The sequence below is a fragment of the Pseudomonas sp. 3A(2025) genome, assembly GCF_054589175.1.
The window spans coordinates 895,064-951,312 of record NZ_BAAILM010000113.1; the positions used below are offsets into that span (position 1 = coordinate 895,064).

Below are 56,249 nucleotides of genomic sequence, written 5' to 3' on the forward strand. Positions count from 1 at the left end.
TCTTACGTTCAACTTCACGGGCGTCGCGAGTTACGAAGCCAGCTTTGCGCAGTGCAGGGCGCAGGGTTTCGTCGTACTGCATCAGAGCGCGAGTGATACCGTGGCGGATTGCGCCAGCCTGGCCACTTACGCCGCCACCGATAACGGTGACGTAGATGTCGAACTTCTCGACGGTGGCGGTCAGCTCCAGCGGCTGACGAACTACCATGCGGGCAGTTTCACGACCGAAGAACACGTCCAGCGAACGGTTGTTGATCGAGATGTTACCAGTACCCGGACGCAGGAAAACGCGAGCGGTTGCGGTCTTGCGACGGCCAGTGCCGTAATTTTGAGTCGCCGACATAATCAACTATTCCGTTAAAACTTCAGTTCTTGGGGCTGTTGAGCAGTATGAGGGTGCACAGCGCCCGCATAGACTTTCAGCTTACGATACATGTCGCGACCCAGCGGGTTCTTCGGCAGCATGCCTTTGACCGCGGTCTCGAGCACGCGCTCAGGAGCCTTGTCGATCAGCTTTTCGAAAGTGATCGATTTGATCCCGCCCGGGAAGCCGGAGTGAGAATAGTAGATCTTGTCGGAAGCTTTGGCACCAGTAACACGCACTTGCTCGGCGTTGATCACGACGATGTAGTCGCCGGTGTCAACGTGAGGGGTGTACTCAGGCTTGTGCTTGCCACGAAGACGGCTCGCGATTTCGGTAGCCAGACGACCCAGGGTCTGGCCAGCGGCGTCGACGACGAACCAGTCGCGCTGAACTGTTTCCGGTTTAGCAGTAAAAGTTTTCATTCTTTATAGCCTCAGGGGCCGCCTGAAAATATGAGACGGCGGAGCTTACTGAACAGTGCATTCCTTGACAAGCCAACAGGGCAGGTCAAAGTCGGCCGGAAACAGACGCTATCGGGGGCTCGGGTCAGCGCGTCCGTATACGGCAGGATCTTCGATGGACGGGGCATCACGCCGGCCATTGAGAGGTGCGCAATTATACAGACTGCACCGATAAGCTCAACCTCAATTTACGGCACTGCACAGCCCTGCTGCAGAGCATTGGCAGCGCTGGCCGTCATCCGGGATCGAGACTGGACAGGGGCGGCAAAACATAAGACGATTCAGCCGCTGTTTGACCACTTTACCTACTATAAGAACAAAAGATCATGCCGATTCAACCAACCGCCGTCCTGCGGCGCGTGAGCATCCTGGCTGTCGACCGGGTGTTCGCCTCGACCCTTATGCAAGCCAAGGATTTCTTTCATCTGGCCAGCCTGCGCTACAGCAAGCAACTGGGCCACGGCATCAAGCCGGCGTTCGAAATTCGTCTGGTGAGCCCCGACGGCCAGCCCGTCAACAGCTTCAGCGATGTCATGATGCCGGTAGACGGCGCCCTGGAGAACAGCGATATCATCGTGCTGCCAGCCTTCTGGGACGATTTCGACGCCCTCAGTCAACGCTACCCGCAGATTCTGCCGTGGCTGCGCGAACAGCATGCCAGGGGCGCGGTGCTCTGCGCCGAAGCCAGCGGGGTGTTCTGGATGGCGGCCACCGGCCTGCTCGATGGCAAAGAGGCAACCACCTACTGGCGCTTCTTCAATGAATTCGCCGAGCGCTTTCCCAGGGTCCAGCTCAATCAGGACAAGCACATCACCGACGCCGACAACCTGTACTGCGCAGGCGGCAGCACCTCGGCGTGCGACTTGTACATCTACCTGATCGAACGCTTCTGCGGGGCCAATGTGGCGCAGGCGGTGGCGCGCGACATTCTGTATGAAGTGCGGCGCAACTATTCACCCGGCCGGATAGGATTTGGCGGGCAAAAGCTGCATCAGGACATGACCATCCTGCAGATCCAGCACTGGCTCGAAGAGCACTTTGCCGACAAATTCCGCTTCGAGGACGTTGCCCGCGAACACGGCATGAGCATCCGTAACTTCATGCGCCGCTTCCAGAGTGCCACCGGCGACAAGCCGCTGCACTACCTGCAACGCCTGCGCATCGAAACCGCCAAGGGCCTGCTGTCGGCTACACGCAAAAGCATCAAGACCATCAGCTACGAAGTCGGCTACGACGACGCCAGCTTCTTCGCCCGCCTGTTCCGCCAACATACCGAACTGTCACCGAATCAATACCGCCAGCAATTCCAGCAGGCAGCTTGAAGACAGCCGTAGGACCGGCTTTAGCCGGGAATGGCGCGCCACCGTTCCCGACTAAAGCGGTTCGCCGCCCGGTCGGTCCTACAAGCTAAGGCTTGTGGGCGCGCGACAGGAATTCGTGGGATTGCATTTCCAGCAAGCGGCTGAGCGTGCGCTGGAACTCAAAGTTCAGGCGGCCACCGGAATACAGGTCCTTGAGCTCGACCTCGGCCGAGATGATCAGCTTGACGTTGCGGTCGTAGAATTCGTCGACCATGTTGATGAACCGGCGGGCGATGTCGTCGGTGGTCACGCTCATCTGCTCGACATTGCTGAGCAACACGGCATGGAAGATCTTGCCCAGTTCGATGTAGTCGTTCTGGCTGCGCGGCCCGTCGCACAGGTCGCGGAAATTGAACCAGGCCACGTCGTCGCAGGTGCGCAGCGCACGAATTTCGCGGTTCTCGATCATCAATACGTCGTTTTCGACGGTTTCTGCGCAATCGGGAGTCAGCGCCTTGAAGCTGGCACGCAGGCTCTCGTGCGCCGCATCGTTGAGCGGAAAGTGGAACAGCTCGGCCTGCTCCAGGTGACGCAGGCGGTAATCGACGCCGCTGTCGACGTTGACCACTTCGGTGTGCAGCTTGATCAGGGCAATGGCCGGCAGGAATCGCGCACGTTGCAAACCGTCCTTGTACAGACCGTCGGGAACGATGTTCGAGGTGGCGACCAGCGAAACGCCATTCTTGAACAGCTCTTCCATCAGCGTGCCGAGAATCATGGCGTCGGTGATGTCGGAGACGAAAAATTCATCGAAGCAGATAACCCGTGCTTCTTCGGAAAAACGCCTGGCGATGACCGTCAGCGGGTTTTTCTCACCCTTGAGGGTCTTCATTTCTTCGTGCACACGCTTCATGAAGCGGTGAAAGTGCGTACGCATTTTCTGCTTGAACGGCAGCGCATCGAAGAATGTGTCGACCAGATAGGTCTTGCCACGCCCTACTCCACCCCAGAAATACAGGCCCTTGACGACCTGCGGTTCTTTCTTGCCAAACAGTTTGCCGAACAGGCCCGGCTTGCTGTCCTGAGCCGCGATCAGGTCTTCGTACAAACGCTGCAAATGACGCACGGCGTTTTCCTGAGCGGCATCATGAAAGAAGTCCGGGCGTTTGAGGTCGGCTTGATATCGTTCTAGGGGCGTGGTCATAGTCATCGGCGGGGGCTGAAAAACGGGCCGTCACTGTAGCGACGGCCTTGGGGAATGGCAATCAGTCCTGTACAGGAGCGAGTGCCAGCTTGAGGGTCTCGATGGCGCTGTCACGCGCGGCAGCGTCGCTGAAAACCGGACTGTCGGCCACGCTCTCACCGTCGAGCCACAGGCTGAAGCGGTCATCGTCGGCACGCAGGTCCAGCTCGCCACCCTGCTGCAATTGCTTGCTTGCTGCACCGGCAGCCTTGCCATCGGCAAAGGCGCGCGACAGCAGCAACTGCTCGCCATCGGCGGCCAGCAGACGGAAGCGGAAGCTGCCGTCTTCGTCACGGAAGCTGACGAAGCGGGCGGTCTTGGCGGCCTTTTTCTTGCCTGCATCGCTGTTCCCGGCGCCCTGCACCGCGCTGCGGAACGAGCGCAGGCCCACCGCTTCACGCAGGGTTTCAAGGAACGGCGTGGCGAGGCTGCGAGCCTTTTGCGCACCGATGAGCAGGATATCTTCCAGATCGGCAGGGCGCGCAATCAACCGTTGATAGGTTTCGCGGGCCTCACCCAGCTCAGTGTCGAGCAGGTTGACCAGACGCGCCTTGGCCTCGCCCCAACCCAGACCATCGAGCAGTTCGGCGCGCAGTGCAGCACTTTGCTCGGGCGTGGAAAACGCCTGATAAAGCGTAAACAGATGCGAGTTGTCAGGATCCTTTGCTTCGCCCGGTGCACGCGAATCGGTAACGATACGCGAGACAGCGTCCTTGAGCTCCTTGCTGCTGCTGAACAGAGGGATGGTGTTGTCGTAGCTTTTCGACATTTTGCGGCCATCCAGGCCCGGCAGCGTGGCAACGCCCTCTTCGATCAACGCTTCGGGCATGGCGAAGAATTCCTTGCCATTGCCGAACAGGTGATTGAAGCGCTGGCCGATGTCACGGGCCATTTCGACGTGCTGGATCTGGTCGCGGCCGACCGGCACCTTGTTGGCGTTGAACATCAGGATGTCGGCCGCCATCAGCACCGGGTAGCTGTACAGGCCCATGCTGATGCCGGCATCCGGGTCTTCACCGGTCTCGACGTTGCGGTCGACCGACGCCTTGTAAGCATGGGCGCGATTGAGCAGCCCCTTGGCCGCAACGCAGGTCAGCAACCAGCACAGCTCCGGAATTTCCGGAATATCGGACTGCCGATAAAACGTCACGCGCTCCACGTCCAGGCCTGCTGCCAGCCAGGTGGCTGCGATTTCCTGACGCGAGCGCTGGATGCGCAGCGGGTCATCGCATTTGATCAGGGCGTGGTAGTCGGCCAGAAAGTAGAACGAGTCGACGCCGGGCTGGCGGCTGGCGACAACCGCCGGGCGGATGGCACCGGCGTAGTTACCCAAATGGGGAGTACCGGTCGTGGTAATGCCGGTCAGGATACGAGTGGTCATGGCAGATCGCTTGAGCAGTGGGCGGTTATCGGTTTGCAAGCCGGGGCATGACCAGATCCTTCAGATCGGTCAGCTTGCCGTGAAAGAAGTGTCCGCATTCTGCCACTTTCAACAGCTCATGGGGACGTTGCAGCGCGCCGAACCATTCATAGACCTGCGCAGGCTCGATGACCTCGTCGGCATCGGGCTGAATGACGGTCAGCGGCGCCTGTTGCGCAAGGTCAGTGTGCGCCTTGAAGCGCCCGGCAGCCGGTGCAATCAGAAACACACGCTCAAGCGCCTCGCCACGCGCTTCCAGCCAGCCACTGAGGCTGCCGGCCACGTAACCACCGAATGAGAAGCCAAACACCGTCAGCGGCAGATCAGGCTGTTGCTCGCGCAGCCACACGGCGACGGCCTGGGCGTCTTCGATCTCTTCAGGGCCTGCCACCGAGGTGCCGGCGCTGGCTCCGACGCCACGATAATTGAAGCGCAAGGTGATCAAACCGGCATCGCGGGCAGCGCGTTGCAGCGTAGAAACCACTTTGTTGAGCATCGTTCCACCCTGAATCGGGTTAGGATGGCAAATCAGCGCCACGCCCCTTGCATCGGGCAGGTCTTGATAAAGGGCTTCGAGCGGACCTTGCGGGCCGTCGATGAAGACTGGGGTTTCGCGCATGGGTAAATAGAACTCCGTGACCCCGAAATGGGTCGACTCGTCTAGCTGAATGTCTGTGGCTGGCATATCGGCGACGCGTCGCGGCTATACAGCGCAGGTTCGAGCCGTTAACGTAAAGCAAAGCCGTTTATAGAGGAAGGACTCGTGGAACACTCGCTCTTAGTTTGGTTGTTGCCGACTCTTGCCCTGGTGGCCGGTGTCGTCATTGGTTTCCTGGTCGCGCGTCTGCTGCCCAACACTGTTCCCAGCAGCACCCAGCGCCAGCTGGATGATGTGCAGGAACGTTTCGACACTTATCAGAATGAGGTGGTCACCCACTTCAACAGCACCGCTACCCTGATTCAGAAGCTCAATCATCAGTATCAGGAAGTTCAGGAACATCTTGCCGAGAGCGCCAATCGCCTTGCCCTTGACGAGTTGACCCGCCAACGTCTGCTGGCCTCGCTGCACCCGGAGGCTCACCAGGCACCACGCGATCGCCTGACCCCGCCACGCTACACCGAGGCGCCGAAAGACTACGCGCCCAAGACGCCGAATGCCCCAGGCATGCTGGACGAGCAATACGGCCTGAAAAAATGATCGCCTGATCGGCCCTACGAAAAAGCCCCCGTGCCGCAAGGCCGGGGGCTTTTTTGTGTCACGCGATTTTGCGAATAGCTTAGATCGCGCCGCGGCTACGCAGCAGGTCCAGGACCTGTTTGACGCCCTCTTCCACGCTCAGGCGCTGGGTGTCGAGCACCAGATCAGCATTGAGCGGCACGTCATACGCGAAGGACTCACCCGGAATGTTGTCGCCACCGGCGGCATACAGGCCTTGCGGGTCACGCTCGCGGCAGACCAGCGGAGAAGCCTGCACGTACACGGTGATCAGACGTTCCTTGCCGATCAGGGCCTTGGCCTGCTCGCGACCTTCGGAATCAGGCGCGACGAAGGCGGCCAGGGTCAGCAGGCCGGCTTCGTTGAACTGACGCGCGACATGCGCGGCGCGGCGCCAGTTCTCGGTACGCCCGGCGCGATCCTGCGGCAGGCCCTTGTTCAGGTCATGACGCAGGTTCTGGCCATCGAGCACGTAGACCGAACGGCCCATGTCGAACAGCTTGCGCTCTACGGCGTAGGCCAGCGTGCTCTTGCCAGCACCGGACAGGCCGCTGAACAACACGGTAGCCGGTTGCTGACCCAGACGCAGGGCGCGCTCTTCGGTCGACACGTGTGCCAGTTTGCCGTGCTGGCCGTGGCTGCCGTGCGGCAGTACCGGCGGCGCGATGATCATGCCGGCACCGACGGTGCCGTTGGTCAGGCGATCAATGACGATGAATGCACCGGTGGTGCGGTTGCTGTCATAGCCGTCCAGCGCAATGGCGGCATCGAGGCTGACCTTGACCCGGCCGATCTCGTTGAGCTGCAAGGCACTGGCAGCGCCGTGCTCCAGGGTGTTCACATCGACCTTGTGGGTGATGCTGGCAATCGAGCCCGGCACATAGCTGGTGGCGCGCTTGATGTCGTACTTCTTGCCCGGCAGCATCGGCTCTTCAGCCATCCACACCAGCATCGCGTCGAACTGGTCGGAGACCGTCGGCACGTTGTCGGCATGCACCAGCAGGTCGCCACGCGAGATGTCGATCTCGTCTTCCATGGTCAGGGTCACGGCCTGGCCGGGGCCGGCCTGCTCCAGCTCGCCTTCATAGGTGACGATGGACTTGACGCGGCTGCTCTTGCCCGACGGCAGGACCACGACTTCGTCGCCCTTGTGCACGATGCCGCTGGCCAGGGTGCCGGCAAAACCACGAAAGTTAAGGTTCGGGCGATTGACGTACTGCACCGGGAAACGCAGGTCGGTGAAGTTACGGTCGGCAGCCACTTCGACGGTTTCGAGGATTTCCATCAACGCGGGACCTGTGTACCACGGCGAACGCTCGCTGCGGTTGACCACGTTATCGCCCTTGAGCGCCGACATCGGCACGAAGTGCAGGCTGCTCGGGTTCAGGTCGATGGCATCGGCGAACTTGAGGTAATCGGCCTTGATCGACTCGAACACCTGCTCATCGAAGCCCTTGAGGTCCATCTTGTTGATGGCCACAACGATGTGCTTGATGCCCAGCAACGAGGCGATGTAGCTGTGCCGACGGGTCTGGGTCTGCACACCGTAGCGGGCGTCGACAAGGATGATCGCCAGGTCGCACGTCGATGCGCCGGTGGCCATGTTGCGGGTGTACTGCTCGTGGCCCGGGGTGTCGGCAATGATGAACTTGCGCTTGGCCGTCGAGAAATAGCGGTACGCCACATCGATGGTAATGCCCTGCTCGCGCTCGGCCTGCAGGCCGTCTACCAGCAGCGCCAGATCGATGTCTTCGCCGGTGGTGCCGACTTTTTTCGAGTCGCGGGTGATGGCCTCGAGGTGATCCTCGTAGATCATCTTCGAGTCGTGCAGCAGACGCCCGATCAGGGTGCTCTTGCCGTCGTCGACGTTGCCACAGGTCAGGAAACGCAACAGCTCCTTGCGCTCGTGCTGGGACAGGTAAGCGAGGATATCCTCGCTGATCAGATCAGATTGGTGCGACATGGGATAACCCTGAAATTTAGAAGTAGCCTTGGCGTTTTTTATCTTCCATGGAGCCTGCACCATCGTGGTCGATGACGCGGCCCTGGCGCTCGGACGTTCGGGTCAGGAGCATTTCCTGGATGATGTCCGTCAGGCTTTCAGCCTCCGACTCGACAGCACCCGTCAACGGGTAGCAGCCTAGGGTACGGAAACGCACCTTCTTCTTGACGATGCGGGCTTTCTCTTCCTCGGAGAGGTGTTCGAGGATGCGCTCGTCGTCGATCATGATCAGGGTGCCGTTCTTCTCGATGACTTCGCGCTCGGCGGCGAAGTACAGCGGCACGATCGGGATGCCTTCGAGGTAGATGTATTGCCAGATGTCCAGCTCGGTCCAGTTCGACAACGGGAACACGCGGATCGACTCGCCTTTGTTGACCTTGCCGTTGTAGACGTTCCACAGCTCGGGACGCTGGTTCTTCGGGTCCCAGCGGTGTTTGCTGTCGCGGAACGAGTAGACGCGCTCTTTGGCCCGGGACTTTTCTTCGTCGCGGCGGGCGCCACCGAAGGCGGCATCGAAGCCATGCTTGTCCAGCGCCTGCTTGAGGCCCTGGGTTTTCATGATGTCAGTGTGCTTGGCACTGCCGTGGGTGAAGGGGTTGATGCCCTGCGCCACACCCTCGGGGTTGACGTGGGTGATCAGTTCCAGGCCCATTTCCTCGACCATCTTGTCGCGGAAGCTGTACATCTCCTGGAATTTCCACCGGGTATCGACATGCATCACCGGAAACGGCAGCTTGCCCGGAAAGAAGGCCTTGCGTGCCAGATGCAGCATCACGGCCGAGTCTTTGCCGATCGAGTACAGCATCACCGGGTTATCGAACTCGGCGGCGACCTCGCGGATGATGTGGATGCTTTCCGCCTCCAGCTGTTTCAGATGCGTCAGTTTGTCAACCATGGCTACTCACGGATTGCATTCGTTGTGGATCGGAATCAGGTAAAACCCAAGTCCCGCGGCGGCCTGCGGGCCGTATTCGAGCCGCGCACTTTATCATGCACGGCAGGCTGTCTTCAGCGAGGCATATAGATCGAAACGATCTAACGATATAGCTTCTCGTTTGGACGCCTACCCCGAAGCGACTTCGCACAGAGCCTAGATCGGGTTGGGGCAGTCGATAAAGGTGTGCTCGACGGCAAAACGTCGGGCCAGGTAATCGCCCAGCGCCTGCACGCCATAGCGCTCGGTGGCGTGATGGCCGGCGGCAATGAAGCTGATGTCGTTTTCGCGGGCACTGTGAAAGGTTTGCTCGGAAGCCTCGCCACTCAGAAACAGGTCGACGCCTTCGGCAATGGCCTGATCGATATAGCCCTGGCCGCCACCGGTGCACCAGCCGACCCGGCGGATCATCGAACTGCCTTCGATCAGCAATGGCTCGCGACCCAGGGCCTCTTGCACACGACGGGCAAAATCACGCGCGCTCAGCGGTTCAGCCAATGAGCCGACCAGCCCCACCACACGCGCGTTCTCGGGATCCAGCGGGCCTTCGACGGTGATATCCAGTTGCCGCGCCAGTTGCACGTTGTTACCGACTTCAGGGTGTACATCCAGCGGCAAGTGGTAAGCCAGCAGGCTGATATCGTGCTTGAGCAGGGTTTTCAGGCGGCGCTGTTTCATGCCCACCACACAAGGGTTCTCGCCCTTCCAGAAATAACCATGGTGAACCAGAACCAGGTCGGCCTGGGCCTCGACGGCGGCATCCAGCAAAGCCTGGCTGGCGGTCACGCCGCTGACAATGCGCATGACCTGGGGACGCCCTTCGACCTGCAGGCCATTGGGGCAGTAATCCTGAATGCGAGCGCTGTTGAGATAGCGATCGGCTTCTTCGACCAGGGTGCTGAGGGCTACGGCCATGTAAAGATTCCTCGATAGGCGGTTCGGCGGCAAGACGACATCATTTATTGCATATGAAGTGCGAGACAGCGCACGCGGTGCTCGTATAATGCCCGCCATTATGGCGCACCCCGCTTGAAAATTTCTGCGCCAGCACCCTCAGGACTTCACTCACATGCTAAAGGCACTGCGCTTTTATGGCTGGCCATTGCTGGCAGGCGTATTGATCGCCCTGCTGATCATCCAGCGCTATCCCCAATGGGTCGGCTTGCCCAGCCTGGATGTCAATCTGCAACAGGCTCCGCAAACCACTCAGTTCGTGCAAGGTCCCGCTTCCTATGCCGACGCCGTCAGTGCGGCGGCGCCCGCAGTGGTCAACCTGTATACCACCAAGGTTTCCAAGACCAATCCGCTGTTCGAAGACCCGCAGTTCCGGCGCTTTTTCGGCGACAACCAGCCCAAGCAGAAACGCATGGAGTCCAGCCTGGGGTCTGGGGTCGTGATGAGCCCGGAAGGCTACATCCTGACCAACAACCACGTCACCAGTGGCGCCGATCAGATTATCGTGGCGCTCAAGGATGGTCGGGAAACCATTGGCCGGGTCATCGGCAGCGACCCGGAAACCGACCTTGCAGTGCTCAAGATCGACCTGAAGAATGTGCCTGCAATGACCATCGCCCGCTCCGACAGTATCCGCATCGGTGATGTCGCGCTGGCCATCGGCAACCCGTTCGGGGTCGGTCAGACGGTGACCATGGGCATCATCAGCGCCACCGGGCGCAACCAGCTGGGCCTGAATACCTATGAAGACTTCATCCAGACCGACGCGGCGATCAACCCCGGCAACTCCGGCGGCGCACTGGTCGATGCCAGCGGCAACCTGACCGGCATCAACACAGCGATCTTCTCCAAGTCCGGCGGTTCGCAAGGCATCGGCTTCGCCATTCCGACCAAACTGGCGATGGAGGTCATGAAGTCGATCGTCGAACATGGCCAGGTCATTCGTGGCTGGCTGGGGATCGAGGTACAGCCGCTGACAGCGGAACTGGCCGAGTCGTTTGGCTTGAAGGATCGGCCAGGCATCGTGGTGTCGGGAATTTTCCGCGACGGCCCCGCGCAGAAAGCCGGCCTGCAATTGGGCGATGTGATTCTGGCGATCAATGGCGAGCCTGCCAGCGATGGGCGGCGCTCGATGAATCAGGTGGCGCGCACCCGTCCCAAGGACAAGGTTGCCATCAACGTGATGCGCAACAACAAGGAAATTCGCCTGAGCGCCGAAGTGGGCATTCGCCCGCCTCCGGCGCCGGCTGCAACGCAGCAACCTGCGGAATAATCAAATAGCGCTCAACCCATCCAGCAACGCCTGATTTTGTTCAGGCGTGCCGATGCTGATACGCAGGAACTGAGCAATCCGTTCCTGCTTGAAGTGGCGCACGATCACGCCCTGCTCACGCAATGTTGCTGCCAGACCGGCCGCGTCGTGCTGCGGGTGACGGGCGAAGATGAAGTTGGCTGCCGACGGCAGCACTTCAAAGCCCTTGCCGCGCAATTGCTCGACCAAGGCTTCGCGACTGGCAATCACCGCGTTGCGGGTAGTATCGAAGTGCTCTTTGTCTTCGAAAGCCGCCGCCGCGCCGACGATGGCCAGCCGATCCAACGGGTAGGAGTTGAAGCTGTTCTTGACCCGTTCCAGCGCCTCGATCAGGTCTGGATGGCCCACCGCAAGCCCGACCCGCAGCCCGGCCAGCGAACGCGATTTGGACAGGGTCTGGGTGACCAGCAGGTTCGGGTAGCGCTGCACCAGGCCGATCGCCGTTTCGCCGCCGAAATCGATGTACGCCTCGTCGACCACGACCACCGAGTCGGGGCTGGCCTTGAGAATCTGCTCGACCGCGTCCAGCGCCAGCAGGCAGCCAGTCGGCGCGTTCGGGTTGGGGAAGATGATCCCGCCGTTAGGCCGCGCATAGTCTTGCGGGCGAATCTGGAAGTGCTCGTCCAGCGCGACGGTTTCGTGTTTCACGCCGTACAGGCCGCAGTACACCGGGTAGAAGCTGTAGCTGATGTCCGGAAACAACAACGGCAGATCGTGCTGGAACAGACCATAGAAGATGTGCGCCAGGACTTCGTCAGAGCCGTTACCAAGAAACACGTGGCTCGCCGGCACCTGGTAGTAACTGGCCACAGCCTGCTTGAGCAGGTCACTGTTGGGGTCCGGGTACAGACGCAGGTTGTCGCCAAGCTCTGCGCGCATCGCTTCCAGCGCCTTGGGCGACGGGCCGTATGGGTTTTCGTTGGTGTTGAGCTTGACCAGCTTGCTCAGCTTGGGCTGCTCGCCCGGCACATACGGCACCAGGCTTTTGACGAAGGGACTCCAGAATTTGCTCATGTTATTCGCCTTGCTCGGTGCGTACGGGTTGCCAGTCGGTGTCGGTGATGCGGTATTCGGCACTGCGCGCATGGCCGCTCAGCGACTCGCCACGCGCCAGCACCGAGGCGGTCTTGCCCAGCTCCGATGCGCCTTGCGGCGAACAGAAGATGATCGAAGAGCGCTTCTGGAAATCATAAACGCCCAGCGGTGACGAAAACCGCGCAGTGCCGGAGGTCGGCAGAACGTGATTGGGGCCCGCGCAATAATCGCCCAGCGCCTCGCTGGTGTGGCGACCCATGAAGATCGCACCAGCGTGGCGAATCTGTGGCAGCCAGGCTTGCGGGTCTTCGACCGACAGCTCCAGGTGCTCCGGTGCAATGCGGTTGGCGACATCGATGGCCTGTTGCATGTCAGCCACCTTGATCAGCGCGCCACGGCCATTGATCGAGGTCTCGATGATCGTGGCGCGGTCCATGGTCGGCAGCAGCTTGTCGATGCTGGCCGCAACGCGGTCGAGGAACTCGCCGTCAGGGCTGACCAGAATCGACTGCGCGTCCTCATCGTGCTCGGCCTGGGAGAACAGGTCCATGGCGATCCAGTCCGGATCGGTCTGACCATCGCAGACCACCAGAATCTCCGAGGGACCGGCGATCATGTCGATACCGACCTGACCAAACACATGGCGCTTGGCAGTCGCCACATAGATATTGCCGGGGCCGACGACCTTGTCGACCCTGGGCACGCTTTCTGTGCCGTAGGCCAGTGCCGCCACAGCCTGGGCGCCACCGATGGTGAACACCCGGTCGACGCCGGCGATGCAGGCTGCCGCCAGCACCAGCTCGTTGATTTCGCCACGCGGGGTAGGCACCACCATCACCACTTCAGTGACGCCGGCTACCTTGGCCGGAATCGCGTTCATCAGCACCGATGAGGGGTACGACGCCTTGCCGCCCGGCACATACAGGCCGGCGCGGTCCAGCGGAGTGACCTTCTGGCCCAGCACCGTGCCGTCGGCTTCGGTGTAGCTCCAGGAGTCCTGCTTCTGCTTTTCGTGATAGCTGCGTACCCGCTCGGCCGCGACTTCCAGCGCCTGGCGCTGGGCATCGGTGATCCGGGTCAAGGCCAGTTCGAGGCGTTCACGGGGCAGGATCAGGTCGGCCATCGAGGCCACTTCAAGCGCGTCGAAGCGCTGGGTGAACTCCACCAGCGCCGCATCGCCACGCTCACGCACGGCCTTGATGATGTCCAGCACCCGCTGGTTGACCGAGTCGTCGGACACGCTTTCCCAGCTCAGCAGATGATCCAGATGTCGAGCGAAATCCGGGTCGGCAGCATCGAGTCGGCGTATTGCAGTGGACGTGGTCATAGCGAGGGCCTCAGTAATTGGCGGATGCTCAGGTGCCATAAGCTACCAAGCTATCCGCGCTGACACCTGAGAAATTTGGCTATGACACGGATAGCTGGGCGCGGCTTGATGCCGCGCGAAAGATCAGCCGTGGTGTCGGGATTCGACGGCCTGGCGCAGGGTATCGATAAGGGCCTGGATGCGCGCATGCTGCATCTTCATGGAAGCCTTGTTGACCACCAGACGCGAACTGATGTGCGCGATCATTTCCTGGGGTTCAAGGCCATTGGCGCGCAGGGTGTTGCCGGTGTCGACAACGTCGATGATCTTGTCGGCAAGACCGATCAGCGGTGCCAGCTCCATCGAGCCATACAGCTTGATGATGTCGACCTGACGACCCTGTTCGGCGTAATAGCGCTTGGCGACATTGACGAACTTGGTGGCCACCCGCAGGCGCCCTTTTGGCTCGACAGCGCCGATGGCACCGGCCGTCATCAGCTTGCAGCGGGCGATGTTCAGGTCCAGCGGCTCGTACAGCCCCTGGCCACCGTACTCCATCAGCACGTCCTTGCCGGCGACACCCAGGTCGGCAGCACCGTGCTCGACATAGGTCGGCACGTCGGTGGCGCGCACGATCAACAGGCGAACATCGTCCTGGGTCGTGGGAATGATGAGCTTGCGGCTCTTGTCCGGATTCTCGGTCGGCACGATACCGGCTGCGGCGAGCAGCGGCAGGGTGTCATCGAGGATACGGCCCTTGGACAGTGCGATGGTCAGCATGGAAAACGTAAGTCCTTATCAGGAAACTCATGCCCTGGTGCTAAATCCCAGAGCCTGCCCGGTCTGTACACGTGCAAAACGCAACCGACCGGGTGACGCATTAGAAATCACACCGGCGTACAAAGCAACGGCCCCGATGGGGCCGCTGATGTTAACCGGGAACCGTTAGCCCGGAACGCGACGAATCTTGGCGCCCAGCATTTGCAGTTTTTCTTCGATGCATTCGTAGCCGCGATCTATGTGGTAGATGCGGTCGATCAGCGTATCGCCTTCAGCGACCAGCGCCGAAATCACCAGGCTGGCAGACGCCCGCAGGTCGGTGGCCATGACCGGCGCACCTTTGAGCACGTCGGTACCGGTCACGATGGCAGTGTTACCTTCGACCTGGATCTGCGCGCCCATGCGATGCATTTCGTACACGTGCATGAAGCGGTTTTCGAAGATCGTTTCGATCACCGCACCGGTGCCTTCGGCAATGGCGTTGAGCGAGATGAACTGCGCCTGCATGTCGGTCGGGAACGCAGGGTACGGCGCGGTGCGGATGTTGACCGCTTTCGGACGACGGCCGTGCATGTTCAGCTCGATCCAGTCTTCACCGGTCGTAACCTCGGCGCCGGCTTCCTGCAACTTGAGCAATACAGCCTCAAGGATGGTCGGATCGGTGTCCTTGACCTTGACACGACCGCCAGTGGCGGCAGCGGCGACCAGGTAGGTGCCGGTCTCGATACGGTCGGGCATGACCCGGTAGGTCGCCGAATGCAGACGCTCGACGCCATCGATGGTGATGGTGTCGGTGCCGGCGCCCTGGATTTTGGCACCCATGGCGATCAGGAAGTTCGCCAGGTCGACGACTTCAGGTTCGCGCGCAGCGTTCTGCAGAACCGAACGGCCTTTGGCCAGGCTGGCGGCCATCATGATGTTCTCGGTACCGGTCACACTGACGGTATCGAAGAAGAAGTTGGCACCGCGCAGGCCGCCTTCCGGCGCCTTGGCCTTGATGTAGCCACCGTCGACGTCGATGATCGCGCCCATGGCTTCAAGGCCACGGATGTGCAGGTCGACAGGACGCGAGCCGATCGCGCAACCACCAGGCAGTGCCACTTCGGCCTCGCCGAAACGGGCAACCATCGGGCCCAGTACCAGGATCGAGGCGCGCATGGTTTTCACCAGTTCGTACGGCGCGATCAGGGTCTTGATGGTGCGCGGGTCGATCTCGACGCTGAGTTTCTCGTCGATCACCGGCTCAATGCCCATGCGCCCGAACAGCTCGATCATGGTCGTGATGTCGTGCAGGTGCGGCAGGTTCTGGACCGTGACCGGCCCATCGGCCAGCAGCGTGGCGGAAAGAATCGGCAGGGCCGAGTTCTTGGCTCCGGAAATGCGGATTTCGCCGTCCAGACGGACGCCGCCAGTAATAATCAGTTTGTCCATTGCTATCTCGACACCCGTAAGGTCAGGCGCGCTCGGCCCAGGCCGCGCTGCTGAAGAATTTCATAGTGACCGCATGGATGCTGCCATCGGCGATCCAGGGGTTCAGATGTGTGTAGATGTGTTGCTGACGCTTGACGGGGCTCAATGCGGCCAGCTCGTCACTGATGATATTCAGCTGAAAGTTGCAGCCTTCGCCTTCGACTTCCACTTTGATATCGGGCAGCTTTCCTTCAAGGAAGCTTTTCACTTCGACAGCCTGCATGCTTAACCTCGTTCGGCGCTCGGTGCGCGCGGGTCGGCCATGATACAAAAAAGCCCTTGCAATGCGAACCCTGATGACAGGGCCGCGACAAAGGGCACCCCAAGGGGCATTCGATCAGGCACTTAAGGATAATGAGTCAAAAAGCTCGACGACGCTGGAGACTTCGGCGATCTTGCGCATATCGTCGGGCAGTGAGTGAACACTGACCGACTTGCCCGCCGCATGGGCATCGCGAATGAACCCCAGCAGCAGGGCCAGGCCAACGCTGCTGGATTTTTCGACACCGGAACAATCGATGACCAGCGTCTCCAGGTTACTGGAGCGGATCAGCGCCGCGCCCTGCTTGCGCAGCTGCGGCCCGGTCAGGTAATCGAGCACACCGACCAGTCGCAGCTCACCGGCACCGACCAGACGCACGGCCGACTCGGTCATTGCGGCGCCTTTTGTGTCGCTTCGTCGGTCACTTCCTTGGCCTTGGCCACTTCGCCGGCCCAGCCGTCGATGGTCTTGTCCAGGTTGTTGCCGTTACGCTGCATGGCATCGGCGAACTGATCGCGGAACAGCTTGCCGATGTTGATGCCATTGATGATGACGTTACGCACCTTCCACTGACCGGCGACTTTTTCCAGGGTGTAGGAAACAGGGTAGTTGGCACCATTGGTACCTTTTACCTGCATATCGACACTGGTACGGTCGCCACTTTCGTCCTTGGCCGGCGCCACGGTGATGCCCTGGTTGTTGTATTCCAGCAGGGCATTGCCATAGAACTGCATCAGGCTGCGCTTGAAGTTTTCCTGGAAGCGCTGCATCTGCGCAGGCGTGGCATTGCGTGAATACTTGACGGTCATGATGCTGCGCGAAATGCCATCGGCATCCACCACAGGACCGACGATGCGATTCAATGCGTCATAGAACTGGTTGGGATTGGCCTTGTACTGCTCTTTGTTGGCAGACAGGTCACTGAGCAAGTCGCGCGTGGTGCGCTCCACCAGGTCGTGAGCCGACGGCGCTGCTGCCGCACTGGCCAGCAGCGGCACCATGGCCAGCAGAACCAGCAGACCGCGACGCAAGATAGAAATCATGGGAAAGCTCCTCATTTGGCCTCTTTACTCACTGTATTGAGCAGGAATTTACCGATCAGGTCCTCAAGCACCAGCGACGACTGGGTGTCGTGAATCGTGCCGCCATCCTTGAGCAAGCCTTCATCGCCGCCCACGCTGATACCGATATATTTCTCACCCAGCAGGCCCGCCGTCAGGATCGACGCGGTGGAATCGAGCGGCAGGTTATCGACCTTCTTCTGGACTTCCAGGGTCACCCGACCGGTAAAGGTGTCACGATCCAGATCGATCGCCGTCACCCGACCAATGGTCACACCCGCCATGCTGACTTTTGCTCTGACAGTCAAACCGGCGATATTGTCGAAGTAGGCATAAAGTTTATAGGTGTCGGTGGTCGCACTGGCGCTCAGGCCACTGACACGCAACGCCAGCAGGAGCAGAGCCAGAATGCCGGCCAGCAGGAACAGGCCGACACCGGTTTCGATGGCGCGGTTTTGCATCAGAAATCTCCAAACATCAAGGCGGTCAGAATAAAGTCCAGGCCAAGCACAGCCAGGGATGCGTACACCACAGTCCTTGTCGTGGCCCGACCGATCCCCTCGGAGGTGGGATCGCAATCGTACCCCTGGAATACCGCGATCCAGGTCACTACCAAGGCAAATACGACGCTTTTAAGAACGCCATTGAGCACATCGTCAACGAAAGAAACACTGTTCTGCATGTTGGACCAGAAAGATCCCTCATAGACTCCCAGCCAGTCGATGGCCACCCACGAGCCGCCCCAGATACCAACCACGCTGAAGATCACAGTCAGGATCGGCAACGAGATGAAGCCAGCCCACAAGCGTGGCGCAACGATATATTTGAGGGGATCGACGCCGATCATTTCCAGGCTCGACAGTTGCTCGGTGGCCTTCATGTTGCCGATCTCGGCAGTCAGTGCAGAGCCTGCCCGACCGGCGAACAACAAGGCGGCGACCACAGGAGCCAGTTCGCGCAGCAGGGTCAGGGCCACCATTTGCCCTACTGCCTGCTCGGAGCCGTATTTGGTCAGGATGCTGAAGCCCTGCAAGGCCAGCACCATGCCGATGAACATGCCCGATACGACAATGATCACCAGCGACAGCACACCGACCGAGTACAGTTGCCGGACCAGCAACTGAAAGCCGCCGCTGACGTTGCCACGCCCCAGCAGGGCGTTGACCAGAAAAATGCCGGAGCGCCCCATTACCGTAACGATATCGATGGCCGAGCGCCCGAGCAGGCGGACGCGATCCATGACTGATTTGTTGCGCATCAGCGCTTCCCCAACAGGTCTTCGCGAAAATCCGGCGCGGGATAATGAAATGGCACCGGACCATCCGGCTCGCCGGTCATGAACTGACGGATGCGCGGGTTATCCGAGCCCATCAATTCTTCAGGTGTGCCCTGCCCCAGTACCTGGCCGTCGCCCACCACATAGATGTAGTCGGCAATGCTCGCAGTCTCGGTCAGGTCGTGCGACACCACGATACTGGTGATACCCAGCGCGTCGTTCAACAGCCGGATCAGGCGCACCAGAACCCCCATGGCGATCGGGTCCTGACCGACGAAGGGTTCGTCGTACATGAGAATCTGCGGGTCCAGGGCAATGGCCCGGGCCAGCGCCACGCGCCGCTTCATGCCCCCGGACAACTCGTCGGGCATCAGTTCGACCGCACCGCGCAAGCCCACCGCCTGCAACTTCAACAGCACGATGTCGCGGATCATGTCTTCGGGCAACTGGGTATGGACGCGCAAAGGAAAAGCCACGTTCTCGAACACATCCAGGTCAGTGAACAGCGCACCGCTCTGGAACAGGACGCCCATCTGCTTGCGGGCATCGAACAGATCGCCACGCGACAGCTGGGGCAGGTTCTGGCCGTTGACCCACACTTCTCCGGCATCGGGACGCAACTGGGCACCCATCAGGCGCAGCAGCGTGGTCTTGCCACACCCTGACGGCCCCATGATCCCGGTTACCTTGCCCCGTGGAATACGGATATCGACATCACTGAAAATATTGCGGGCACCGCGTTTGAAGGTAACGCCCTTCAACTCGACCGCATACGCGTCATCGGCACTCATTTAAACTCCTAGCGATACGGTCTCATCCCTGCGCATGACCGCTGCGCCTGAGGCTTGGATGGCAGGGTCGGGCCGGACAAGCCGCGAACTATACCACCGCAGTATCGTGCCACCCAAGCGCAGAACCGACGTCCAGTGCTTGTGTTCACATGCTGTTACGATGCAGGTCAGACACCTCGACACGCATGGCGGTTTCCCGACAAGCATACAATTGCACATCGCTGCAGCGATCAGAGTGTGAGCGCAGGCGATATTACGGCTATAATCCTTGGCTTTTCCCAAGCTGACCAATTTCAGACATGAGCTCAACCAGCGACCTGATTCATTCCGCACAGCGCACCATCCGCCTCGAAATAGAAGCTATCAACGGTCTGCTGAGGCACATCGACGCTGACTTCGTGCGTGCCTGCGAACTGATTCTGGCCAGCAAGGGCCGCGTGGTCGTGGTCGGCATGGGCAAGTCCGGGCATATCGGCCGCAAGATCGCCGCCACCCTGGCCAGCACCGGCACGACAGCGTTTTTCGTGCATCCTGCCGAAGCCAGCCACGGCGACATGGGTATGATTACCCGCGACGATGTGATCCTGGCCCTGTCCAACTCAGGCACCACCAGCGAGATCGTCACCCTGCTGCCGCTGATCAAGCGCCTGGGCATCCGCATGATCAGCCTGACCGGCAACCCTGAGTCGACGCTGGCCCGTGCGGCCGACGTCAATCTCAACGCGCATGTCGAGCAGGAAGCCTGCCCGCTGAACCTGGCCCCGACCTCCTCGACCACCGCCGCACTGGTGATGGGCGATGCCCTGGCCGTGGCCCTGCTCGATGCCCGTGGCTTTACCGCCGAAGACTTTGCCTTTTCGCACCCCGGCGGCGCTCTGGGCCGGCGTTTGCTGCTCAAGGTCGAACATGTGATGCACAGTGGCGATGCCTTGCCCAAAGTGCAGCGCGGCACGCCACTGCGCGATGCCTTGCTGGAAATGACCCACAAGGGCCTGGGCATGACCGCGATCCTTGAAGATGACGGCAGACTGGCAGGCGTCTTCACTGATGGTGACCTGCGCCGCACTCTGGACCGCCCGCTCGACATTCGCCAGATCACCATCGACGAAGTCATGACCGTGCACGGCAAGACTGCACACGCCGATATGCTGGCCGCCGAAGCCCTGAAAATCATGGAAGACCACAAGATCAGTGCCCTGATCGTGGTCGACGAAGAAGACCGCCCGACAGGCGCTTTCAACCTGCAAGACCTCCTGCGCGCAGGAGTCATGTAATGGAGAACCGGACCATGAGCGACGAACTGCTGCAACGCGCCAGCAAGATCAAGCTGGCAATCTTCGATGTCGACGGCGTACTGACCGACGGCCGCCTGTACTTCCTGGAGGACGGCAGCGAATTCAAGACGTTCAACACCCTGGACGGTCATGGCATCAAGATGCTGATTGCCTCGGGTGTCGATACCGCAATCATCAGCGGGCGCAAGACCCCACTGGTCGAGCGCCGCGCGAAAAACCTGGGCATTGCTCACCTGTTCCAGGGCCGCGAAGACAAACTGGTCGTGCTTGACCAGTTGCTCGGTGAATTGAACCTGAGCTACGAACAAGTCGCCTATCTGGGTGACGATCTGCCAGACTTGCCGGTGATTCGTCGTGTTGGCCTGGGCATGGCCGTGGCCAATGCGGCTACTTTTGTTCGCCAGCACGCTCATGGCGTGACCAGCGCCAGGGGTGGCGAAGGTGCAGCTCGCGAGTTCTGCGAACTGATCCTCAACGCCCAGGGCAACCTTGAAGCGGCCAACGCCGCCTACCTGTAGACATTGCTCATGCTCAGTAAAAAGATCCGGACTTTCCTGATACTTGGCGTACTGGCTTTCCTGCTGGCAGCAGTCGGCTACTGGAACGTCAGCCCCGAAAGCTTCATGGAGCAACCCGCCGTGACGCCTGACGAGACCGCCATCGACTATTACGCGATCAATGCCCGCAGCGTGCAGTACCTGCCCGATGGCAAGGTGCAGTACGAAATGACCGCCGACAAGGTCGAGCACGTCAAGGCCACGGACGTCAGCCTGCTGACCCGGCCAGACCTGCAGATGTACCGTGGCACAGCGTTTCCGTGGCATGTGCAGAGCGTTCGTGGCGAAGTGTCGCCCGGCGGCGAACAGGTCGAGCTGATCGACGATGTGCGCGTGGCGCGCACCGATGAAAAGAACCGTTCGACTATCATTACCAGCAGTCGAATGACGGTATTCCCACAGAAGCAATATGCGCAGACCGAGCAAGCCGTTAGAATCGACGCCGGCGGCGGTGTCACTACGGCCAAAGGGATGAAAGCGTATTTGAACGACGGCAGGATGGACCTGCTGTCCAACGTAAGAGGACAGTATGAGTCTCGTTAAAACTCTTCCTTTTTTGCTCGGCCTGGGCGCAGTACTGGGAAGCGCGAGCGCCTGGGCTCTGCCGACAGACCGTGACCAGCCGATTCATATCCAGTCAGACGACGCGCAGCTCGATGACAAGAAAGGCATCGCCACCTACAAGGGCAATGTCATCATCACCCAGGGCTCGATGAAGATCACCGGCAACACCGTGACCATCACGCGCAATGCCCAGGGCGAGGTCGATGTGTTCACCTCGGTCGGCAACCTGGCCTATTACGAGCAGAAGCCCTCGACCACCAAGCCGATCGTTCAGGCCTACGCGGTGACGATCCAGTACTACGCGGCCCAGGATCGCATCGTCTTGATCGACAAGGCCAAGGTCATCAACGACGGCAACACTTCCGAAGGCGAGAAGATCGTCTACGACACCGTGCGCCAGATCGTCAGCGCGGGTCGCGCCACCGGCAGCCAGGTGACCACACCACGGCCACGGATCGACATGGTCATCCAGCCGAAAAAGAAAACCGACCAGCCGCAGAAGGCCGAGTAAATGGCGACGCTTAAAGCCCAGCACCTGGCCAAGAGTTACAAGAACCGTCAGGTCGTTCGCGATGTCAGCCTGTCCATCGACAGCGGCCAGATCGTCGGTTTGCTGGGCCCCAACGGTGCCGGCAAGACCACCTGCTTCTACATGATCGTCGGCCTGGTACAGGCCGATCAGGGCCGCGTACTGATCGACGACCTGGATGTCAGCCACCAGCCGATGCACGGTCGCGCACGCGCCGGTATCGGCTATCTGCCTCAAGAGGCTTCGATCTTTCGCAAGCTGACCGTGGCCGACAACATCATGGCCATCCTCGAGACCCGCAAGGAACTCGACGGCACTGCACGCCGCAAAGAGCTGGAAAACCTCTTGCAGGAATTCCACATCACGCATATCCGCGACAGCCTGGGCATGAGCCTGTCCGGCGGCGAACGGCGTCGCGTAGAAATTGCCCGCGCCCTGGCCACGGCCCCCAAGTTCATTCTGCTGGACGAGCCCTTTGCCGGGGTCGACCCGATTTCGGTCGGCGACATCAAGCAGATCATCCATCACCTGAAATCCAAGGGCATTGGCGTGCTGATCACCGATCACAACGTCCGTGAAACCCTGGATATCTGTGAGACTGCCTACATCGTCAACGACGGGCAACTGATCGCTGAAGGCGATGCCGAGACCATCCTGGCCAACGAGCTGGTGAAAGAGGTCTATCTCGGCCACGAGTTCCGCCTCTAGAGCGCCTTGCAGCCATAACAATGACCGTTGACAACGGATTATTTGTCGTGGCGCTCTAGGCAAGCGCTTCAATTTCAGGCATATAACTTGCTTATAAAAGGCGGCGCCCAGGCGCCCTGTAGTGGATGGCGCACGCGCGCCGGCGAATGAAGGTGTTGAGCCACTGCCATGAAACCATCGCTAGTCTTGAGAATGGGCCAGCAGCTGACGATGACACCGCAGCTGCAACAGGCTATCCGCTTACTCCAGTTGTCGACCCTGGACCTGCAACAGGAGATCCAGGAGGCTCTGGAATCCAACCCTATGCTGGAACGCCAGGAAGAAGGCGACGACTTCGACAATTCCGACCCTATGGCGGACAACGTCGAGAACAAGCCCAACAGCGAACGCGAGACCCAGGAACCGACTTATCAGGAAACCTCCGCGCCTACCGTGGATAATCTTGAGGAAGGCGAATGGAACGAGCGCATTCCTAACGAGCTGCCGGTCGACACGGCCTGGGAAGACATTTACCAGACCAGCGCCAGCAGCCTGCCGAGCAGCGACGACGACGAGTGGGATTTCACCACCCGCACATCGGCGGGTGAAAGCCTGCAAAGTCATCTGCTATGGCAGCTCAATGTGGCGCCGATGTCCGACACCGATCGCCTCATCGCCGTCACCCTGATCGACTGCATCAACAGCCAGGGCTACCTGGAAGAGTCGCTGGAAGAACTGCTGGAAGCGTTCGATCCCGAACTGGACATCGAGCTCGACGAGATCGAGGCCGTGCTGCACCGCATCCAGCAATTCGAGCCTGCCGGCATCGCCGCGCGCACCCTGAGCGAATGCCTGTTGCTGCAACTGCGCCAGATGCACGCCAGCACGCCATGGCTGAGCGAAGCCCAGCGCCTGGTAACCGACTATATCGACCTGCTGGGCGGACGCGACTACGCACAATTGATGCGCCGCATGAAGCTCAAGGAAGACGATCTGCGCCAGGTCATCGAACTGGTCCAGAGCCTCAACCCGCGTCCCGGCTCACAGATCGAGTCCAGCGAGCCGGAATACGTCGTGCCCGACGTCATCGTGCGCAAGGACAGCGAACGCTGGCTGGTCGAGCTGAACCAGGAAGCGGTACCGCGCCTGCGGGTCAACCCGCAGTACGCAGGTTTCGTGCGTCGCGCCGACACCAGCGCCGACAATACCTTCATGCGTAACCAGTTACAGGAAGCGCGCTGGTTCATCAAGAGCCTGCAAAGCCGCAACGAAACCCTGATGAAGGTGGCCACCCAGATCGTCGAGCATCAGCGCGGCTTTCTCGAATATGGCGACGAGGCCATGAAGCCTCTGGTCCTGCATGACATCGCCGAAGCGGTCGGCATGCATGAATCGACCATTTCCCGGGTCACCACCCAGAAGTTCATGCATACCCCGCGTGGCATATACGAACTGAAATACTTCTTTTCAAGCCACGTCAGCACCTCCGAAGGCGGTGAATGCTCGTCCACGGCCATCCGCGCAATCATCAAGAAACTGGTCGCGGCGGAAAATCAGAAAAAGCCATTGAGCGACAGCAAGATCGCTGGTTTACTGGAGGCACAAGGCATTCAAGTCGCCCGTCGCACAGTCGCCAAGTACCGCGAATCCCTCGGGATCGCGCCATCCAGCGAGCGCAAGCGGCTGATGTAGCGGACGAGGCACCTGCAGGGCAGCGCACCAGAGCTCACGCCGCCCGCCTGTGTCAGGCCACAGCGTTCCAGCGGCAGGTCACCGGCCTGCCTCTTATGCACTGGCAAAGGAGAGAGCTGTATGCAAGTTAATATCAGTGGACATCACCTGGAAGTGACCAAGCCCCTTCGTGAGTATGTGGAGCTCAAACTCAAAAAGCTTGAAGGGCATTTCGACAAGATTACCAATGTCCAGGTCACGATGACGGTCGAGAAACTGAAGCAGAAAATCGAAGCCACCCTGCATATCCATGGTGGAGAGGTCGTCGCCAACGCCGAACATGACGACATGTACGCGGCCATCGACCTGCTCACCGACAAGCTCGACAGACAATTGCTCAAGCACAAGGAAAAGCAGCAAAGCATCCTCAAAGGTGCGACCGCTCGCTAACAAACCAATCCATGACTCAACTTGAAAAAATACTGACCCCCGGCCGTTCCCTTGTGAACGTGCCGGGAGGCAGCAAAAAACGCGTGCTGGAGCAGATCGCCGATCTGATCGGCCGCGAAGTCCCCGAGCTGGACACGCAAGACGTGTTCGAAAAGCTCGTGAACCGTGAAAAACTCGGCTCGACCGGCTTTGGTAACGGTATTGCTATCCCCCACTGTCGCCTCGAGGCCTGCCAGTCGCCTATCAGCGCCGTCCTGAGCCTTGAGAAACCGGTCGACTTCGATGCTATCGACGGTGAACCGGTAGACCTGCTGTTCGTTCTGCTGGTACCGCAAGCCGCTACGGACGAACATCTGCAACTGCTCAGCCAGATTGCCGGCATGCTCGATCGCAGCGATGTACGCGAACGCCTGCGTAGCGCGCAAAGCAGTGATGACCTTTACCAGTGCGTACTGGAAGAACTCAAAGGCCGTTGAGCATGCGCATGATCATCGTCAGTGGCCGCTCAGGCTCAGGCAAGAGCACTGCGCTGGACGTTCTGGAAGACAACGGCTTCTATTGCGTCGACAACCTGCCAGCCGGACTGCTGCCGGAACTGGCTGAACGCGCCCTGCTCAACAGCGAGCAGGCCGAACCGCTGCTGGCCGTGTCGATCGATGCGCGCAACATGCCCAGCCACCTGACCCGATTCCCGCACATACTCGACGAAGTCCGTGCCCGGCACATCCAGTGCGATGTGCTGTACCTGGACGCCGACGACGCCACGCTACTCAAGCGCTTCTCCGAAACCCGACGCCGCCACCCGCTGAGCAATTCACAGCGCTCGCTGGCCGAGGCCATTCGCGACGAGAGCCTGTTGCTGGGGCCGATCACCGACCTGGCCGACCTGAAGATCAACACCACCCACCTGAATCTTTACCAGCTGCGTGACACCATCAAGTTACGCCTGCTGAACAAACCGGAACCGGGCACAGCCTTTCTCGTCGAATCGTTCGGCTTCAAGCGCGGCATGCCCGTAGACGCCGACCTGGTTTTCGATGTGCGCTGCCTGCCCAACCCGTACTGGAAGCCTGAACTGCGCGACCATTCGGGCCTCGATCCTGTGGTCATCGAGTACCTGGCAGCCCAGCCTGATGTCGAAGAAATGTTTCAGGACATCTTCACCTATCTTAATAAATGGCTGCCACGCTTTGCCGCCAGCAACCGCTCCTACGTGACCATAGCCATCGGCTGCACCGGCGGGCATCATCGCTCCGTCTACCTGACAGAGCGCCTGGGCAAGGTCCTGCAACAATCACTCAAGAACGTTCAGGTTCGCCACCGCGACCTCAGCTGAAGGATTTCCACTGCGATGCCCGCTCGTCAAATCACCATCATCAACAAACTCGGCCTTCACGCCCGGGCCGCCGCCAAGTTTGTCGGCGTGGCCGGCAAGTTTCCCTGCCAGATCAGGGTGGGCCGCACACCTGAAAGCCTGGTCGATGGCAAAAGCATCATGGCCGTCATGATGCTCGCCGCCGGCAAAGGCACCGAGCTTCATCTGTCGACCGAGGGCGAGAGCGCCGAGCAGGCTCTGGAAGGCCTGGTCGAGCTGATCAACAACAAGTTCGATGAAGGCGAGTAACAGCGCCGCCCGACGCAACAGATATTAAAAAAGGGGCCCTGCTTTCAGGTAGCCCCTTTTTTAATGCGGGTAGCGCACACGATCAGCTTGAAGCCAACCCCAGAGCGCAGCTCGCACCTTCTTCCAGAACCCGCAACAGACAAGGTTCAAGATCAAGCCAGGCGAGCGCCTGGGCAGCCAGCAAGACCATCCCGGCCAGCAGCAAAAGACTGCCGAACGCAAAACGAAGCAGGCGGGCTGACCTTATTGGTGAACGCATAAGATACCCTGGATTATCCACCTGGTTGATCAGGCCAGCGCAGCAGCATAACGCTTGGCAACTTCATCCCAATTGATGACGTTGTAGAACGCGCCGATGTATTCGGCACGGCGGTTCTGGTACTTGAGGTAATAGGCGTGCTCCCAGACGTCCAGACCGAGAATAGGCGTGTTGCCTTTCTCCAGCGGGCTGTCCTGGTTGGCGCTGTGCTCGACCACCAGCTTGTTCTCGGGGGTCACGCTCAGCCAGGCCCAGCCGCTGCCGAAACGCTTGACCGCAGCATCGGTGAACGCGGTCTTGAACGCTTCGAAGCCACCCAGTTCATCAGCGATGGCCTTGGCCAGCTCGCCCGTCGGCTCGCCGCCGCCATTGGGCTTCATTACAGTCCAGAACAGCGAGTGGTTGGCGTGACCACCACCGTGGTTGGTAACCACAGGGCGCAGGCTTTCCGGCAGCTCCTTGACCTTGGCAACCAGCGCCTCGACCGACAGGTTCTCGTATTCAGTACCGGCAACGGCCTTGTTGAGGTTGTCGATGTAGGTCTGGTGGTGCTTGGTGTGGTGGATCTTCATGGTTTCCGTATCGACGTACGGTTCCAGAGCATCGTAGGCGTAAGGCAACTCAGGCAGGCTATAAGGCATTTCAATGGACTCCGTGGAAATGGCCAGTGGCTGAAGAATGCTGCAACGACGTGCGGGTGTGCTCGCTGTTGCTGCTCAGCAGTCGATGGGTACGCGGGTATTCACCGTGTTCGCTGATGAAGCTCAGCAACTCGGCGTAGGTCTTGTTGCTATGGCGCAGCGCGGCCTGACGCAACGCTTCGGGCAGTCGTGAATCCTGAAGGGTCTGCAACAGGCGCTGATGGATCGCGCACAAATATTCGGCGCTCTCCTCGGGCTGTCCCAGGCTCAAGTGTAGATCGGCCAGGTTGTGATGCGAGATAACGCAGGCGGCCACGGCTTCGTCCGGGTCCGCCCAGCGCTCGAACAACACCTGCGCCAGCGCCAGCGCCTGGAGGTACAACTCGCGAGCTTCAACCCACTCGCCAAGATTGAAACAGCGATTGGCCTGTTCGATAGTGCGTTTCCAATGCTGCATAGCTACCTCCAGAGGCATGGCGGGCGTGAGTCAGATGCCGCCAGCGGTCAGTTTTTCAGGGTTGAGCAACACTTCCAGCTGGCTGCGTTGCAGGTCGGTGTGTTCCAGCGCCACGTCGATGATCGGACGGCCTTGCTGATAAGCCTTCTTGGCGATCTCGGCAGCCTTCTGATAACCGATGATCGGGTTCAGCGCGGTGACCAGAATCGGGTTGCGCGACAAGGCTTCCTGGAGTTTTTCCTGGTTGACCTTGAAGCTGGCGATGGCCTTGTCGGCCAGCAGGCGGCTGGAGTTGGCCAACAGCTCGATGCTACCCAGCAGATTCAGGGCGACGATCGGCAGCATCACGTTCAACTCGAAGTTGCCCGATTGACCTGCCACGGTGATCGCGGTGTCGTTGCCGATGACTTGCGCTGCAACCATCGCAGTGGCTTCCGGAATCACCGGGTTGACCTTGCCAGGCATGATCGAAGAGCCTGGCTGCAAGGCTTGCAGCTCGATCTCGCCCAGCCCCGCCAGGGGACCGGAGTTCATCCAGCGCAAATCGTTGGCGATCTTCATCAAGGACACCGCAGTGGCCTTGAGCTGGCCAGAAACCGAGACCGCCGTGTCCTGCGAGCCGATCAGGGCGAACAGATCCTTGCCGGGGGTGAAGGTCACGCCGCTCAGTGCGCTCAGTTGCGCATTGAAGCGCGCAGCGAACTCAGGGTGTGCGTTGATGCCGGTACCCACCGCCGTACCGCCCTGGGCCAGCGATTGCAGGCTCGGTTGCAGCGCCTGAAGATTTTCGAGGTTGGCGCGAATCTGTTGCGCCCAGCCATTGAGTACCTGGCTCAGGCGTACCGGCATGGCATCCATCAGGTGGGTACGGCCGGTCTTGACGAACGGATGCACCTGCGCAGCCTTGTGCTCGGTGACCTGAATCAGGTGTTGCAAGGCTGGCAGCAGGTGCTCATGCAGGGCCAGGGCCGCGCTGACATGAATAGTGGTCGGAATGATATCGTTGCTGCTCTGGCCGCAGTTGACGTGGTCATTGGCATTGACCACTTCGCCATGGATACGGGTCGCCAGGGTGGCGATCACTTCATTGGCGTTCATGTTGGAACTGGTGCCGGAACCGGTCTGGAACACATCGACCGGGAAGTGAACCATAAAATCGCCCGCCAGCAGATCACTGACCGCCTGGACGATGGCGTTGCTCTGCCCTTCGCTGATCTGTTCCAGCTCCAGGTTAGCCTTGGCCGCAGCCGCCTTGGCCAGCAGCAATGCACGAATGAACTGCCTGGGCATGCGCTGATGGCTGATCGGAAAGTTGTCGACCGCACGCTGGGTCTGGGCGCCATACAGGGCCTCGGCCGGCACCTGCAGCTCGCCCATGCTGTCGCGTTCGATACGGGTATTACTCATCGGAATATCCTTGGACCAGTTCAGTGAGAGAAATCGACGGCTGTAGCACGCACGTTGCCAACTCATGGACGCAGGCTTGCCACTGCCGGTGTCGGGCCGGGGTCACGGCCAGCGCCTTGAAATCGCGCAGCGGACGCCAGGCCTGGTCCAGGCACAGGCAGCGCCAGTGCCAGGGCAAAACCGGGTCGCGGGCGGTGTCGAGCAACAGACGCAAGGCAGTCAGCGCGATCATGGCCTTGGGGGTCGCGGTAAAACGCGCCAGATAACGCCCTTCGGCCAGGTAATGCTCGATCAGGCGCGGCTCATCGGGATCCAGCGCACAACGAATCCGCAGACTCAGCTCACGCCAGTTATCCAGATAAGGCAACTCGTGCAGGACAGACCCCATGACCCATGACCCAGCCAAGAAATGATATTCATTATTGAATGAGATTAAGAATCAAAACAAGACTCTGGGGCGAATCTGTTTTTTGTGGGGTGAAAAAAGGAGGGAGTTTCGAAAGTCGACGCCGTCGTAGGACCGGCTTCAGCCGGGAAACAGGCGCCACCGATTGGTGATGGCGCCATTCGCGGCTAAAGCCGCTCCTACAGCGTATAGACAGGCATATGGATGAAATCAGCTACCGGCGACGGTCATGCGTTCGATCAGCACGGAGCCGGTGCGAATGTTGCTGCGCAGTTCAAGATCGCTGCCGATGGCGACAATCTGCTTGAACATGTCGCGCATATTGCCGGCAATGGTCACTTCCTGAACCGGGAATTGAATCTCGCCGTTCTCGACCCAAAAGCCTGCTGCGCCGCGTGAATAGTCGCCTGTGACCATGTTCAGGCCACTGCCCATCAGTTCGGTGACCAGCAGGCCACGGCCCATGCGGCGTATGAGTGCACTCTGGTCTTCCGTGCCATGGGTCACGAACAGGTTGTGCACGCCGCCGGCATTGGCAGTGCTCGGCAGACCCAGCTTGCGACCCGAGTAGGTACTGAGCATGTACGACACCAGGTCGCCATTTTCGACGAACGGTTTGGCATAGGTGGCCAGGCCGTCGCCGTCGAACGACGCACTGCCCATCGCCTGCATCAGGTGTGGGCGTTCGTCGATGGTCAGCCATTCAGGGAACAACCGCTGACCCAGCGCGCCTTCCAGGAAAGACGATTTGCGGTACAGGTTGCCGCCGGAAATCGCGCCCAGAAAGCTGCCGAACAACCCGCCGGCCAGTTCGGCCGAAAACAGCACCGGTACTTCGCAGGTCGGCACCGGGCGTGCACCAAGACGGCTGGCTGCACGTTGCGCCGCCTTGCGCCCGATGATTTGCGCATCGGTCAGCAAGGCGCCCTGACGGTTGACGTCATACCAGTAATCACGCTGCATGTTGCCGCCTTCTTCGGCGATCATGACGCAACTGAGGCTATGGCGGGTCGAGGCGTAACCGCCGATAAAACCGTTGCTGTTGCCATACACCCGGCAACCCTGATGGGTATTGAGGGTGGTGCCATCGGCGTTGCGGATGCGGCTGTCGGCATCGAACGCCGCCGCTTCGCAGATCAAGGCTTTCTCGATGGCCTGCTCCGGGGTGATGTCCCAGGCATGAAACAGGTCGAAATCCTTTAGGTCACGGGCCATCAGGGCCGGGTCCGCCAGCCCCGAGCTTTCATCTTCGGAGGTATGCTGGGCAATCGCCAGTGCCGCCGCGACGGTTTCACGGATTGCCTCCGGGCCACTGGCCGAGGTACTGGCCGAGCCTTTGCGCTGGCCGACGTACAGGGTGATGCCAAAGCCCTGATCACGGTTGAATTCTACGGTTTCGACTTCACGCTGACGCACCGAGGTCGACAGCCCCTGATCCACAGAAACGGCCACTTCGCAGGCACTCGCGCCCTGACGGCGGGCTTCGGCAATGATCTGCTCGACCTGTTCCTGAAGTGCTGGCAGGGCTTGTGGGCCGACGCTTTGGGTTGCACTCATGACTTTCTCCATCAAATTCTGCTTTCGGCACGGCTCACATTACCGAGCGGGCCGGACAAGCGGCCCCCGACTGGTTATCATGGCGGCGTTTATTTGCGGACGGCCCCCATGGTTGATTCTTACGACGACTCCCTCGACGGGGAGAAAAGCAAAACCCAGGTAAAACGCGAGCAACAGGCTCTGGTTGAACTGGGTGTGCGACTGACTACCCTCAAACCCGACATGCTGGACAAGCTGCCATTGACCGACAATTTGCGCCGGGCATTGGCTGAAGCCCCCAAGCACACCGCGAACATCGCGAAAAAGCGCCACATGCTGTTCATCGGCAGGCTGATGCGCGACCAGGACCAGGAAGCCATTCTGGTATTGCTGGACCAGCTCGACAGCTCGACCCGGCAGTACAACGAACGCTTCCACTCGCTGGAGCGCTGGCGTGACCGCCTGATCGGCGGTGATGACAGCGTCCTGGAAAAATTCGTCTCCGAATACCCGGACGCCGATCGCCAGCAATTGCGCTCCCTGATCCGTCAGGCCCAGCACGAGGTGGCACACAACAAGCCGCCGGCCTCCAGCCGCAAGATCTTCAAGTACATTCGCGACCTGGACGAAGTGCAGCGCGGTCTGCGCTAGCACCTGCCAAGGGCTGGTCGTCACCGGCCAGCCCTGCGCTTCTCTCACCTGCCCGCCTTAACTGCCTGTGCCGCCCACGGTGATCGCATCGATCTTCAGGGTCGGCTGGCCGACGCCTACCGGCACCGACTGACCGTCCTTGCCGCATGTTCCTACGCCACTGTCCAGCGACAGGTCGTTGCCGACCATCGACACCCGGCTCATGGCTTCCGGCCCGTTGCCGATCAGCGTCGCGCCTTTGACCGGCGTGGTGATCTTGCCGTCTTCGATCAGGTAAGCCTCGCTGGTCGAGAACACGAACTTGCCGCTGGTGATGTCCACCTGACCGCCGCCCAGGTTGGCGCAATAGATGCCCCGTTTCACCGAGGCGATGATTTCCTGCGGGTCGCTTTGCCCACCGAGCATGTAGGTGTTGGTCATGCGCGGCATCGGCAGGTGCGCATAGGATTCGCGACGGCCGTTGCCGGTACGCGCCACGCCCATCAGGCGGGCGTTGAGCTTGTCTTGCATGTAACCCTTGAGCACGCCGTTTTCGATCAGCGTGGTGCACTCGGTCGGGGTGCCTTCGTCGTCGACGCTCAGCGAGCCGCGACGGCCGGCCAGGGTGCCGTCATCGACGATGGTGCACAGTTTGGAGGCAACCATTTCGCCCATCCGGCCGCTGTAGGCCGAGCTGCCCTTGCGGTTGAAGTCGCCTTCCAGACCATGGCCGACCGCTTCGTGCAACAGCACGCCCGACCAGCCAGAGCCCAGCACCACCGGCAAGGTGCCGGCCGGTGCAGGTACCGCTTCAAGGTTGACCAGCGCCTGGCGCAAGGCCTCACGGGCGTAGCCCATGGCGCGGTCTTCGTTGAGGAAATAACGGTAGTCGGTACGCCCGCCACCGCCATGCCCGCCGCGCTCGCGACGGCCGTTCTGCTCGACGATCACACTGACGTTGAAACGCACCAGCGGGCGCACATCGGCAGCCAGGCTACCATCGGCCGCGGCGACCAGAATCCGCTCCCAGACCCCGGCCATGCTCACCGACACCTGTTGAATACGCGGGTCCAGCGCACGGGTGGCGACGTCGATGCGCTTGAGCAGCTCGACTTTCTCGGCCCGGCTCAGCACTTCAAGCGGGTTATCCGGTGCATACAGCTGGGCCACATCCTGAGTGGTGAACGCCTGGACGCGACCGCTCTGGCCGGCACGCGAGATCGAACGGGCCGCACGTGCCGCCGCGCTCAAGGCTTCGAGGTTGATGGCATTGCTGTAGGCGAAACCGGTTTTTTCACCCGACTGTGCACGCACCCCGACACCCTGGTCGAGGTTGAAGCTGCCTTCCTTGACGATGCCATCCTCAAGCGCCCAGGACTCGGAAATCATGCCCTGGAAATACAGATCGGCCGCGTCGATCCCGGGCCCGGCCAGATCGCCCAGCACCGATTGCAGGGTGTCCAGGTTCAGGCCGCCAGGCGCCAGAAGATGTTCGCTGACTGAGGACACATCACTCATATTCACTCCGAAGCAGGCCGCACCGCGTCCTGCACTGAAAATCGCCGGTGACTCGACACCGGCATCCGCGCCCGTATGGACGCCTGTTCTTCACTGTCGCGCTGCGCCAGCAGCACGGCTTCACCTTTGTCCTGCCCGGCCAGTATTCGCCCCCACGGGTCGATGATTGCCGTCTGGCCCCAGGTTTCCCGAGGGCCTGGATGCACGCCGCCCTGGGCAGCCGCAAGCAGGTAGCACTGAGTCTCGATGGCGCGCGCGCGAATCAGGATCTCCCAGTGCGCCGCACCGGTGACGGCGGTGAACGCCGAAGGTGCGGTAATCAGTTCCGCGCCCGCTTCACGCAGGGCGGTGTACAACTCCGGGAAGCGCAGGTCGTAGCACACGCTAAGCCCCAGACGCCCGACCGGTGTGTCGGCCACCACGATGTTGCCTCCATGAGCATAGTCATCGGATTCACGGTAGCGGCCGCGATTGTCGGTCACATCGACATCGAACAGGTGCAGTTTGTCATAGCGGGCAACCTGTTCACCGTGTTCGTCGATCAGCAGCGAGCAGGCGGTGACCTTACCGTCGGGTTGACCCTGCGGCGGCAGCGGTAGCGTGCCGGCCACAATCCATAACTTGAGGTCGCGGGCGGCCTGTTTCAACCAGGGCAGGATCGGACCTTGTCCCAAGGCTTCGGCGCGACCGATGTCGGCGGCGTCGCGACGCCCCAGCGCGGGGAAGTTTTCCGGCAACACGGCCAGTTGCGCCCCCTGCTCGGCGGCCCGCTCCAGCAAGCCACGGGCATGGCGCAGATTTTCGGCGATATCGCTCTGGCTGACCATTTGAATCACAGCAAACGTCATGGATCCCTCCTACTGTGGCTTTTCGAACGGCTTGTCGAAGGTGATCTTCGGTTCCTTCCAGGGCCCTTCGACTTTGTACTGGACACTGGCAAAGCGCGCAATGCGGTCGCCCAGTAGCTTGTCGACCAGAAACAGCGCGCCACCGACGGCCGGCGCGCCGACCAGCAGCGCGGCAATCGGCAGGTTATTGCTCACCGGCAGCGTCACCAACAGCTTGGCGTCGACCCGGTCCTTGACCATGTCCAGCGTGCCGTCCAGCTCAAGATTACTCGACGGGCCGGTCAAGGTGATCGGCTTGCGCGTCACATAGACCCCTTCGCTGGCCACCAGCAACCCCTTGACCCGGTCATACCCCAACCCCTTGCCCAGCAGGTCGGAGAAGTCCAGACGCAAACGGCGGCCAATGGAGTTGAAATTGAGCAAGCCAAACACCCGCAGCGCCTGGGCGCCGCCTTCGACCTCAACGAACTGACCGTTGCGCAGCGAAGCATCGAGGCTGCCGGAATAGCGCTTCAGGCCCACCCAGGCCGGAGACCCTGGCCAGCGACCGTCGATGTCCAGCTCGAACGATTCGCTGGTCACCGTTGGTGCAAATCCCCAGGCCTTGAGGATATCGCCCAGGTTCTTGCCGGCCATGTGCCCTTTGATCCAGCTGGTGCTGGCACCCGGCGCGCCTTCCCAGCCGCCATCGCCTTCGAGCAACAACCCCTTGAGCCCCAGACTCAGGTCGTTGAAGCGTAAACCGTTTGCCGTAGGCCGGGTTTTCAATGCCCAGCCGCCAATCAATTGTTCGCCCTGAAACAACTGACCGATACGCACATTCAGCGCCGGGATCTTGCGCGGATCGACATCGGCCAGCGGGTCGGGGGCATTCTCGACCACCGGCGCACTGGGGTCGGCGGCCGGCAGGCGCACATACTGCAGATTGATATCCAGCGGTGCATTTTTCGCATCCGGCAGTGCGGCACTGCCCTTGACCTGCTGACTGTCCAGCGACAACTGCCAGGCCGAGGCACTGCGCTGCAGCTGCACGCGGGCCTGTTCCAGCGTGGTCCCCATCGCAGTCAACCGACCGACCTGTACATCCACCTGATTGAGTGTCTGCCGGGCACTGCCACCCGGGTCGTTGCCGCTGTAGCGCTGGGCAACCTCCTGCCAGGGGCTGATGTCCAGCTCGGACAGGCTGCCACTGATGCGCAAGCCCTTGGCCTGTGGCACGACAGCGCCGCCCTGGCCCAGAAACAGCTCGCCACGCCCTTGCAGCGGATCGCTTGCAGGTGCGGCCCAGGCCAGACTGGCCAGCGCGCCGTAGGCTGTATCATAGCGTCGCTCGTTGCCTTGCAGGGTCATGCGAAACTCGCTGGGCCGCGCCTGTTCGCGGGTTTTTCCGAACGGCGCCGGCAGGTCAACCGCAAGACCTTGCAGGCTGGAAGTAATCGACAACGGTGTGTCGCCGCCGTCGAGCAACAGTTGCAGCTGATAGGGAATATCGCCCGACACCGGCAGCGGCTGGTTGAAACTCAGCCAGTCGGTGAGGCGCTTGAGGGCAATCTGGCCAGTCGCATTGATGCGCGTGATATTCGCGCCCGGCTTGCCTTCGGCCAGAATCTGCGCAGTCACCGGGCGATCGAACGCCTGGGCGCTGATGTCCTTGCCGCTCAGGCCACGCTCGCTGTCGAAACGAAACGCGCCTTTGAGCTGGGTCAGCTCAAGCGGCGGCTCTGCCAGTTTCAGGCGCGCGCCTTCACTGGCAAAGTCCACGCCTATTTTTGGCTCTACGCCTTTTTCCAGCGGGATATCCAGCTGCAGCTTGCCCTTGAGCGGCCCCTCGCCTTCCCAACTGGCAAAGGTGCTGCCGGTGCCGATCGGCGCCTCCTGAAGAATTTTCAGTCCATCGCCCAGGGTGCCGACAAATTCGCCATCGACCAGCAAATGGCTGGGCTGCCCGGCCGCAGCCGGCGGCACATTGACCTGCACATTACTGACCCGGGTACCGAGCAACTGGCCCTTGCTGGCCTTGATCCGCACGTCGTTGTTTTCGACCCAGACCTTGCCGTCCACGCCGGTGAGCGACGGCCAGCCAGGCTGGAAGTCCAGCGTGGCATTCTTGACGTTGAAAAACAGGCTGATGACCCGCGAGTGCTCCGGCGAGTTCTTGTTCAGCGAGCCTTGATACTGGAAAAAGCCCTGCTTGACGTCGCCGGTAACGATGGCGGTGCGCAGCCAGTGATCCAGCGCCGGGCTGAGCACGGCAGGCAGGTACTTGCCGGTATAGCGACCATCGCCATCGAGCATGCCGACGCGCAGGTCCATGTAGTCTTCGTGGTCGTGCTTGAGGTGGATACGAATCAGAAAGTCGGCCGCGATCTTGCCCTCGTCGCCCAGCACCTTGATGTACGGCGCAATCAGGGTGAAACGCTCCTGATCCAGGGTCCAGGTCAGGCGTGCATTAGCTTTGGGGTAATGCCACTGATTCTTGAAAATCGGGTCCAGGTGCAGCATGAAGTTTTCAGTGGCCAGGCGCAGCTCGCCCTTGCCCAGATCGCCGCTGATGGCGCCACTGACATTGCCGGCCGCCGGCGCGCCGTGGTAAGCGTCGAAGCCGACCTTTTCAAGATTGGCAGCAAAGCTTACGCGCTCATCGCCCTGGGCTTGCGGGCGCCAGTCGAGCAATACATTACGCAGCGTGCCGGTAACGTTCAGATGGTCGAGCACTTCACGCAGGGTGTCGGGCAGCGGTGCCAGCGAATCGAGCAAGGGCGTCAGTGGGGTCAGGTCCAGACGATCCGCTTCGACATGCCAAACCTCCTGACTGTCGGCGGTGGCGATGCGTTGCTGCAACTGCACACGGCTTTCCCAGCGTTGTTTGTTCAGGTTCATGGCCAGCGAACCCAGGGTCAGTCTGAACCCCTGTTCGTTGCGCGCGAACCAGGCATCGAGTGCCAGATTGTCAATTTTTGCCGGCGCGTGCTGGGCGTAATGGCCTTGAAGAAGCGGCGCATTGAGGCGCACGGTCGCGCTCTGCACGGTGCCCTTGCCCCAGCCGAGCCAGAACTGCCCACCGGCCTTGAGCGCCGAGATATCCCAGTCACGGGTCAGGGTCTTGGGCAACCATTGCGCCCAGTCGCTTTGCGGCAGGCTCAGGTAAGCATCGGCCTGGGCTTCACGCCACTGGCGGGCCTGAATGCGCGAGCGCACATTGAGCGCCAATGGCTGGCCGTCGGGCAGGTTCAGACGTGCATCGAGGCGCTGCTGGCGGGCACCGGTGGCCAGGCTGAAATTGATGTAAGTGAGGGTCAGCGGCGACTGGTCGAATGGCTGTACGGTCAACTGGCTGTCAAACACCGACAGTTGCGCCACCTGCTGCAGGCGGGTCAGGACCTGTTCGGGGTCCAGCGGCTTTTCTTCGCGCTGCGGCAAGCCTTGCAACGCCCATTTGCCGTCCTTGTCCTGGCGCAAAATCATCTGCAGGCCGCTGACCTCAAGGTCGGCAATGCGCACCTCGCGAGCCATCAGGCTGTCCCACAGCGCCGGCACCACGCGCACCTGGTCCAGACGCAGCGCACTGCGGCCTTCGCCGATCATCACATCGTGGGCCAGCAATACCGGGGCGAAACCACTCCAGCGGCCTTCCAGGCTGCCAATGCTCAGCGGCATGTCCAGCGCCGCCTGGGCGCGGGTTTCGACGTCGACCCGGTATTCGGCCAGCATCGGCGTCAGTTGCCGCCCCAGGCTGACGTACAGGGCCGCCAGCACCAGCAACAAGGCGCACAGGCTCAAGCCCCAGCGCGTGAGGACCGCCATCAGGCGTGGCAGGCCGCGCACCGGAATTTGCTCATTGACCACTCATTATTCTCGCTCAAAGGGCATCCATGCCGCAGCCCACCGTCGTTACAACGGGAGTCATATCTGCATTGTGAGCAATTCAGAGCAGCACGACGTCATATTGTTCCTGTGAATACATCGATTCGACCTGAAACCGTATGGTCCGGCCAATGAACGCTTCAAGCTCGGCGACATTGCCCGACTCTTCATCGAGCAAGCGGTCAACCACCCGCTGGCTGGCCAGCACCCGATACCCCACCGCCTGATACGCGCGGGCTTCGCGCAGAATCTCGCGAAAAATCTCGTAGCAGATGGTTTCCGGAGTCTTGAGCTTGCCACGTCCCTGACAGCACATACAGGACTCGCAGAGAATCTGCTCCAGACTCTCACGGGTGCGCTTGCGGGTCATCTGCACCAGGCCCAGCTCGGTGATGCCGATGATGTTGGTCTTGGCGTGATCGCGTTCGAGTTGTTTTTCCAGCGTGCGCAGCACCTGACGCTGGTGCTCGCCATCTTCCATGTCGATGAAGTCGATGATGATGATGCCGCCCAGGTTGCGCAGGCGCAGTTGCCGGGCAATCGCGGTGGCCGCTTCCAGGTTGGTCTTGAAGATGGTTTCTTCGAGGTTGCGGTGACCGACGAAGGCGCCCGTGTTGACGTCGATGGTGGTCATCGCCTCGGCCGGGTCGACCACCAGATAGCCACCGGACTTGAGCGGCACCTTGCGCTCCAGGGCCTTCTGGATTTCATCCTCGACCCCGTACAGGTCGAAGATCGGCCGCTCGCCTGGGTAATGCTCCAGACGGTCCTGGATCTCGGGCATCAGTTCGGCGACGAACTGCCGGGTCTTCTGAAAGGTTTCCCGCGAGTCGATACGAATCTTCTCGATACGCGGACTGACCAGATCGCGCAGGGTGCGCAGGGCCAACCCGAGGTCTTCGTAGATGACGGTCGGCGGGCTGACGGTCTTGATCTGCTCACCGATCTGATCCCACAAGCGCCGCAGGTAGCGGATGTCCATGAGGATCTCTTCGGCGCCCGCCCCTTCGGCAGCGGTGCGCAGAATGAAGCCACCGGCTTCCTTGATGCCCTCTTGGGCCACGCAATCGCTGACCACCTTCTTGAGGCGGTCGCGCTCGCCTTCATCTTCGATTTTCAGCGAAATGCCGACGTGCGCGGTACGCGGCATGTACACCAGATAGCGCGACGGAATCGACAACTGAGTGGTCAGGCGTGCGCCCTTGCTGCCGATCGGATCCTTGGTGACCTGCACCACCAGACTCTGGCCATCATGGACCAGCGCACTGATCGGCTCGACGGCCGAACCTTCGCGCATCGAGATTTCCGAAGCGTGAATGAATGCGGCACGGTCCAGACCGATGTCGATGAACGCTGCCTGCATGCCGGGCAATACCCGCACCACCTTGCCCTTGTAGATATTGCCGACGATGCCGCGCCGCTGGGTCCGCTCGACATGGACCTCTTGCAGGACACCGTTTTCGACCACCGCCACCCGCGACTCCATGGGCGTGATGTTGATCAGGATTTCTTCACTCATGGCTTATCACCTTCCAGGCCTTGCCAACAGGGTATGCCGAAATGGCCCAGCAGGTCTGCGGTTTCGCACAGCGGCAAGCCCACAACCGCAGAATAGCTGCCGTGCAGGGCCTCGACGAAGATCGCCGCCAGCCCCTGAATGGCATAGCTGCCGGCTTTATCCAGCGGCTCGCCGCTGGCCCAGTACGTGCGCGCTTCATGTGCCTGAATCGGGCGAAAGCGGACCTTGCTGGCGACCACCCGGCTTTCGCAGCGCTCATGATCGAGCACTGCCACGGCGGTCAGCACCTCGTGCTCACGCCCCGACAGCGCCGCCAGCATGGCCAGCGCGTCTTGTTGATCGATGGGTTTGCCGAGAATCTGCCCGTCGAGCACCACGGCGGTGTCGGCGCCCAGTACGCAAGCGTTTTGCGTCTCGGACAGCAAAGCCAGACCCGCCTGCGCCTTGCTGCGCGCCAGCCGCTCGACATAGTCGCCTGGGTGTTCATCGGCAAGGGGGGTTTCGTCGATCTGCGCGCTCAATACGTTGAACGGCACGCCGATCTGGGTGAGCAGTTCACGACGTCGCGGTGAACCGGAAGCCAGGTATAGCGAAGGCATGGGGACGTCTCCATGTCGGTGACGCCCCGTGTGGAGCGCCTGCACTCAGTGCGCTCAATTTATTTTCAGGTGCTTGCGCAGCCCGCGTAATCCATAGCTGATCCAGGGCCATAGCAAGGCACTGACCAGCGCCGGCAACACCAGCGCCAGGGTCGGCTGGCGGTTGCCGGTCAGGGCACTGAGCCACAACTGGGCCAACTGCGCCAGACCGAACACCACCAGCAGAATCAGGCATTGCTGCCAGGTCGGAAAGATCCGCAAGCGATGCTGCAAGGACATCACCAGGAAGGCGATCAGGCTCAGGGTCAGCGCGTTCTGGCCCAGCAAGGTGCCATACAGCACATCCTCCATCAGCCCCAGCAACCAGGCAGTGGTCATGCCGACCTTGTGCGGCAGCGCCAGGATCCAGAAGGTCAGCAGCAGCGCCAGCCACAGCGGGCGAAAGATTTCCATGAATTGCGGCAGCGGCGAAACGCTGAGCAACAGGCCGATGGCGAAGGTCAACCAGACCACCCAGCCATTGTGTCCGGGGGCGTGACTAACCATCGATGGGCTCTCGGGAGTTGGACGGCGCGGCGGCCGCTGGCGTCGCCGGCCTTGAAGCCGGGCGGCTGCTGGCCGGTGCGGGCGAAGCCGCAGGCGTACTGCGCGCAGGCGCTGCGTGTGGCGTAGAGGCACCGCTCGGCACACTATTGATCGGGAACACCGGCAGCAACGCCCCAGGCATGGCCGGGAATACCGGCGCATAAGCGCCAGGCACCGGCGCCAGGTTGGCAGGCCCGCTGCGCCTGCCCAGCAATTCCTGAGCCTGACCGGCCTCGGCAGCGCGCTCCTCGGCCGAACGGCCGTCGGAGAACACCAATAACAGGTAACGGCTGCGGTTCAGGGCGGCAGTCGGCTCGGCACGGACAATGGCAAACGGCTGACCGGAGTCGTGGATGACCTCTTTGACCGTCGCCACCGGATAACCGGCCGGAAAGCGCTGACCCAGCCCGGAGCTGACCAGCAGGTCGCCTTCCTTGATGTCGGCGGTGTCGGCCACATGACGCAGTTCCAGGCGCTCGGGGTTGCCCGTGCCGCTGGCGATGGCGCGCAGGCCGTTACGGTTGACCTGCACCGGAATGCTATGGGTAGTGTCGGTCAGCAGCAAAACGCGCGCGGTGTAGGGCATCAGCTCGACCACCTGGCCCATCAGGCCACGGGCATCGAGCACCGGCTGGCCAAGGACCACGCCATCGCGTTCGCCCTTGTTGATGATGATCCGATGGGTAAAGGGGTTCGGGTCCATGCCGATCAGTTCGGCGACCTCGACCTTCTCGTTGACCAGCGCCGATGAGTTGAGCAATTCGCGCAGGCGCACGTTCTGCTCGGTCAGGGCCGCCAGCTTTTGCAGGCGGCCTTGTAACAGCAGCGCTTCGGTCTTGAGTTTTTCGTTCTCGACCAGCAGCTCGGTGCGACTGCCAAATTGCATGGCTACGCCCTGATACAGGCGCTGCGGCAAATCGACGATCCAGTAGGTCTGCATCAGCACCAGCGACATCTGGCTACGCACCGGCTTGAGCAGGGTGAAACGGGCATCGACTACCATCAACGCAACCGACAGCACCGCCAGCACAAGCAGGCGTACACCCAGCGAAGGGCCTTTGGCAAAAAGCGGTTTAATAGGCCGCTCCTGTCGGGCATTCGCTCGACGGATTGAGCCTTGACTGGCTGTTATTCATGCGCAAGAGGAATTGACCTGGACGGATTGAAAAGCGTATTCAAGGGCAGCGTGAAGCCTACAGGTAGCATAGGGGCTACCTGTAGACCAACAACTGCTTGAAGCGCTCCCGACGAATTACTCGCTGGAGAGCAGGTCCATGGTGTGTTTGTCCATCATTTCCAGGGCTCGGCCACCGCCACGCGCTACGCAGGTCAGCGGGTCTTCGGCGACGATCACCGGCAGGCCGGTTTCCTGGGCCAGCAGTTTGTCGAGGTCGCGCAGCAGGGCACCACCACCGGTCAGTACCAGACCACGCTCGGCGATGTCCGAAGCCAGCTCCGGAGGCGATTGCTCCAGCGCGCTCTTGACTGCCTGCACGATGGTCGCCAGCGACTCCTGCAGCGCTTCGAGCACTTCGTTGGAGTTCAGGGTGAAGGCACGTGGCACGCCTTCGGCCAGGTTACGGCCGCGCACGTCGACTTCACGGGTTTCGCCGCCCGGGAAGGCAGTACCGATTTCCTGTTTGATACGCTCGGCAGTGGATTCGCCGATCAGGCTGCCGTAGTTGCGGCGCACGTAAGTCACGATCGCTTCGTCGAAACGGTCGCCGCCAACCCGTACGGATTCGGCATAGACCACGCCATTGAGCGAGATCAGGGCGATTTCAGTGGTACCACCACCGATGTCGACCACCATCGAACCACGGGCTTCTTCGACCGGCAGGCCGGCACCGATGGCCGCAGCCATGGGTTCTTCGATCAGGAACACTTCGCGGGCACCGGCACCCAGTGCCGATTCACGAATGGCGCGACGCTCGACCTGGGTGGATTTGCACGGAACGCAGATCAACACACGAGGGCTGGGTTGCAGGAAGCTGTTTTCATGAACTTTGTTGATGAAGTACTGCAGCATCTTTTCACAGACGCTGAAATCGGCGATCACGCCGTCTTTCATCGGACGAATGGCGGCGATATTGCCAGGCGTACGGCCCAGCATGCGTTTGGCCTCGGTCCCTACGGCCACAACGCTTTTCTGGTTGCCGTGGGTACGAATCGCGACGACCGAAGGTTCATTCAGTACGATACCGCGCTCACGCACGTAAATAAGTGTGTTGGCAGTGCCCAGGTCGATGGAAAGATCACTGGAAAACATGCCACGCAGTTTCTTGAACATGGGAAAAGGACCCTAGGGAACGCGTGGGTAAAAAAGTGCGGCAAACTCTAACAACGACAGGGATTTTGGGCAAGGAGCCAATATGTTAAATTGGCAGCTTTTCCGAGCAAGAGCCTAGACGTTCGCGGCCATCAGACCGACGAAACGCCGTCATGTTCCGCAACCCGCCCCGGATTCGGTCCGGCGCACTCACCTGGAGATACCCCCATGGCGCTCGAGCGCAGCGACGTGGAAAAGATCGCTCACCTGGCCCGTCTGGGCCTCAACGATGACGATCTGCCACGTACTACCGAAGCACTGAACAGCATTCTCGGGCTTGTCGACCAGATGCAAGCGGTCGACACCACCGGCATCGAACCCCTGGCTCACCCGCTTGAAGCGTCCCAGCGCCTGCGCGACGACGTCGTGGCAGAGAGCAATCATCGCGACGAATACCAGGCCATCGCCCCTGCGGTCGAGCAAGGCCTGTATCTGGTTCCGAAAGTCATCGAGTAAAGGGAAAGCGCCTGCATGCATCAATTGACCCTGGCCGAGATCGCCCGCGGACTCGCCGACAAGAAATTCTCATCCGAAGAGCTGACCCGCGTCCTGCTGGCGCGTATCGCCGAGCTCGACCCGAAGCTCAACAGCTTCATCACCCGCACCGAAGACCTGGCCATCACCCAGGCCCAGGCCGCCGACGCCCGTCGCGCCGCCGGTGAGACCGGCGCCCTGCTGGGTGCCCCGCTGGCGCACAAGGACCTGTTCTGCACTCAGGGCATCCGCACCAGCTGCGGCTCGCGCATGCTCGACAACTTCAAGGCGCCCTACGACGCCACCGTGGTTGCCAGGCTGGCCGCCGCCGGCACCGTGACCCTGGGCAAGACCAACATGGACGAGTTCGCCATGGGCTCGGGCAACGAGTCGAGCTACTACGGCGCGGTCAAGAACCCCTGGGGTCTGGAGCACGTTCCGGGCGGTTCGTCCGGCGGTTCGGCGGCGGCCGTGGCCGCGCGCCTGCTGCCAGCCACCACCGGCACCGACACCGGCGGCTCGATTCGCCAGCCGGCAGCACTGACCAACCTCACCGGCCTGAAACCGACCTACGGTCGTGTTTCGCGCTGGGGCATGATCGCCTACGCCTCCAGCCTCGATCAGGCAGGCCCCCTGGCGCGCACCGCCGAAGACTGCGCACTGCTGCTGCAAGGCATGGCCGGCTTCGACCCGCTTGACTCCACCAGCATCGACGAGCCGGTGCCCGACTACTCGGCCAGCCTGAACAATTCGCTGCAAGGCCTGCGCATCGGCCTGCCGAAGGAATACTTCGGTGCCGGCCTCGATCCGCGCATTGCAGAGCTGGTGCAGGACAGCGTCAAGGCCCTGGAAAAACTCGGTGCCGTGGTCAAGGAGATCACCCTGCCGAACCTGCAGCATGGCATCCCGGCCTACTACGTCATCGCCCCGGCCGAGGCATCCTCGAACCTGTCGCGTTTTGACGGCGTGCGTTTTGGCTACCGTTGCGACCAGCCCAAGGACCTCACCGACCTGTACAAGCGTTCGCGTGGCGAAGGCTTCGGCGCCGAAGTGCAGCGCCGGATCATGGTCGGCGCCTATGCGCTGTCGGCTGGTTACTACGACGCCTACTACCTCAAGGCGCAGAAAATCCGTCGTCTGATCAAGAACGACTTCGTCAACGCCTTCGCCGAGGTCGACGTCATTTTGGGCCCGACCACGCCGAACCCGGCCTGGAAGATCGGCGCCAAGAGCAGCGACCCGGTCGCCGCCTACCTCGAAGACGTCTACACCATTGCCGCCAACCTCGCCGGCCTGCCGGGCCTGTCGATGCCGGCCGGTTTTGTCGACGGTCTGCCGGTGGGCGTGCAGTTGCTCGCGCCCTACTTCCAGGAAGGTCGCCTGTTGAACGTTGCGCATCAGTACCAGCAGGTCACTGACTGGCACACCCGTGCCCCTGAAGGCTTCTGAGGAGAATTTAAATGCAATGGGAAGTCGTCATCGGGCTGGAAATCCATACCCAGCTTTTGACCCAATCGAAGATTTTCTCCGCCAGCGCCACCACGTTCGGCTCCGAGCCCAATACCCAGGCCAGCCTGGTCGACCTCGGCATGCCGGGTGTTCTGCCGGTACTCAATAAAGAAGCCGTGCGCATGGCGGTCAAGTTCGGCCTGGCGGTCGACGCCGAGATCGGCCAGCACAACGTCTTTGCGCGCAAGAACTACTTTTACCCCGACCTGCCCAAGGGCTATCAGATCAGCCAGATGGAGCTGCCGATCGTCGGCAAGGGCCACCTGGACATCACCCTGGAAGACGGCACCGTCAAGCGCATCGGCATTACCCGTGCGCACCTTGAAGAAGACGCCGGCAAAAGCCTGCACGAAGACTTCCAGGGCATGACCGGCATCGACCTCAACCGCGCCGGCACCCCGCTGCTGGAGATCGTCTCCGAACCGGACATGCGCAGCGCCAAAGAGGCGGTGGCCTACGTCAAGGCAATCCACGCAATGGTTCGTTACCTGGGCATCTGCGATGGCAACATGGCCGAAGGCTCGCTGCGTTGCGACTGCAACGTGTCGATCCGGCCCAAAGGCCAGGTCGAGTTCGGCACCCGCTGCGAGATCAAGAACGTCAACTCGTTCCGCTTCATCGAGAAGGCGATCAACAGCGAAATCCAGCGCCAGATCGACCTGATCGAAGACGGTGGCAAGGTTGTGCAGCAAACCCGCCTGTACGACCCCAACACCAACGAAACCCGCGCCATGCGCAGCAAAGAGGAAGCCAACGACTACCGTTACTTCCCCGACCCGGACCTGCTGCCGGTGATCATCGAGGACTCGTTCCTGGAGCAGACCCGCGCCACCCTGCCGGAATTGCCACCGCAAAAGCGCGAGCGCTTCCAGAGCCAGTTCGGCCTGTCGGCCTATGACGCCAGCGTGCTGTCCTCCAGCCGCGAGCAGGCCGACTATTTCGAACAGGTGGTCACGATTGGCGGCGACGCCAAGCTGGCAGCCAACTGGGTCATGGTCGAGCTGGGCAGCCTGCTCAACAAGCAGGGCCTGGAAATCGAACAGTCGCCGGTCAGCGCCGAGCAACTGGGCGGCATGCTCAAGCGCATCCAGGACAACACCATTTCCGGCAAGATCGCCAAGATGGTCTTCGAAGCCATGGCCAATGGTGAAGGCAGCGCTGATGAAGTGATCGAAAAGCGCGGCCTCAAGCAAGTCACCGACAGCGGCGCGATCGAAACCATGCTCGACGAAATGCTCGCGGCCAACGCGGCGCAGGTCGAACAGTACCGTGCGGCCGACGAAGCCAAGCGCGGCAAGATGTTCGGTTTCTTTGTCGGTCAGGCGATGAAAGTCTCCAAAGGCAAGGCTAACCCGCAGCAAGTCAACGAACTGCTCAAGGCCAAGCTCGAAGGCTGATACCTGTTTCCCATGGCCGGCCGCCCGGCCGGCCATGGGGATCGCCTTTGCGCAGGTTCACAGGATATGTTCCATGCACCGACTGCTTACTGCCTGCACCCTGCTCTCTCTGCTGGCTGGCTGCTCCAGCCATTCGGTTGATCCGCATGGCTATGACGAAACCGGCACAGCCTCGTATTACGGCGCGCGCCATCATGGCAAGCGCACCGCCAGCGGCGAGCCGTTCAACCAGAACGCACTCACCGCCGCCCACCGCGAACTGCCGTTCGGCAGCCGCGTCAAAGTCACCAACCTGGCCAATAAACGCAGCGTGGTGGTACGCATCAACGATCGCGGCCCGAACACACGCGGGCGCCTGATCGATATTTCGAAACAGGCCGCCGAACAACTGGGCATGCTGCGCAGCGGCACCGCCAAAGTACGCGTCCAGGGCCTGGACTGAGGACTACTGCCATTTTCCAGCTCTCGAGCCTGCCACCTCCCGCCCTGCTGCAACTGGCCAGCGGCCTGCTGCTGTTGCTGATCGGTGCCGGGCTGTCGGTGCGCGCCGCCGTGCACCTGGCGGCGTGGCTCAAGGTTCGCCCGCTGATCATTGGCCTGACCCTGATGGCCCTGGGCAACAGCGCCCCGCAATTGTCGGTGGGCGTGCAGGCCGCGTTGTCGGCCAACACTGATATTGCCGTGGGCAGTGTGGTTGGCAGCCATATTTTCAATGTGCTGGTCACCCTGGGGCTATGCGCGCTGATCATTCCGCTGCGTGTGCCACTGCAAGTGGTGCGCATCGACATTCCACTGATGATCGGCGCCTGCGCCTTGCTGATGGCCGTGGCCTGGGATCAGGAAATCAGCCTGACCGACGGCCTCCTGCTGCTGGCCGGCCTGGCTTTTTGCCTGCTGGTCATCGTGCGCCAGGCCAGCCATGACGCACGCCATGGTCATGGGCATGGCCACAAGCAGGCTAACGACAGCCCGCCGCGCATCATGCTGGCACTGCTGAGCCTGGCTGGCGGGTTGCTACTGTTGATCGGCGGCGGGCACTTGCTGGTCGATGCCACGGTAGTGCTGGCCATTCATCTGGGCTTGTCGGAGCGGATCATGGGCCTGACCCTGATGGCCGTCGCAACGTCGATGCCGGCGCTGATCACCTCGCTGATCGCCGCCTTGCGCGGCGAGCGCGACATGGCGGTGGGCAATGTGATCGGCAGCAGCCTGTTCAACCTGCTCGGCGTGCTGGGGCTGACGGCACTGATTGCCCCCGCGCCGCTGTCGGTGTCACCCAACTCACTGGCCTATGACCTGCCGATCATGCTCGGCGTTGCGGTATTGAGCCTGCCGCTGTTTTACTCGGGCTACCGCATTACCCGCCTGGAAGGCCTCTTATTGCTGGCGCTGTACGCCGCCTACGGGCTGGACATCATCGGTTTCAGCACCGGCATGCTGCTGGCCGAGCGCCTGGAAAGCTGGATACTGTTCGCTGTTTTGCCGCTGCTGACGGTCCTGGTGATCCTGGGCATGATCCGCACCTGGTGGCGCCATCATCGTTGATCCACCGTCTAGAACCTGAGGAAAGACCCATGACCGACCCGAAGACCCAAGCCGGAGAAACCATTCGCCGCCAGGTGATGGGCGATGCCTACGTCGACCGCGCTCGCGCCAACGCCAGCGAATTCAGCCTGCCGTTGCAGGATTTCATCAACGAGCAGGCCTGGGGCAGCGTCTGGGGCCGTGAAGGCCTGGACCTGAAAACCCGCAGCCTGATCACTCTGTCGACCCTGGCGGCCTTGAAGTGCTCGCAAGAACTCAAGGGCCACGTGCGCGGCGCGCTGAACAACGGCTGCACCCCGGAAGAAATCCGCGAAACCTTCCTGCACTGCGCGGTCTACGCCGGCATGCCTGCGGCCATCGATGCATTTCGCGCGGCGCAGGAGGTCATCGAAGAACATCTAAGCGGCAAGTTGTAAGCCTCAAGCTTCAAGTTATTAGCGGCAAGCGGCAAGTAAAGGCAAGAACATCAGCGTCACTACGCACCTCTTGCAGCTTGAAGCTCAAAGCTTGCCGCTGCTTAAATCCAGCCGCCCCATTGCAGCAGGAAGATGCCGATGTTGGTGGTGATCGCCGCCGCCAGGGTGGTGAGGACGATGATCGCTGCCGCCAGTTCGTAATTGCCGTTGGCGCTGCGCGCCATGATGTAGCTGGATGCGGCGGTAGGGCTGGCAAAGTACAGAAACAGAATGCCCAGCTCCGGGCCACGGAAGCCGCAGGCCCAGGCGGCGGTGGTGCAGATCAGCGGCAGCCAGACCATTTTCATCAGGCTGGCGCCGACCGCCATCTTGCCGCTCTGGCGCAGCGAGGTCAGCGACAGGGTGCCGCCGATGCAGATCAACGCCAATGGCAGGGTCATTTGTGCCAGGTAATTGGCCGAGGTCTCGAACCAGGTCGGCATGCGCACGCCGTAATAAGCGAACGGCGAGGCGACGATCACGCTGATGATCAGCGGGTTGGAGAATACGCTCTTGATCACGCTCCACGGGTCGGATTTGATCACCGGGCTGTACACCGCCAGGATCATGGTCGACAGCGCGTTGTAATACAGGATGACCATCGCCGCAAGGATCGCGCCCACCGAGATACCGTGGCTGCCGTACATGCTGGCCGCCAGCGCCAGACCGACCACGCCGTTATTACCACGAAACGCACCTTGCACATAAACGCCACGGTCCGCATGCGGAATGCGCCAGATCGCCCAGCCCCAGAGCAGGGCGAAGCTGAGCAAGGTGGCGACGGTGAAGAAGATCAGCAGGTCCGCTTGCAGGGCGGTTTTCAGGTCAGCATGCACGATGCCCATGAACAACAGGGCTGGCATGGTGACGTTGAACACCAGCGACGAGGCGGTGACGATGAAACCGTCATTGATCGCCCCGATACGCTTGAGAAACACGCCCATGAACAGCATGGCAAAGACTGGCGCGGTGACATTGAGTGTTTCCAGAAAGATAGCCAGCATGCCCCGCGATCCCTGTCCCGTCGTTAGGTGGCTAATGATAAGCCAGATACGACGTCATATGTGACAGGGTTTTACGGGATTACCGGGCACCGTTCGGGACCACCTGCATCTCGACCACTTCCGGACGCTTCAATACCGCGTACAACACACCGGTCACCAGGCTGCCAGCCACGATGGCCAGCAGATACAGCAACGCATGGTTGATCGCATTAGGGATCAGCATGACGAACAACCCGCCATGCGGCGCCATCAGCTTGCAGCCGAAATACATCGACAGTGCACCGGTCAGCGCGCCACCGGCGATACTGGCCGGAATGACGCGCAGCGGGTCCTTGGCGGCAAATGGAATCGCCCCTTCGGAAATGAAGCACAGCCCCAGTACAAACGAAGCCTTGCCCGCTTCGCGCTCGCTTTGCGCGAATTTGTGTCGCGCCAGCAGGCTGGCGATGCCCATGCCGATCGGCGGCACCATGCCGGCGGCCATCGCTGCGGCCATCGGCGCATAGCTTTGCGACGCCAACAGCCCGACCGAGAACGCATAGGATGCCTTGTTGATCGGGCCACCGAGGTCGACGCACATCATCGCGCCCAGCACCAGACCGAGCAGAATCGCGTTGGCGGTGCCCATGCTGGCGAGAAAGTCGGTCAGCGCGGTCAGCATACTGGCCACCGGACGGCCGACCACGTAGATCATCATCAGACCGGTGAACAGACTGGCCAGCAGTGGAATGATCAGGATCGGCTTGAGCGCCTCAAGGCTTGCGGGCAGGCGCGCATAACGACTGATCAGTTTAGCGCTGTAACCGGCCAGGAAGCCGGCGACGATGCCACCGATAAAACCGGCACCCAGGGTGCCCGCCAGCAAGCCGCCAATCATCCCCGGCGCCAGGCCCGGACGGTCAGCGATGGACCAGGCGATGTAACCCGCCAGCATCGGCACCATCAACTTGAACGCCGCCTCACCGCCGATCTGCATCAGCGCAGCGGCCAGCGTGCCCTCTTGCTTGAACGCTTCGATGCCGAACACGAATGACAAGGCGATCAGCAGACCACCGGCCACTACCATCGGCAGCATGAACGACACGCCGGTCAGCAAGTGCTTGTACACGCCTGCACTTTCGGACTTGGCCGGAGCCTTGTCGGTGCTGGCGTTACTTTCGACCTTGGCCTCAGCCAGTGCCTTGCCCAGCGTGGCGTCCGGCTGCTTGAGGGCAATGCCGGTGCCGCAGCGATAAATGCGCTTGCCGGCAAAACGCTCGGTAGCCACTTCGATGTCGGTGGCCAGCAGCACCACGTCGGCGTCGCTGATGGCTTGAGGACTGAGGGGCGTGCGGGCGCCGACCGAGCCCTGGGTTTCCACTTGCAGCTCGTGCCCCAAACGCTTGGCCGACTGTTGCAAGGCTTCGGCGGCCATGAAGGTGTGCGCCACGCCGGTCGGGCACGCGGTGATCGCGACGATACGCGCCGTGTTTTGCGCAGCAGCCGGTGCAGGCTCGTTGGCGACCGCCTGCCAGGGCTCGGCTTGTTCGTCGGCACGCTTGAGAAAGGCATCGACGTCTTGCAGCGCCTGGGCGGGCGAGCCCTGGAACAAGCGCTTGCCAGCAAAACGGTTCAGGTCCAGCGGGCCGCTGTACACCGTCACGACCAGATCGGCCTGCTCGATGTCCTGCGCCGACAATTGACGCTCCGGCTTGTGCGGGTCAACCACTTCAACGCAGGTCTCCCAGCCCATGCGCTGGGCGGCAGCCGCCAGCAAACGGGCACTGAGGACGCTACTGACCTTGCCGTTGGGGCAGGCCGTGACTATGGCTATTTTCATCAACGTCGCCTCTCTTATTGTTGGGCCGGGTATTGTTCGGTCAGGTTGCGCACGGTCACACCGTTTGCGAGCTGTTCAAGGTGAACGGCATCGGTGATGCCGAAACCGATCTGGGTCACGGCCATGGCCGCGATGGCCGTGGCGGTGCGCAAGGTCTGTTGCGGCGCATGGCCGCTGAGCAGGCCGTGGAGCATGCCGGCCAGCAACGAGTCGCCGGCGCCCACGGTGCTGGCGACCGTGACCTTGGGCGGCTGCGCATGCAACGCGCCTTGGGCACCGAACCAGTTCACGCCGTCGGCGCCCTGGGAAATCACCACATGCTCGATGCCTTGCGCCTGCAGGCGCTGTGCGGCGTCGGCCTGCTCGCGGCTCGAATTCACCGCCACGCCCAGCGCGTCGCTCAGCTCTTCGGTGTTGGGCTTGACCAGCCATGGACCGGCCTCCAGCCCGGCACGCAAGGCCTGGCCGCTGCTGTCCAGCGCCACTTTCAGACCCTTGGCCTTGAGCATCACCAGCAAGCGCTGTAACCACTGCGGACTGACGCCACGCGGCAGGCTGCCGGCGACGACCAGCGCATCGAAGCCCGGCGCGATCAGCTCAAGGCGCTCGAACAGCCGTTGCTGATCGGCCTCGCTGACGAGCAGGCCCGGGCCGTTGACATCGGTGATGCAGCCGTCGGCTTCGGCCAGCTTGATATTGCTGCGGGTTTCGCCCGGCACGCGCACGAACTCGTCGACAAAACCACGCCGGGCGAACAGCGCATCGAAGGCCTGGGGATTATCCAGGCCCAGAAAACCCGCCACGGTCAGGTCATGGCCCAGATCGGCCAGCACCTGGGCGACGTTGAGGCCCTTACCGGCTGCGTGGGTGAGCATGGCGTCACTGCGGTTGACTTCGCCGACCTTCAATTGGCCCAACTGCACAGTCAGGTCCAACGCCGGGTTGAGGGTCAGGGTCAGAATACGGGCCATTACAGAGCCTCCACGAGTGCGCGGACTTCGGCGGCGCTGCCCACCGTCAGCGCGTCATGCGCCAGGGCCTGAGCGCCGCTCAGGCTGAGGTCGCGTACGCAGGCCTTGACCTCGGCGATGCTGCGCGGCGATACGCTCAGTTCATCCACGCCCAGCCCGACCAGCACCGGTACCGCCAGCGGGTCGGCGGCCAGCTCGCCGCACACGCCGACCCATTTGCCGTTGGCATGGGCGGCGCGCACGGTGATGTCGATCAGTTGCAGTACCGCCGGGTGCAGGCCGTCGGCCTGGGCCGACAGCGTCGGGTGGCCACGGTCGATGGCCAGGGTGTATTGGGTCAGGTCGTTGGTGCCGACGCTGAAGAAGTCCACCTCTTTGGCCAGCACCGGCGCCAGCAAGGCGGCCGACGGCACTTCGATCATGATCCCCAGCTGCAGGTCGCTGACCGGAATTTCGAGACGCAGGCGCTCGACCATGTCGCGGCCCTGACGCCATTCGTCGACGCTGCCGACCATCGGGAACATGATGCGCAGCGGCCGGTTGTCGGCGGCGCGCAACAAGGCGCGCAATTGCGCCTCCATGATTTCAGGGCGCTGCAGGGTCAGGCGAATGCCGCGCACACCCAGAAACGGGTTTTCTTCTTTATCGATGGGCCAGTAAGGCAACGGCTTGTCGCCGCCGACATCCAGCGTGCGGACCACCAGCGGGCGGCCGTCCAGATCGTCGAGCACGCGGCGGTACTCGGCTTCCTGGGTCGCTTCGTCCGGCGCCTGGTTGTGGGCCATGAACAGCAATTCGGTGCGTAGCAGGCCAATGCCTTCGGCGCCCTGTTTCACAGCGGCCGGGGTGCCGGTGCTGTCGCCGATGTTGGCGCAGATTTCCACCGCATGGCCGTCGCGGGTCACCGCCGGCTCCATGCGTGCCGCATGCGCCGCTTGCAAGCGTTGCTCACGGGCATCGCGCTCTTCAACCGCACGCTGCAACAGCGCCGCATCCGGTGCCACGGTCAGGCGGCCGCGCTGGGCATCGAGCAGCAAGACGGTGCCCGGCTCGATCAACAGGACTTGCTCGCCGGCACCGACCAGCGCGGTGATGCCCAGCGCGCGGGCGACAATAGCGCTGTGCGCCGTGGCGCCGCCGCGTGCGGTCAGAATACCGGCCACACGGGCCGGGTCCAGACGCGCCACATCGGAAGGGCCGACTTCGTCCATCACCAGAATGTAAGGTTGTTCGGGTTCGGCAAGCGCCTGAACGCCGCACAGGTGGGCCAGCACCCGCCGCCCGACATCACGCAGGTCGGCGGCACGCTCGGCCAGCAATGCGTCGTTGAGCGACTCCTGACGCAACGCGGCGGTCTCGATGACGATGTTCCAGGCAGCGGCCGCGCTCTTGCCCTGGTTCAGGTGCACATCGACGTCCTGAGTCAGTTCCGGGTCGTCGAGCATTTCCTGGTGGGTGATGAAAATCTCGCCAATGGCTTTGGAGGTGCTGCGTTGAATCAACTGGCCGATTTCGTCACGCACCCGACCCAGCGCGGCCTGCAAGCGCTCACGCTCGGCCGCCGGCGACTCGCCCTGCTGGGGATAATCGAAGGTCAACGGCACCTGCACATGCGCAGGGCCGATTGCTACGCCGGGAGAGGCCGGCACTGCCGCGATGACTGCACCGGCCTGCGGGGCAACCACGGCACGCGGTGCGGCCGGTTGCACCGCCGCTACCTGAGCGGGCGTTGCCACGACCGGCTCGACTTCTTCACCCAGGCCCTGCTCGACCGCTGCCAGCAACGCCGGCAAGGCATCGGCGGCAATGCTCGGCTCGGCAATGAACTCCAGGGTCTGGCCGCGCCGCGCACCGAGGCTCAGCAGCTTGCTCAGGCTCTTGGCCGACACTGCGTTGTCGTCGCTTTCGACGATGCGCAGGCGGATATCGCCGTCGAAGCTTTTCGCCAGTTGCGCAAGAATCTTCGCGGGCCGGGCATGCAAGCCATGGGCGTTGGCCAGCACGATCTGCGCGCTGGGCCATTCGGCCGGCACGTCACCGCCCAGGGCTTGCAACACGGCACGGCTGTTGGTGGCCTGGCCAAGTTCCTGGCCACGACCTTCGATCAGCAAGGCACACAGGCGCTCAAGCAGGTTCTGGTGCGCTTCGCCGAGACTGGCCAGACAGAACAGGCCGGTCAGCGGCTGGCCCAGAAAGCGCAGCGGCTTGTCCGGGGTGACAAAAGCCAGGCCCGGACGATTGACCATTTGTTCGCTATGCAGCCACCACAGGCCGTCGCCCAGCGGCAGGGCTTCGACCTGTTGCAGCACGGCGGCAAAGCCGTTATTGACGCAATCGGCCTTGCGCAGCAGGCGCGCGCCGCGCCATACCAGCTCTTCGAAATCGTCGACCGACACGCCCAGGCTGATCATCTGCGCGTCCAGCGCCAGCTCTTGCGGTGCGCCTTGCAGCAATTTGAGCAGGTCTTGTGGCGTTGTGGCGGCACGCAGCGACGGTCCCAGATCAGCTTCGCCCAGCGCGCGGGTCAATAATTGCAGCAGGCGCAGGTGCTCATCGGACTTGGCGGCGATGCCGATCGCCAGGTAGACGATCTGCCCGTCGCCCCAGTCGACGCCGTCGGGGAACTGCATCAGACGCACCCCGGTGCTGAACACCTGATCGCGAGTGTCGGGGGTGCCATGCGGAATGGCGATGCCTTGGCCAAGGAAGGTCGAGCCTTGCTGCTCGCGGTCCTGCAAGCCTTTGAGGTAACCCGGTGCAACCAGTCCATCGGCGACCAGATGCTCGGCCAGCAGGTGCAGTGCGGCAGATTTATCCACCGCCACCTGGGCCATGGAGATCTGCTCCAGAGTGAGTTCGAGCATGCCTTGACTCCTGTGCAGCGCCGCAGCGCCACCTGATTCTTGTTGTAGGTACATGACAGAGTAGAAACAAATACGCGTTTCGTCTGACAGTGTCCTGCACACGATATCAGCAATAAATAAGCCTGCTGAATCGTTTAATCTTGAAATTGTGCGGCACGTTACTCGATTCTGTAAACCGCTAGAAGCCCAGCCGGTCCGATTGCCCAATGCGCGGGTCAAATACCGTGAGTACCTGCCGTTAACTGATGGTCTGCTATAAAGATCGCGCTGCATGGGCGAGAATCCCGGCAGCCATGAGGCACCAACAAAAAAGGAAACCTCGGTGAAACTCAGTGATATAGCCCGCCTGGCGGGTGTTTCTGTGACCACTGCCAGTTATGTGATCAACGGTAAGGCCGAACAGCAGCGCATCAGTGCCGCGACCGTCGAACGGGTGCGCGCAGTGGTCGAGCAGCACGATTTCCGCCCCAACCCCCAGGCCGCCGGCTTGCGCAGCCGGCATAGCCGTACCCTGGGTTTTATCCTGCCGGACCTGGAAAACCCCAGTTATGCCCGCATTGCCAAGCTGCTGGAACAGGGCGCACGGGCGCGAGGCTACCAGTTGCTGATTGCCAGCTCCGACGACGATCCGCTCAGCGAACTGCAATTGCTGCAACTGTTTCGCGCCCGGCGCTGCGATGCGCTGCTGGTCGCCAGTTGCCTGCCGGCCAGCGACGACAGCTATCGGCAGTTGCAGGCCAAAGGCCTGCCGATCATTGCCATCGACCGGGAAATGGACCACGAGGTGTTCTGCTCGGTGGTCAGCGACGACCAGCAGGCCAGCCTGCAATTGACCCGTAGCCTGCTGCAGACCCGCCCGCAGCGTATTGCCCTGCTCGGTGCGCGCCCGGAGCTGAGCGTCAGCCGCGCACGGGCCGGCGGTTTCCGCCAGGCACTGGAAGGTTTTGACGGTGACGTGATCATCGAGCATGGCGAGTCGTTCAGCCGCGCCTGCGGGCAACGCCTGATGCTTGACCTGCAACAACGCCTCGGCGGCCTGCCCGATGCC

General features: G+C 61.5%; 56 protein-coding genes and 1 pseudogene (1 of these 57 cut by a window edge). 21 read left to right on the forward strand and 36 right to left on the reverse strand.

Features of this window, described 5'->3' with window-relative positions; translation table 11 throughout:
• Together rpsI and rplM are read right to left on the reverse strand one after the other, a co-directional pair.
• Nucleotides 1–343: 30S ribosomal protein S9 (rpsI, locus tag ACYP2A_RS30745; RefSeq protein WP_459749682.1), on the reverse strand; the 343-nt coding region annotated here is incomplete at its 3' end.
• Between the two features lie 14 nt (nt 344–357).
• A complete protein-coding gene (gene rplM, locus ACYP2A_RS30750) occupies nt 358–786 on the reverse strand; it encodes a 50S ribosomal protein L13 (RefSeq protein ID WP_056834193.1) in 429 nt (142 codons plus the stop codon).
• A gap of 464 nt (nt 787–1,250) precedes the next feature.
• Between rplM and ACYP2A_RS30755 the strand changes: the two genes are divergently transcribed.
• On the forward strand, nt 1,251–2,147 hold the full coding sequence (locus ACYP2A_RS30755) for a GlxA family transcriptional regulator (RefSeq protein WP_459749851.1): 897 nt from the start codon (nt 1,251–1,253) through the stop codon (nt 2,145–2,147).
• A gap of 85 nt (nt 2,148–2,232) precedes the next feature.
• Here ACYP2A_RS30755 and zapE read toward each other — a convergent pair whose 3' ends face one another.
• The 3 genes from zapE to ACYP2A_RS30770 form a co-directional block, all read right to left on the reverse strand.
• The gene (gene zapE / locus ACYP2A_RS30760; RefSeq protein WP_459749683.1) at nt 2,233–3,330 is read right to left on the reverse strand and encodes a cell division protein ZapE; all 1,098 of its coding nucleotides are present in this window, start codon (nt 3,328–3,330) and stop codon (nt 2,233–2,235) included.
• A 61-nt stretch (nt 3,331–3,391) separates the two neighbouring features.
• Nucleotides 3,392–4,750, reverse strand: coding sequence for a tryptophan--tRNA ligase (locus ACYP2A_RS30765; RefSeq protein ID WP_459749684.1), 1,359 nt, complete (start codon nt 4,748–4,750; stop codon nt 3,392–3,394).
• 25 nt (nt 4,751–4,775) lie between these two features.
• Nucleotides 4,776–5,408: an alpha/beta hydrolase gene (locus ACYP2A_RS30770; protein WP_459749685.1), complete on the reverse strand. Its 633-nt coding sequence runs from the start codon at nt 5,406–5,408 to the stop codon at nt 4,776–4,778.
• Between the two features lie 144 nt (nt 5,409–5,552).
• Between ACYP2A_RS30770 and ACYP2A_RS30775 the strand changes: the two genes are divergently transcribed.
• Entirely contained in the window at nt 5,553–5,987 is a 435-nt protein-coding gene (locus tag ACYP2A_RS30775) for a Z-ring associated ZapG family protein (RefSeq protein ID WP_459749686.1), read from the forward strand.
• Nucleotides 5,988–6,066: 79 nt separating this feature from the next.
• Here ACYP2A_RS30775 and cysN read toward each other — a convergent pair whose 3' ends face one another.
• From cysN to ACYP2A_RS30790, 3 genes are all read right to left on the reverse strand, one after another.
• Nucleotides 6,067–7,968: a sulfate adenylyltransferase subunit CysN gene (gene cysN / locus ACYP2A_RS30780; RefSeq protein ID WP_459749687.1), complete on the reverse strand. Its 1,902-nt coding sequence runs from the start codon at nt 7,966–7,968 to the stop codon at nt 6,067–6,069.
• A gap of 16 nt (nt 7,969–7,984) precedes the next feature.
• A complete protein-coding gene (cysD, locus tag ACYP2A_RS30785) occupies nt 7,985–8,902 on the reverse strand; it encodes a sulfate adenylyltransferase subunit CysD (RefSeq protein ID WP_459749688.1) in 918 nt (305 codons plus the stop codon).
• Nucleotides 8,903–9,097: 195 nt separating this feature from the next.
• On the reverse strand, nt 9,098–9,856 hold the full coding sequence (locus tag ACYP2A_RS30790) for a Nif3-like dinuclear metal center hexameric protein (protein ID WP_459749689.1): 759 nt from the start codon (nt 9,854–9,856) through the stop codon (nt 9,098–9,100).
• 154 nt (nt 9,857–10,010) lie between these two features.
• Between ACYP2A_RS30790 and algW the strand changes: the two genes are divergently transcribed.
• On the forward strand, nt 10,011–11,168 hold the full coding sequence (gene algW, locus ACYP2A_RS30795; RefSeq protein WP_459749690.1) for a Do family serine endopeptidase AlgW: 1,158 nt from the start codon (nt 10,011–10,013) through the stop codon (nt 11,166–11,168).
• Here the strand turns inward: algW and hisC are convergent, their stop codons facing one another.
• The 10 genes from hisC to ACYP2A_RS30845 form a co-directional block, all read right to left on the reverse strand.
• Nucleotides 11,169–12,221, reverse strand: coding sequence for a histidinol-phosphate transaminase (gene hisC, locus ACYP2A_RS30800; protein ID WP_459749691.1), 1,053 nt, complete (start codon nt 12,219–12,221; stop codon nt 11,169–11,171). It lies immediately after the preceding gene.
• Between the two features lies 1 nt (nt 12,222).
• On the reverse strand, nt 12,223–13,569 hold the full coding sequence (hisD, locus tag ACYP2A_RS30805) for a histidinol dehydrogenase (protein WP_459749692.1): 1,347 nt from the start codon (nt 13,567–13,569) through the stop codon (nt 12,223–12,225).
• Between the two features lie 123 nt (nt 13,570–13,692).
• Entirely contained in the window at nt 13,693–14,328 is a 636-nt protein-coding gene (gene hisG, locus ACYP2A_RS30810) for an ATP phosphoribosyltransferase (protein ID WP_109511392.1), read from the reverse strand.
• Between the two features lie 165 nt (nt 14,329–14,493).
• Nucleotides 14,494–15,759: a UDP-N-acetylglucosamine 1-carboxyvinyltransferase gene (gene murA, locus ACYP2A_RS30815; protein ID WP_459749693.1), complete on the reverse strand. Its 1,266-nt coding sequence runs from the start codon at nt 15,757–15,759 to the stop codon at nt 14,494–14,496.
• Between the two features lie 22 nt (nt 15,760–15,781).
• Nucleotides 15,782–16,021 carry a BolA family protein gene (locus ACYP2A_RS30820; protein WP_459749694.1) on the reverse strand — a complete coding sequence of 80 codons (240 nt, stop codon included), beginning with the start codon at nt 16,019–16,021 and terminating at the stop codon, nt 15,782–15,784.
• Nucleotides 16,022–16,135: 114 nt separating this feature from the next.
• Complete coding sequence (locus tag ACYP2A_RS30825; protein ID WP_459749695.1) at nt 16,136–16,453, reverse strand: STAS domain-containing protein; 318 nt, start codon at nt 16,451–16,453, stop codon at nt 16,136–16,138.
• Nucleotides 16,450–17,103, reverse strand: a complete 654-nt coding sequence (locus tag ACYP2A_RS30830) for an MlaC/ttg2D family ABC transporter substrate-binding protein (RefSeq protein WP_459749696.1) — start codon at nt 17,101–17,103, stop codon at nt 16,450–16,452. The genes ACYP2A_RS30825 and ACYP2A_RS30830 overlap by 4 nt, the downstream gene beginning before the upstream one ends.
• Before the next feature lie 11 nt (nt 17,104–17,114).
• Nucleotides 17,115–17,582, reverse strand: a complete 468-nt coding sequence (gene mlaD, locus ACYP2A_RS30835) for an outer membrane lipid asymmetry maintenance protein MlaD (RefSeq protein WP_459749697.1) — start codon at nt 17,580–17,582, stop codon at nt 17,115–17,117.
• The gene (gene mlaE / locus ACYP2A_RS30840; RefSeq protein WP_459749698.1) at nt 17,582–18,379 is read right to left on the reverse strand and encodes a lipid asymmetry maintenance ABC transporter permease subunit MlaE; all 798 of its coding nucleotides are present in this window, start codon (nt 18,377–18,379) and stop codon (nt 17,582–17,584) included. Before mlaE ends, mlaD begins: the two co-directional genes overlap by 1 nt.
• Nucleotides 18,379–19,188, reverse strand: coding sequence for an ATP-binding cassette domain-containing protein (locus ACYP2A_RS30845; RefSeq protein ID WP_459749699.1), 810 nt, complete (start codon nt 19,186–19,188; stop codon nt 18,379–18,381). Before ACYP2A_RS30845 ends, mlaE begins: the two co-directional genes overlap by 1 nt.
• Nucleotides 19,189–19,487: 299 nt before the next feature.
• Between ACYP2A_RS30845 and ACYP2A_RS30850 the strand changes: the two genes are divergently transcribed.
• The 10 genes from ACYP2A_RS30850 (at nt 19,488) to ACYP2A_RS30895 (ending at nt 26,565) form a co-directional block, all read left to right on the forward strand.
• The gene (locus ACYP2A_RS30850) at nt 19,488–20,462 is read left to right on the forward strand and encodes a KpsF/GutQ family sugar-phosphate isomerase (protein ID WP_459749700.1); all 975 of its coding nucleotides are present in this window, start codon (nt 19,488–19,490) and stop codon (nt 20,460–20,462) included.
• A 14-nt stretch (nt 20,463–20,476) separates the two neighbouring features.
• On the forward strand, nt 20,477–21,001 hold the full coding sequence (kdsC, locus tag ACYP2A_RS30855) for a 3-deoxy-manno-octulosonate-8-phosphatase KdsC (protein WP_459749701.1): 525 nt from the start codon (nt 20,477–20,479) through the stop codon (nt 20,999–21,001).
• Between the two features lie 9 nt (nt 21,002–21,010).
• Entirely contained in the window at nt 21,011–21,583 is a 573-nt protein-coding gene (lptC, locus tag ACYP2A_RS30860) for an LPS export ABC transporter periplasmic protein LptC (RefSeq protein WP_459749702.1), read from the forward strand.
• Nucleotides 21,570–22,115 carry a lipopolysaccharide transport periplasmic protein LptA gene (gene lptA, locus ACYP2A_RS30865; RefSeq protein ID WP_459749703.1) on the forward strand — a complete coding sequence of 182 codons (546 nt, stop codon included), beginning with the start codon at nt 21,570–21,572 and terminating at the stop codon, nt 22,113–22,115. The genes lptC and lptA overlap by 14 nt, the downstream gene beginning before the upstream one ends.
• The gene (gene lptB / locus ACYP2A_RS30870; RefSeq protein ID WP_459749704.1) at nt 22,116–22,841 is read left to right on the forward strand and encodes an LPS export ABC transporter ATP-binding protein; all 726 of its coding nucleotides are present in this window, start codon (nt 22,116–22,118) and stop codon (nt 22,839–22,841) included.
• A 168-nt stretch (nt 22,842–23,009) separates the two neighbouring features.
• A complete protein-coding gene (locus tag ACYP2A_RS30875) occupies nt 23,010–24,512 on the forward strand; it encodes an RNA polymerase factor sigma-54 (protein ID WP_459749705.1) in 1,503 nt (500 codons plus the stop codon).
• 120 nt (nt 24,513–24,632) lie between these two features.
• Nucleotides 24,633–24,941, forward strand: coding sequence for a ribosome hibernation-promoting factor, HPF/YfiA family (gene hpf, locus ACYP2A_RS30880; RefSeq protein ID WP_459749706.1), 309 nt, complete (start codon nt 24,633–24,635; stop codon nt 24,939–24,941).
• A gap of 11 nt (nt 24,942–24,952) precedes the next feature.
• Nucleotides 24,953–25,417, forward strand: coding sequence for a PTS IIA-like nitrogen regulatory protein PtsN (ptsN, locus tag ACYP2A_RS30885; RefSeq protein WP_459749707.1), 465 nt, complete (start codon nt 24,953–24,955; stop codon nt 25,415–25,417).
• Between the two features lie 2 nt (nt 25,418–25,419).
• Nucleotides 25,420–26,277 carry an RNase adapter RapZ gene (gene rapZ / locus ACYP2A_RS30890; RefSeq protein WP_459749708.1) on the forward strand — a complete coding sequence of 286 codons (858 nt, stop codon included), beginning with the start codon at nt 25,420–25,422 and terminating at the stop codon, nt 26,275–26,277.
• A gap of 15 nt (nt 26,278–26,292) precedes the next feature.
• On the forward strand, nt 26,293–26,565 hold the full coding sequence (locus ACYP2A_RS30895; RefSeq protein WP_459749709.1) for an HPr family phosphocarrier protein: 273 nt from the start codon (nt 26,293–26,295) through the stop codon (nt 26,563–26,565).
• Between the two features lie 91 nt (nt 26,566–26,656).
• On the opposite strand, the pseudogene ACYP2A_RS30900 reads toward ACYP2A_RS30895, so the two are convergent.
• From ACYP2A_RS30900 to pmbA, 6 genes and pseudogenes are all read right to left on the reverse strand, one after another.
• Nucleotides 26,657–26,824: pseudogene (locus ACYP2A_RS30900) on the reverse strand (ZIP family metal transporter); the annotation flags it as partial.
• A gap of 29 nt (nt 26,825–26,853) precedes the next feature.
• Nucleotides 26,854–27,465, reverse strand: a complete 612-nt coding sequence (locus tag ACYP2A_RS30905) for a superoxide dismutase (RefSeq protein WP_459749710.1) — start codon at nt 27,463–27,465, stop codon at nt 26,854–26,856.
• A 1-nt stretch (nt 27,466) separates the two neighbouring features.
• Complete coding sequence (locus ACYP2A_RS30910) at nt 27,467–27,922, reverse strand: hypothetical protein (RefSeq protein WP_459749711.1); 456 nt, start codon at nt 27,920–27,922, stop codon at nt 27,467–27,469.
• A 30-nt stretch (nt 27,923–27,952) separates the two neighbouring features.
• Nucleotides 27,953–29,329 carry a class II fumarate hydratase gene (locus ACYP2A_RS30915; RefSeq protein WP_459749712.1) on the reverse strand — a complete coding sequence of 459 codons (1,377 nt, stop codon included), beginning with the start codon at nt 29,327–29,329 and terminating at the stop codon, nt 27,953–27,955.
• Entirely contained in the window at nt 29,322–29,717 is a 396-nt protein-coding gene (locus ACYP2A_RS30920; protein WP_459749713.1) for a FagA protein, read from the reverse strand. The genes ACYP2A_RS30915 and ACYP2A_RS30920 overlap by 8 nt, the downstream gene beginning before the upstream one ends.
• Before the next feature lie 228 nt (nt 29,718–29,945).
• The gene (gene pmbA / locus ACYP2A_RS30925; RefSeq protein WP_459749714.1) at nt 29,946–31,292 is read right to left on the reverse strand and encodes a metalloprotease PmbA; all 1,347 of its coding nucleotides are present in this window, start codon (nt 31,290–31,292) and stop codon (nt 29,946–29,948) included.
• A gap of 108 nt (nt 31,293–31,400) precedes the next feature.
• On the opposite strand from pmbA, the gene yjgA reads away from it, so the two are divergent.
• Complete coding sequence (yjgA, locus tag ACYP2A_RS30930; RefSeq protein ID WP_459749715.1) at nt 31,401–31,922, forward strand: ribosome biogenesis factor YjgA; 522 nt, start codon at nt 31,401–31,403, stop codon at nt 31,920–31,922.
• A gap of 57 nt (nt 31,923–31,979) precedes the next feature.
• Here yjgA and tldD read toward each other — a convergent pair whose 3' ends face one another.
• The 8 genes from tldD to mreB form a co-directional block, all read right to left on the reverse strand.
• On the reverse strand, nt 31,980–33,419 hold the full coding sequence (tldD, locus tag ACYP2A_RS30935; RefSeq protein ID WP_459749716.1) for a metalloprotease TldD: 1,440 nt from the start codon (nt 33,417–33,419) through the stop codon (nt 31,980–31,982).
• A 2-nt stretch (nt 33,420–33,421) separates the two neighbouring features.
• Nucleotides 33,422–34,267: a carbon-nitrogen hydrolase family protein gene (locus ACYP2A_RS30940; RefSeq protein ID WP_459749717.1), complete on the reverse strand. Its 846-nt coding sequence runs from the start codon at nt 34,265–34,267 to the stop codon at nt 33,422–33,424.
• A gap of 9 nt (nt 34,268–34,276) precedes the next feature.
• Entirely contained in the window at nt 34,277–38,092 is a 3,816-nt protein-coding gene (locus ACYP2A_RS30945) for a YhdP family protein (RefSeq protein ID WP_459749852.1), read from the reverse strand.
• A 100-nt stretch (nt 38,093–38,192) separates the two neighbouring features.
• Entirely contained in the window at nt 38,193–39,650 is a 1,458-nt protein-coding gene (gene rng, locus ACYP2A_RS30950) for a ribonuclease G (protein ID WP_459749718.1), read from the reverse strand.
• Nucleotides 39,647–40,249 carry a Maf family protein gene (locus ACYP2A_RS30955; protein ID WP_459749719.1) on the reverse strand — a complete coding sequence of 201 codons (603 nt, stop codon included), beginning with the start codon at nt 40,247–40,249 and terminating at the stop codon, nt 39,647–39,649. Before ACYP2A_RS30955 ends, rng begins: the two co-directional genes overlap by 4 nt.
• 54 nt (nt 40,250–40,303) lie before the next feature.
• Nucleotides 40,304–40,795 carry a rod shape-determining protein MreD gene (gene mreD / locus ACYP2A_RS30960; RefSeq protein ID WP_459749720.1) on the reverse strand — a complete coding sequence of 164 codons (492 nt, stop codon included), beginning with the start codon at nt 40,793–40,795 and terminating at the stop codon, nt 40,304–40,306.
• Nucleotides 40,788–41,912 carry a rod shape-determining protein MreC gene (gene mreC / locus ACYP2A_RS30965; RefSeq protein WP_459749853.1) on the reverse strand — a complete coding sequence of 375 codons (1,125 nt, stop codon included), beginning with the start codon at nt 41,910–41,912 and terminating at the stop codon, nt 40,788–40,790. The genes mreD and mreC overlap by 8 nt, the downstream gene beginning before the upstream one ends.
• A 174-nt stretch (nt 41,913–42,086) precedes the next feature.
• The gene (gene mreB / locus ACYP2A_RS30970) at nt 42,087–43,124 is read right to left on the reverse strand and encodes a rod shape-determining protein MreB (RefSeq protein ID WP_056834111.1); all 1,038 of its coding nucleotides are present in this window, start codon (nt 43,122–43,124) and stop codon (nt 42,087–42,089) included.
• A gap of 207 nt (nt 43,125–43,331) precedes the next feature.
• Between mreB and gatC the strand changes: the two genes are divergently transcribed.
• The 6 genes from gatC (at nt 43,332) to ACYP2A_RS31000 (ending at nt 48,504) form a co-directional block, all read left to right on the forward strand.
• Entirely contained in the window at nt 43,332–43,619 is a 288-nt protein-coding gene (gene gatC / locus ACYP2A_RS30975) for an Asp-tRNA(Asn)/Glu-tRNA(Gln) amidotransferase subunit GatC (RefSeq protein ID WP_459749721.1), read from the forward strand.
• 15 nt (nt 43,620–43,634) lie between these two features.
• Entirely contained in the window at nt 43,635–45,086 is a 1,452-nt protein-coding gene (gatA, locus tag ACYP2A_RS30980) for an Asp-tRNA(Asn)/Glu-tRNA(Gln) amidotransferase subunit GatA (RefSeq protein ID WP_459749722.1), read from the forward strand.
• A gap of 11 nt (nt 45,087–45,097) precedes the next feature.
• Nucleotides 45,098–46,543: an Asp-tRNA(Asn)/Glu-tRNA(Gln) amidotransferase subunit GatB gene (gene gatB, locus ACYP2A_RS30985; protein WP_459749723.1), complete on the forward strand. Its 1,446-nt coding sequence runs from the start codon at nt 45,098–45,100 to the stop codon at nt 46,541–46,543.
• A gap of 73 nt (nt 46,544–46,616) precedes the next feature.
• The gene (locus ACYP2A_RS30990; protein WP_459749724.1) at nt 46,617–46,985 is read left to right on the forward strand and encodes a septal ring lytic transglycosylase RlpA family protein; all 369 of its coding nucleotides are present in this window, start codon (nt 46,617–46,619) and stop codon (nt 46,983–46,985) included.
• 53 nt (nt 46,986–47,038) lie between these two features.
• Nucleotides 47,039–48,088 (forward strand): calcium/sodium antiporter, encoded by a 1,050-nt coding sequence (locus ACYP2A_RS30995; RefSeq protein ID WP_459749854.1) that lies wholly within the window; start codon nt 47,039–47,041, stop codon nt 48,086–48,088.
• 29 nt (nt 48,089–48,117) lie between these two features.
• Entirely contained in the window at nt 48,118–48,504 is a 387-nt protein-coding gene (locus ACYP2A_RS31000) for a carboxymuconolactone decarboxylase family protein (protein ID WP_459749725.1), read from the forward strand.
• A gap of 101 nt (nt 48,505–48,605) precedes the next feature.
• Here the strand turns inward: ACYP2A_RS31000 and ACYP2A_RS31005 are convergent, their stop codons facing one another.
• From ACYP2A_RS31005 to ptsP, 4 genes are all read right to left on the reverse strand, one after another.
• The gene (locus tag ACYP2A_RS31005) at nt 48,606–49,547 is read right to left on the reverse strand and encodes an AEC family transporter (RefSeq protein WP_459749726.1); all 942 of its coding nucleotides are present in this window, start codon (nt 49,545–49,547) and stop codon (nt 48,606–48,608) included.
• A gap of 79 nt (nt 49,548–49,626) precedes the next feature.
• Nucleotides 49,627–51,366: a PTS fructose-like transporter subunit IIB gene (locus ACYP2A_RS31010; protein ID WP_459749727.1), complete on the reverse strand. Its 1,740-nt coding sequence runs from the start codon at nt 51,364–51,366 to the stop codon at nt 49,627–49,629.
• A 14-nt stretch (nt 51,367–51,380) separates the two neighbouring features.
• A complete protein-coding gene (pfkB, locus tag ACYP2A_RS31015) occupies nt 51,381–52,337 on the reverse strand; it encodes a 1-phosphofructokinase (RefSeq protein ID WP_459749728.1) in 957 nt (318 codons plus the stop codon).
• On the reverse strand, nt 52,337–55,201 hold the full coding sequence (ptsP, locus tag ACYP2A_RS31020; RefSeq protein WP_459749729.1) for a phosphoenolpyruvate--protein phosphotransferase: 2,865 nt from the start codon (nt 55,199–55,201) through the stop codon (nt 52,337–52,339). Before ptsP ends, pfkB begins: the two co-directional genes overlap by 1 nt.
• Nucleotides 55,202–55,523: 322 nt before the next feature.
• Here ptsP and cra point away from each other — a divergent pair, with 322 nt between their 5' ends.
• Nucleotides 55,524–56,249, forward strand: the 5' portion of a protein-coding gene (cra, locus tag ACYP2A_RS31025) for a catabolite repressor/activator (protein ID WP_459749730.1). 258 nt of this gene lie beyond the right edge of the window; only the first 726 of its 984 coding nucleotides appear in the window; the start codon lies at nt 55,524–55,526; its stop codon lies off the right edge, out of view.

Bases quoted from the DNA above. Each gene is read 5' to 3' on its own strand.
- rplM (WP_056834193.1), bottom strand. From the start codon at position 786: ATGAAAACTTTTACTGCTAAACCGGAAACAGTTCAGCGCGACTGGTTC.
- zapE (WP_459749683.1), bottom strand. From the start codon at position 3,330: ATGACCACGCCCCTAGAACGATATCAAGCCGACCTCAAACGCCCGGAC.
- ACYP2A_RS30765 (WP_459749684.1), bottom strand. From the start codon at position 4,750: ATGACCACTCGTATCCTGACCGGCATTACCACGACCGGTACTCCCCAT.
- ACYP2A_RS30770 (WP_459749685.1), bottom strand. From the start codon at position 5,408: ATGCGCGAAACCCCAGTCTTCATCGACGGCCCGCAAGGTCCGCTCGAA.
- cysN (WP_459749687.1), bottom strand. From the start codon at position 7,968: ATGTCGCACCAATCTGATCTGATCAGCGAGGATATCCTCGCTTACCTG.
- cysD (WP_459749688.1), bottom strand. From the start codon at position 8,902: ATGGTTGACAAACTGACGCATCTGAAACAGCTGGAGGCGGAAAGCATC.
- ACYP2A_RS30790 (WP_459749689.1), bottom strand. From the start codon at position 9,856: ATGGCCGTAGCCCTCAGCACCCTGGTCGAAGAAGCCGATCGCTATCTC.
- algW (WP_459749690.1), top strand. From the start codon at position 10,011: ATGCTAAAGGCACTGCGCTTTTATGGCTGGCCATTGCTGGCAGGCGTA.
- hisC (WP_459749691.1), bottom strand. From the start codon at position 12,221: ATGAGCAAATTCTGGAGTCCCTTCGTCAAAAGCCTGGTGCCGTATGTG.
- hisD (WP_459749692.1), bottom strand. From the start codon at position 13,569: ATGACCACGTCCACTGCAATACGCCGACTCGATGCTGCCGACCCGGAT.
- hisG (WP_109511392.1), bottom strand. From the start codon at position 14,328: ATGCTGACCATCGCACTGTCCAAGGGCCGTATCCTCGATGACACCCTG.
- murA (WP_459749693.1), bottom strand. From the start codon at position 15,759: ATGGACAAACTGATTATTACTGGCGGCGTCCGTCTGGACGGCGAAATC.
- ACYP2A_RS30820 (WP_459749694.1), bottom strand. From the start codon at position 16,021: ATGCAGGCTGTCGAAGTGAAAAGCTTCCTTGAAGGAAAGCTGCCCGAT.
- ACYP2A_RS30825 (WP_459749695.1), bottom strand. From the start codon at position 16,453: ATGACCGAGTCGGCCGTGCGTCTGGTCGGTGCCGGTGAGCTGCGACTG.
- ACYP2A_RS30830 (WP_459749696.1), bottom strand. From the start codon at position 17,103: ATGATTTCTATCTTGCGTCGCGGTCTGCTGGTTCTGCTGGCCATGGTG.
- mlaD (WP_459749697.1), bottom strand. From the start codon at position 17,582: ATGCAAAACCGCGCCATCGAAACCGGTGTCGGCCTGTTCCTGCTGGCC.
- mlaE (WP_459749698.1), bottom strand. From the start codon at position 18,379: ATGCGCAACAAATCAGTCATGGATCGCGTCCGCCTGCTCGGGCGCTCG.
- ACYP2A_RS30845 (WP_459749699.1), bottom strand. From the start codon at position 19,188: ATGAGTGCCGATGACGCGTATGCGGTCGAGTTGAAGGGCGTTACCTTC.
- ACYP2A_RS30850 (WP_459749700.1), top strand. From the start codon at position 19,488: ATGAGCTCAACCAGCGACCTGATTCATTCCGCACAGCGCACCATCCGC.
- kdsC (WP_459749701.1), top strand. From the start codon at position 20,477: ATGAGCGACGAACTGCTGCAACGCGCCAGCAAGATCAAGCTGGCAATC.
- lptC (WP_459749702.1), top strand. From the start codon at position 21,011: ATGCTCAGTAAAAAGATCCGGACTTTCCTGATACTTGGCGTACTGGCT.
- lptA (WP_459749703.1), top strand. From the start codon at position 21,570: ATGAGTCTCGTTAAAACTCTTCCTTTTTTGCTCGGCCTGGGCGCAGTA.
- lptB (WP_459749704.1), top strand. From the start codon at position 22,116: ATGGCGACGCTTAAAGCCCAGCACCTGGCCAAGAGTTACAAGAACCGT.
- ACYP2A_RS30875 (WP_459749705.1), top strand. From the start codon at position 23,010: ATGAAACCATCGCTAGTCTTGAGAATGGGCCAGCAGCTGACGATGACA.
- hpf (WP_459749706.1), top strand. From the start codon at position 24,633: ATGCAAGTTAATATCAGTGGACATCACCTGGAAGTGACCAAGCCCCTT.
- ptsN (WP_459749707.1), top strand. From the start codon at position 24,953: ATGACTCAACTTGAAAAAATACTGACCCCCGGCCGTTCCCTTGTGAAC.
- rapZ (WP_459749708.1), top strand. From the start codon at position 25,420: ATGCGCATGATCATCGTCAGTGGCCGCTCAGGCTCAGGCAAGAGCACT.
- ACYP2A_RS30895 (WP_459749709.1), top strand. From the start codon at position 26,293: ATGCCCGCTCGTCAAATCACCATCATCAACAAACTCGGCCTTCACGCC.
- ACYP2A_RS30905 (WP_459749710.1), bottom strand. From the start codon at position 27,465: ATGCCTTATAGCCTGCCTGAGTTGCCTTACGCCTACGATGCTCTGGAA.
- ACYP2A_RS30910 (WP_459749711.1), bottom strand. From the start codon at position 27,922: ATGCAGCATTGGAAACGCACTATCGAACAGGCCAATCGCTGTTTCAAT.
- ACYP2A_RS30915 (WP_459749712.1), bottom strand. From the start codon at position 29,329: ATGAGTAATACCCGTATCGAACGCGACAGCATGGGCGAGCTGCAGGTG.
- ACYP2A_RS30920 (WP_459749713.1), bottom strand. From the start codon at position 29,717: ATGGGGTCTGTCCTGCACGAGTTGCCTTATCTGGATAACTGGCGTGAG.
- pmbA (WP_459749714.1), bottom strand. From the start codon at position 31,292: ATGAGTGCAACCCAAAGCGTCGGCCCACAAGCCCTGCCAGCACTTCAG.
- yjgA (WP_459749715.1), top strand. From the start codon at position 31,401: ATGGTTGATTCTTACGACGACTCCCTCGACGGGGAGAAAAGCAAAACC.
- tldD (WP_459749716.1), bottom strand. From the start codon at position 33,419: ATGAGTGATGTGTCCTCAGTCAGCGAACATCTTCTGGCGCCTGGCGGC.
- ACYP2A_RS30940 (WP_459749717.1), bottom strand. From the start codon at position 34,267: ATGACGTTTGCTGTGATTCAAATGGTCAGCCAGAGCGATATCGCCGAA.
- rng (WP_459749718.1), bottom strand. From the start codon at position 39,650: ATGAGTGAAGAAATCCTGATCAACATCACGCCCATGGAGTCGCGGGTG.
- ACYP2A_RS30955 (WP_459749719.1), bottom strand. From the start codon at position 40,249: ATGCCTTCGCTATACCTGGCTTCCGGTTCACCGCGACGTCGTGAACTG.
- mreD (WP_459749720.1), bottom strand. From the start codon at position 40,795: ATGGTTAGTCACGCCCCCGGACACAATGGCTGGGTGGTCTGGTTGACC.
- mreB (WP_056834111.1), bottom strand. From the start codon at position 43,124: ATGTTCAAGAAACTGCGTGGCATGTTTTCCAGTGATCTTTCCATCGAC.
- gatC (WP_459749721.1), top strand. From the start codon at position 43,332: ATGGCGCTCGAGCGCAGCGACGTGGAAAAGATCGCTCACCTGGCCCGT.
- gatA (WP_459749722.1), top strand. From the start codon at position 43,635: ATGCATCAATTGACCCTGGCCGAGATCGCCCGCGGACTCGCCGACAAG.
- gatB (WP_459749723.1), top strand. From the start codon at position 45,098: ATGCAATGGGAAGTCGTCATCGGGCTGGAAATCCATACCCAGCTTTTG.
- ACYP2A_RS30990 (WP_459749724.1), top strand. From the start codon at position 46,617: ATGCACCGACTGCTTACTGCCTGCACCCTGCTCTCTCTGCTGGCTGGC.
- ACYP2A_RS31000 (WP_459749725.1), top strand. From the start codon at position 48,118: ATGACCGACCCGAAGACCCAAGCCGGAGAAACCATTCGCCGCCAGGTG.
- ACYP2A_RS31005 (WP_459749726.1), bottom strand. From the start codon at position 49,547: ATGCTGGCTATCTTTCTGGAAACACTCAATGTCACCGCGCCAGTCTTT.
- ACYP2A_RS31010 (WP_459749727.1), bottom strand. From the start codon at position 51,366: ATGAAAATAGCCATAGTCACGGCCTGCCCCAACGGCAAGGTCAGTAGC.
- pfkB (WP_459749728.1), bottom strand. From the start codon at position 52,337: ATGGCCCGTATTCTGACCCTGACCCTCAACCCGGCGTTGGACCTGACT.
- ptsP (WP_459749729.1), bottom strand. From the start codon at position 55,201: ATGCTCGAACTCACTCTGGAGCAGATCTCCATGGCCCAGGTGGCGGTG.